This is a genomic window from Nonomuraea sp. NPDC049504 (assembly GCF_040676845.1).
GTDB lineage: Bacteria > Actinomycetota > Actinomycetes > Streptosporangiales > Streptosporangiaceae > Nonomuraea > Nonomuraea salmonea.
Genome location: NZ_JBFAPT010000002.1, coordinates 110,464 through 166,372 on the forward strand (window position 1 = coordinate 110,464; position 55,909 = coordinate 166,372).

Sequence of the window (55,909 nt, forward strand, 5' to 3'; positions counted from 1 at the left end):
GCCGGTCGATGATGTGCTGACCAGGTTCGTCCAGGCTCTGGCCGGGCGGCGGTGCGACGCGGTCATGCGGTTCACCGCCGACTGCCCGCTGCTCGACCCGGCCGTGATCAGGGAGGCGGCGCTGGTGTTCCGTGCCGTGCCGGGGCTCGACTACCTCAGCACCGGCCTGTCCCGTACGCTGCCGCGCGGGCTCGACGTCGAGATCGCCGGCCGGGCCGCGCTGGCCAGGGCCGACCAGGAGGCCACCGGCTTCCACCGCACCCACGTCACCTCCTACCTCTACGAGCATCCCGGCGACTCCCGGCTGCTCGGCCTGGCCTACCGCCCGGCGGCCGACGACCTGCGGGTGACGCTCGACACCGAGGACGACTGGCGGCTGATCGCGGCCGTCGTCGCCGCCCTGGGCGATCGGTGCCTGCCGGCCAGGACGCTCGTCTCCTGGTTGCGGGAGCATCCCGAGGTGACCGGCCTCAACGCCCACGTCCGCCAGAAGGCTTTGCAGGACGCGTGACCGCGAGGGTGGGGATCCGGTGCGACGCCGGGGCGCGGAGCGGGGTCGGGCATCTGGTGCGGTGCGTGGCGCTGGCCGAGGAGCTGGTCGCGCGCGGCGTCGAGGTGGTCTTCCTGGGGGAGGTCCGTGACTCGCCGTGGGGGCGGGCCCAGCTCGACGGGCGCGGGCTGCCGCTGGTCCCGGCGCCGCACGAGCCCGAGAAGCTGGCGGCGCTGGCGCGCGGGCTGGGCTTCGACGCCGTGGTGCTGGACTCGTACGAGCTGGCGCCGGCCACCGGGTCGGTGCTCAGGGCGGCGGGGCTGCCGGTGCTGGCCATCGTGGACGGTGACCCGCTGGGCCAGGAGGCCGACCTCTACCTCGACCAGAACCTCGGCGCCGAACACCGCCCCTTCACCCTGTCCGGCCCCCGCCTCGCCGGCTCAAGCCATGTGCTCCTCCGCGACAGCGTCCGCCGCCGCACCCGAGCACCCCGCCCGGATGGCCCGCCGCGCGTGCTGTGCTTCTTCGGCGGCACCGACAGCGCGGGGGTGGCGCGGCGCTGGGCGGACGCGCTCAACGCCACCGGGCTGCCCTTCCTCGGCACGGTCGTCAGCCCGGTGCCGTTCGACGCGGGGCCGATCGCGGTGATCCCGCCCACCGACCGGCTGCCCGAGCTGATGGCGGCGGCCGACCTGGTGGTGACGGCGGCCGGCTCGGCGGTCTGGGAGCTGCTGCACCTCGGCGCGCCGATGGCGCTGACCTGGGTGGCCGCCAACCAGCTCATCGGCTACGAGGAGCTGGTACGCCGCCGCGCCGCGGCGGGCCTCGGCCCCGCCCCCGGCCCCGAGGCGGTCGCCACGCTGGCGAAGCTGCTCGCCGACCCCGCCGCCCGCGAGGAGCACGGCAGGCGGGGCCGCGGGCTGGTGGACGGCAAGGGGCGGGAGCGGGTGGCCGATGCGCTGCTCGCTCTCGCCGTCAGATGAGGTCCCAGGTCAGGGGAGTGCCCAGCCGCGCGTCGCGGACGAAACGACGCCCCATGACCTGGGCGGCGGCGTCGGGGTGCAGGCCGCCGGCCGGGCGGATCGAGCGGACGTTGTCGGGGGTGACCGGGTCGCCGGCGCGCACGTCACGTACGACGTGAAGGGACCGGCGGAAGCGCAGGCCCTCGCGCTCCGACGGGCGCGGCCCGATCACGGTGTCGCCCAGCGACTCCCAGGCCCGCCTGCTCTCCGTCACCAGCGCCGCCAGCTCGGCGGGCTCCAGTGAGAAGGCGGCGTCCACGCCGCCGTCGGCCCGCGACAGCGTCACGTGCTTCTCGATCACGCAGGCCCCCAGCGCGACCGCCGCCAGCGCGGCCCCGATGCCGGGCGTGTGGTCGGACAGCCCCACCACCTCGCCGGTCAGCGCCGACAGCAGCGGCAGCGAGCGCAGGTTGCTCTCGCCGGGCGGCGCGGGATAGGTGGCCGTGCAGGACAGCACGACGAGCTGCGTGCACCCCGCGCCCCTGGCCGCCGTCACGGCGGCGTCGATCTCGGCGGCGGTGGCCATGCCGGTCGAGATGATCAGCGGCTTGCCGGTGCCGGCCGCGAGCCGGATGAGCGGCAGGTCCACGATCTCCGACGAGGCGATCTTGTACGCCGGCACCCCCAGCTTCTCCAGCACCTCGACCGCCGTGGGGTCGAACGGCGCCGAGAAGGCGACCAGCCCCCGCTCCCGGGCCCGCTTGAAGATCGGGTCGTGCCACTGCCACGGCGTGTGGGCGCGCTCGAAGAGCCGGTAGAGCGTCTCGCCGCCCCACAGCTCGTGCTCGTCGCCCACCCGGAACGCCGGAGCGTCGCAGTCGACGGTCAGCGTGTCGGGCGTGTACGTCTGCAGCTTCAGCGCGTGCGCCCCCGCGTCGGCGACCGCGTCCACGATGGCCAGCGCCCGCTCCAGGCTGCCGTTGTGGTTGCCGGACAGCTCGGCGACGACGAACGGCGGATGCCCTGGGCCGATCGGCCGCCCCCCGATGGAGATCATGTGTGGTCCTTCCTGAGTTCGATGGTCACGACGTCGCGCAGGACGCCGTCGACGTCCCGCCGGTAGGAGCCCGTCTCGGCGAAGCCGAAGCGCCGGTGCAGCCGCAGCACCGGCTCGTTGCCCGCGAGCACCTCGCCGCGCAGCAGGCTCAGCCCGAGCGGCCCGAAGGCGTGCTCGATGGCCGCCCGCTCCAGGCCGACCCAGGCGGGCAGCAGCTCGCCGTGCCGCTCCAGGCCGTCGAGGTCGAGGTAGTAGCCCCAGTACGCGGCGCCGCCCGCGATGCCGGTGTAGGTGACGACCCCGGCCGGGGCCCCGGCGTGCTGGTAGACCATCACCCGCCTGGTGCCGTCGACCCGGGTGGCCCGCCACCAGCGGGTGTGCTCGTCCGGCGTGATCTCGTGCGTGGTGAAGCTGGTGGCGCGGACGCGAGGGTGGTTGCGCCAGTGGCGCATGGCCGGCAGATCGTCCTCGTGTGCGTCTCTCAACACGGCGTCCCCCTACCGTAAGTGCTCGATCCTTTGCACAACGTAGCGGATTACGCGCTCGGTAAAGAGCTCATCAGGGACGGCCATCGGGCACGTAGTGAGGTCGGCCGTCACGGCATGCTGCCCTCGAACGCACACCGAGTGCAAGGAGCAATTCGGCATGATCCCCCTGCTCAGCGTGGTCGTCCCCGTTCACGACGTGGAGCCGTACCTGACCGAGTGCCTGAAGTCGCTGGCGGCGCAGACGCTGGAGGACATCGAGGTGATCGTCGTGGACGACGGGTCCACCGACGGCGGCCGGCGGGTCGCCGAGGACTTCGCCGCGCGCGACGGCCGGTTCGTGCTGGTGAGTCAGCGCAACCTGGGTCCCGGGCCGGCGCGGAACGTGGGTGTCGGCCGGGCGCGGGGCACGTACCTGGCCTTCGCCGACGGTGACGACGTCGTGCCGCCGGAAGCGTACGAGCGGCTGGTCGGCACGCTCGCCGCGACCGGCTCCGACCTCGCGACCGGCGCCGTGCGGCGGCTGGTGGACGGGGGGCTGGAGGAGTCGACGCTGCACGAGAAGGTGTTCAGGCGCCCGCACCTGTGCACCCACATCACCGACAGGCCGGTGCTGGTCAGGGACCGCACGGTGTGGAACAAGGTGTACCGGCGCGACTTCTGGGAGCGCTGCGGCCTGCGCTTCCCCGCCGGCATCTATGAGGACGTCCCGGTCGCCATGCAGGCCCACGTGCTGGCGACCAGCGTGGACATGGTCGGCGACGTGGTCTACCACTGGCGCAAGCGCGAGGAGGGCGGCACCTCGATCACGCAGCGCCGCTCGGAGCTGCCGAACCTCCAGGAGCGGCTGTCGGCCATCCGCTCGGTGCGCACGTTCTTCGACGACCGCGCGCCCGAGCTGCTCGACGGCTTCGACGCACTCGTGCTGGAGAAGGACACGATCTTCCTGTTCCAGGCGCTGGAGCGGTGCACGGAGGACCCGGGGCCGCTGCTGGACCTGGGCCGGGCCTGGCTGGCCGAGCTGGGGCCGCACGTGCTGGCCGGCGCGCCTTCGCTGCGCCGCCTGGAGCTGCACCTGCTGCGGCGCGGGCTCATCAGGGAGCTGCGCACCGTACGGGAGTTCCGCCGCGGCCGCGAGGAGGTCGCCCGCGTGGTGCCGCGCGGCTGGCGGACGACCGGCTGGTACGGCGACTACCCCTTCTTCCGCGACCGCCGCCTGCGCATCCCGGACGAGGTGTTCGACGCCCGCGACGAGCTCAAGCTGGTCGCCAGGGTCGAGGAGTGCACCTGGACGGGGACGGACTACCGGCTGCGCGCGTACGTGGGCATCCACCGGGTGGAGCGCAAAGTGCCGAAGGTGAGCCTGTGGCTCAGCGACGGCCGCCGCAGGGTGCCGCTGGAGGTGCGGCGCAAGGGCAGGTACAGCGTCCTCGCGGTCGTGGACCCGGCCCGGCTCGACGGGGATCGCCCCTGGAAACTGGGGGTGCGGGCCGAGCTGCGCGGCCTGGTGTTCAAGGGCTGGTGCCGCGACGGAGAGGCGGGCGGGACGTGGCGGTGGTCCGTGCCGGGATGGTCAAGAACCGTTATGGACATCCCCCAGTAGTTCCAGACAGTAATCGCTCCGGCGCGTCGCGTGGTCATGCTGGGATCCATGAGGACCTATTCGCTGGATGACGTCTACGAGACACGCAAGCGGAGAGACTCCTGGTGGACCGTCTATTTCGTGGATCCGGTCGCCTGCCGGGTCGCCCTTCCCGTCGCCAATCACACCCGGCTCACGCCCAATGCGCTCACCGTGCTCTCGCTGGTCCTCGGCACGGTGTCGGCCGCCTGTTTCGCGGCGAACCACCTCATAGCGGGCGCGGGCTTCTTCTATCTGAGCTTCATGATCGACTGCGTGGACGGCAAAATCGCCCGGCTGAAGGGCACGGGCACGCCGTTCGGGCTCTGGCTCGACTACGTGGGGGATCGGATCAGGGTCGTCCTGTGCGCCGGGGGGCTGGCGTACGGGCAGTACGCGCTGACGGGCGACGTGCACTACGTCGTGCTCGGCGCGGCGGTGGCGGTCCTGGACCTGTTCAGGTACGTCAACGCGCCGCAGATGAAGCGCGTACGCGAGGCCATCAGAGAGGAACGGCAGGAGGCGGAGCCGGACCCGCTGGGTCAGGACCCGATCGACGCCGACCCGCTCGGCGCCGACCCCGTGGGCCCGGAGCCGTTCTTCGCCGAGCGGCCGGAGGGCGAGCCGCGGGGGCGCGCTCAGCGGCGGATCTTCGCCCGGTTCTTCCGCAGGCTCAACAGGTTCCTGGCCCGTCATCGTGTGCGCTCGCACCTCGTGAGCGGCATCGAGTTCCATGCGGCGGTGTTCGTGGTCGCGCCCATCGCGGGGGCGTGGGCGCTGATCCCGCTCGCCGCGTCGTCTGGGGCGCTGCTGCTCGCCAACGAGGTCTTCCTTGTGTACCGGATGTGGCTCTTCACGCGCAGGCACGGCGTGGGCTCGCCTCAGGAGAGCCGAGAGCACGTTCTCGTCTAAGTTTTCGGGGGTTAGTACGACATGAACGACCGGCCAGTCTTCGTCATCGGATGCCCGCGGTCCGGCACCACGATGCTCCAGCTCATGCTCCACTCGCACCCGCGCCTCGCGGTGCCACCGGAGACGCGCTTCCTCGTTCCCGCTTATTACCGCCGCCGCAAGTGGGGCGACCTCCGGGTCGCCCAGCGCCGCCGCGCCCTGGCGCAGTGGATCGCGACCGACCGTAGCACCAAGTTCCGCGAGCTGAAGATCGACAAGGACGAGTTCGTCCGGCAGGCCGTCGAGGGCCCCGGCTCGCTGGGCTCGGTGCTCGGCATCGCCTTCAAGATGTACGCCGACCGCTTCGACAAGGCCCGCTGGGGCGACAAGCGGCCGAGCTACGTCAAGCAGGTGGACATGCTGCTGCGGCTCTTCCCCGACGCCCAGTTCATCCACCTCATCAGGGACGGCCGCGACTGCGTGGCCTCGCTGAAGGAGATGCCCTGGTACACCCTGGACTCCTTCCACGCCGTCTCCACCTGGGCGGAGGCCATCGACGCGGGCGGCAGGCTGCGTCGTACGCTGCCCGACGACACCTACTACGAGCTGCGCTACGAGGACCTCACCGACGACCCGATGACCGAGCTGAAGAAGCTCTGCCACTTCCTCGACGAGGACTTCTCGCCGGCGATGATCTCGCCGCGCGAGGCGGCCAGCGTGGCGGTGCCGCAGCACAAGGTCTGGCACAGCAACACCCACCGCGAGGTCACCCGCAGCCGGGTCGGCAGCTGGGCGAACCGGCTGGAGGACTGGGAGGTGGCGCTGTGCGAGCACATGCTCGGCGACCGCCTGGAGTCGATGGGCTACGAGCTGAGCGGGGCGCCCAAGCCGTCCAAGGAGCACATCACCACGGCCCAGAAGACGATGCAGAAGCGCAGGGCCAGCAGGATGCGCAAGCACATGCGCGACCGGTTCAACCGGCTGCGCGAGCCCAGCCCGGTCGCCGCGCTGCTCACCTCGCGCCAGCGGTCGCTGGCCGGCGTGCCGCAACAGCGTAAGGAACTGACCGAGCCGGTCTGAGCGCTCGGGTGAGTGCTCTCGGGTGAGTGCTCTCGGGTCAGCGCTCTCGGGTCAGTGCTCTCGGGTCAGCGCTCGATGTGGGCGAAGACCCGTTCCCAGCCGTCCAGCACGTGGTCGAGGCGGAACGCCTCGGCCCGTGCGCGGGCGTCGGCGCCCAACCGGCGCCGCTCCTCCTCGTCGGCCACCAGCCGCCCGAGCTGCGCCGCGAACGCCGCCACGTCCCCAGGCGGCACCAGCACAGGGCCGGCCGAGCGCACGCCGCCCGACACGTCGAACGCCACCGCGGGCACCCCGTGCGCCGCCGACTCCAGCAGGACGATCGGCAGCCCTTCATGCTCGCTGGTCAGCCCCAGGATCGAGGCGTCGAGGTACTCGGCGGGCATGCGCTCGGCCGGCACCACCCCTCGGAACACCACGCGGTCCCCGACCCCCTCGCGCTCGGCGTGCGCGCGCAGCCGTTCCAGCTCGCCGCCGTCACCGATGAGGTGCAGCTCCCACGGCGGCGGCGCCTGCGACTTCGCGAACGCGCTGATCAGCCGGTCGAACCGCTTGACCCCCTCCAGCCGGCCCACCCCCAGCACCCTGGGCGTGTCCAGCCGGGACATCTCCTCAGGCCAGCGGGCCAGCGGGTTCGGCAGCGCGCCCGCGTTGGGCAGCAGCGCGTGCTCGGAGAAGCGCCGCGCGTCGTCGTCGCTGAGGAAGAGCGCCTGGTCAAGCGGCGGGTAGTGGCGGCGGATCGAGGCCAGGTGCCAGCAGCCGCGGGCGTGGCCGTACGAGCCGTGATACTGGCCGATCGGCCGGAAACCGGGCGGCAGCAGTCCCGACACGCGGGCCACCACGGACGGCGAGGTCAGCACCGCGTACCCGGGCGGGATCTCGCGCAGCAGCCCCTTCAGCCGCCGGTCGGCCAGCCTGCGGGCGAGCGGCCCGTCGGCCGGCCGCGGGCTGATCAGGTGCCGGTGGTAGCGCGGCTCGTCCACGTAGCGGAACGGGCGTCCTGTGCGGTGCAGGCCGATCACGTGCACCTCGTGGCCGCGCTCGGCGAGACCCTGGGCCAGGGTGTGGGTGACCTGCTGGATCCCGCCGAGCGTGTCGGCGTCCAGGCAGGTGAACACGACGCTCACCGGGCCTCCTCGAAGAAGTCGGCGACGATCCTGGCCGCCGCGTCGCCCCGCTCGTCCGCGCACCACATCCGGCGGAAGGCGGCGTAGCGCTCGGCGTACGACTCGTGCACGGCGGGCAGCCTGCGCAGCACCTCGGCCAGGTCCCCGGTGGTCGTCACGCACGGCCCTGGCGCGATGGACGGCAGGTCGTGGTAGACGCCGCGCTCGGACAGGCGGTAGTCGTCCCAGTCGTCGATGTAGAACACCATCGGCTTGCCGGTCAGCGCGTAGTCGCACATGACGGAGGAGTAGTCCGTCAGCAGCGCGTCCGAGGCCAGCATGAGGTCGTTGATCTCGGGATAGGAGCTCGCGGGGCGGACGAAGTGCCGCAGGTGCTCGGGCGGCTGGTAGCGCTCGACCGGATGCGTACGCAGCAGCACCACCCATTCGTCGGCCAGCTCCTCGGCCAGCAGCTCCAGGTCCACCCGTACCGAGCGGCCGCTGCCCTTGGCCTGGTCGCGGTAGGTGGGGGCGTACAGCAGGACGCGACGGCCCGGCGGCACCTCCAGCCGGCGCAGCACCTCCAAGGCGCCGCCGTCCTGCGTGGAGCCCCTGACGAGGGCGTCGCAGCGGGGCGTGCCGCAGCGGTACACCTTGCCCGCGTAGCCGTTCGACGGCAGGAACACGCGGGAGAACTCCGCGCTCGGGGACACCAGCGCGTCCCACCGCGCCACCGCGGCCCGCCACCTGGCGCGCGGCCCGTCGAAGTCGCCGCGCAGGTCGGGCGCGTCGAAGCCGATCGACTTGATGCCCTGGCCGTGCCAGGTCTGCAGGTAGCGGGTGCCGCGCGGCTTGGGGTAGTCGAGCGGGAAGCCGTGACTGTCCACCCAGATCCCGGCCCGCGCCATCGTGTAGACGTAGCGCCAGCTGCCCCTGCGGACGAGCTTGGCGTCGGCGGGGAAGTTGCCGCGCCCCCTGGCGACCGACCAGACCGCGTCGATGGGCAGCCGCCGCCTGCGCACCTCCTCGTAGATGGCGCGCGGGCTGCCGCTGTAGCCCTTGCCGACGTCCGACTCGAACAGCGCCAGGTTCCTGCGCGGCGGCAGCACCCTGACCAGCAGCCTGTACGCCAGCAACTTGTTGCGCGGCGTGCTGATCCGCTTGAGCACCTGCCGCTTGACCCGCCGCAGCACAGCCCGGGTGACCGAGTCGGGCCGCACACACAGGTAGGCCGCGTACCCCTCGACGCCGAGCGTGCAGCCCGGCAGCTCGATCGGCTCGGTCCTGGGGTCGGCGATGAGCCGGTCGGTCGTGGTGAGCCCGTCGGACAGCCGGGTGAACCCGATGCGCGGCTCGCACCGGCCGGTGGGCGTGAACTCGACGTGCGTGACGTACGCGCCCTGCGCCGACGGCTGCGGGTCGATCGGCACGCGGACCCGGCCGAGCTGCAGGAACGCCATCCACTCGGGCGGCAGCGCGCCGAACGGGTCGTAGCTGCGCACGGTCATCCGCACCCGCCGCCCGTCGGAGGACAGATCGGTCACCTCGTGCCGCAGCCGGGAGGCGGTGAAGGGCAGCTCGGCCAGCCGCAGCCGGGTGATGTCCATGCCGGGTGACGGCGTGCTGCCCCAGTAGGTCCTGCCGCCGAGCTGCACCGCCGCCCTGGGCGCGGCGCGCGGGCCGGTGAGCGAGCCGGCCGCCACCCGCAGGTCCTCGACGCGGTCGTCCATGATGAGCTGCGCGCAGACCCGGTCCAGCGGGTCCAGCCGGTCGAACACCTCCCCGGAGATCTCCTCCAGGTACGGCCGCACCACCGAGGCGAACTCCTTGACCCACACCAGGTCCCTGGCCGGCAGCGGGTTGAGGTAGACCCGCAGGTCCTGGCGCAGGAACCGGTACTGCCGGTGCGGCACCAGGTCGGCGGCCCCGTGCTCGCGCAGGATGTCGTCGCTCAGCCGGGCCGCGATCACCCGCTGGCGCACGTTCTCCAGGTCCTCGATGCTGAGGGAGATGGAGTCGTTCGCGGTCGAGCGGTGCCAGTGGTAGACGACCCAGGGCACGACGGCGAACCTGCGGGTGACCGCGTAGAGCTCGGTGGCGAAGACGTGGTCCTCGTAGTGGATGTCCTCGGGGAAGCGCAGCATGTTCTCGCGCAGCAGCCGCACGTCGTAGAGCTTGTTGGTGCTGAAGCTGTCGAGGAACAGCTCGGGCTCCTGCCTGATGCCCTCGACCACGCGCCGCCGGGCGAACAACGACGGGTAGTAGGGGCGCAGCCGGCCGTTCGACTCGTACAGCCGGGAGATCTGGCCCGCGACGAACTCGGCCCCCGTCCGCTCGATCTCGGCGAGCAGGCTCTTGCACGCGTGCCGCGGCAGCTCGTCGTCGCTGTCGAGGAACATCACGTACGGGGAGCGCGCGGCGTCGATGCCGTCGTTGCGCGGGGCGCCGCAGCCGCCGCTGTTGGCCTGCCTGCGCAGGTAGCGGACCCGGGGGTCGCTCGCGGCCAGGCGCCTGGCGACCTCGGGGGTGCCGTCGGTGCTCGCGTCGTCGGCGATGATCACTTCGAGGTCGCGCAGCGACTGGCCGAGCACCGAACGTACGGCTTTGGGCAGGCGGGCCGCGTCGTTGTAGGTGATCACGACCACGGTGCAGTCCGGCATCGCGCATCCCCCCGTGAGACATCCCGGCGGGATTGGGCTTCCCCCGCCCAGAGGGAAGTGACCGGACTTGATGGACTATTTGCCCAAAATCAGCGCGTCAGGCGACGAATCACCCAAATGATGACAAGGAGTGCGGCGAGCCCGCCCACGATCGGCGCCACCCGCTTCAGCAGCGGCTGCCCGGCGATCTCCAGCAGGTCGAGCGCCTCCTCGTCGGGCGTCCGCGACGAGCGCAGCGAGCCCACCTGCCGCTCCTGCACGGGCTCGGGCTCCGGCACCGCGCTCAGATGCCGCTCCTCCTCCTGCTGCTCCTGCTCCTGCTCGGCGGGCGTCACCATGGGCTCCGACAGCAGCTCCGCCAGGTTGCCGGCGAACTTCTCGATGAGCTTGCCGCCGACCTCCGCCATCACGCCCCGCCCGAACTGCGCGGGCCGGCCCGTGACGTTGAACGAGGTCTCGACGGTGACCAGCGTGGAGTCGTCGCGCGGCCGCATGCGGGCCTTGACCGTGGCCGAGGCCGTGCCCGAGCCCCTGGCCTCCTTGCCCGACGCTCGGATGGTGAGCGAGTAGGAGTCTTTGTCCACGTCCTCGAACCTGGCGGAACCCCGGTAGGTGACCGTGATGGGCCCGACCTTGACCTTCATCCTGCCGGTGAACTCGTCACCCTCGAAGACGTCCAAGGTCGCCCCCGGCAGGCACGGCGCGACCCGCTCGACGTCGAGCAGCACGGCCCAGGCCTGCTCGATCGGGACGGGAACAGTGAACTCGTGCTCGAACCGCATCGCCATCGATCCGCTCCTTCCGCCGATGCCTGTGACACTACGTCGCGAAGGGGACGCCCCGGAAGAGGGACGCCCCCGTCACGTCGTCAGGGCGCTCCGGCCGCGGCACGGACCGCCCGATAGGTCAGCACCCTGGCCAGATGCCGCCGGTAGTCCGGCTGGGCGTGCAGATCCGACGGGGGTGAGGTGCCGTCCGCCGCCTCGTCGCACGCCTGGCGTACCTGGTCGCCCAGCTCCACGCCGGTCAGGGCGGCCTCCGTCGCGCCGGCCCGCAGCGGGGTCGCGCCCATGTTCGTCAGCCCGATCCTGGCCTCGGCGATCGAGCCGTTCGAGCGCTTGACCGCGGCCGCCACGCCGACGATCGCCCACGCCTGCGCGGTGCGGTGGAACTTCTCGTAGTGGAAGCCCCAGCCCTCGCCCAGCTTCGGGATCTTCACGCCGGCCAGGATCTCGCCCTGCGCCAGCGCCGGCTCCCAGTAGTCCACGAAGAACTCCGACGCCGGGATCTCCCGCTCGCCCTGCGCCGAGACCGCCACGAACACGCCGTCCAGCGCCAGCACCACGGCCGGCAGGTCACCCGCCGGGTCCGCGTGCGCCAGCGAGCCGCCGAACGTGCCCCGGTGCCTGATCGCCGGATCCGCCACGTGCGCCGTCGCCAGCGCCACCAGCGGGCAGCCCGCCGTCACCACCGGGGAGCGCATGACCTCGTCGTGCGTGGTCAGCGCGCCGATGAAGACGTGGTCGCCCCGGTCGTGCACGCCCTTGAGCTCCTCCAGCCGGCCCACGTCCACCAGCGCGGACGGGTACGCCAGCCGTAGCCGCAGCAGCGGCAGCAGCGACTGCCCGCCCGCGAGGACCTTGGCGTCCTCGTCGCCGGCCAGCACCTCGCACGCCTCGGCGACCGAGCCGGGACGCACGTACTCGAACTGCGCGGGGATCATGGCCGCTCTCCTTCCTGCGCCCGCTCCTGGAGGGCCCGCCAGACCCGCTCCGGCGTGCACGGCATGCGCACGTCGTCGATCCCGTACGGCCGCAGCGCGTCCACGACCGCGTTCACCACGGCCGGGGTCGAGGCGATCGTGCCCGCCTCGCCCACGCCCTTCGCGCCCAGCGGGTTGCTGGTCGCCGGCGACTCCGTCCTGTCGAGCGTGACATCCGGCAGGTCGGCCGCCGACGGCAGCAGGTAGTCGGCCATGGTCGTGGTCAGCAGGTTGCCCTCGGCGTCGTACACGGCCTCCTCGAACAGCGCCTGGGCGATGCCCTGCGCGATGCCGCCGTGCAGCTGGCCCTCCACGATCAGCGGGTTGATCACCTTGCCGATGTCGTCCACCGCCACGTACGAGCGGATCTTCGTCCGGCCCGTCTCGGTGTCCACCTCCACCGCGCACAGGTGGGTGCCGTGCGGGAAGGAGTAGGTCTCCGGGTCGAACGTGGCCACGGAGTCCAGCCGCGCCTCCACCCCGTCGGGCAGGTTGTGCGCGGTGAACGCGGCGAAGGCCAGCTCCTGGATCGTCCTGCCCGAGTCGGTGCCGCGCACCTTGAACGTCCCCGCCTCGAACTCCAGGTCGTCGGGCGAGCACTCCAGCAGATGCGCCGCCAGCACGCGCGCCTTGTCCTTGACCTTCTCGCACGCCTTCAGCACCGCGATCCCGCCGACGACCAGCGAGCGCGAGCCGTAGGTGTCCATGCCCTTGTGCGCGATCGCCGTGTCGCCGTGCAGCACCGTGATGTCCTCGAACGGCACGCCCAGCGCGTCGGCCACGATCTGGCTCCACGACGTCACGTGGCCCTGCCCGTGCGGCGTGCTGCCGGTGACGACCTCGACCTTGCCCGTGGGCAGCATGCGCACCTCGCCGTGCTCCCAGCCGCCCGCCCCGAAGCGGCCCTCGCCGAGCAGCCGCGACGGCGCCAGCCCGCACATCTCCGTGTACGTGCTCACCCCGATCCCGAGCTGCACCGGGTCGCCCCTGTCACGCCGGTCGGCCTGTTCGGCGCGCAGCTTGTCGTAGCCGAACAACGACAGCGCCCGCTCGGTCGCCGCCTCGTAGTTGCCCGAGTCGTACGTCAGCCCCGAGATCGTGGTGTACGGGAACTCCTCGTGCCTGATCCAGTTGCGCCTGCGCACCTCCAGCGGGTCCATGTTCAGCTCGGCGGCCAGCTCGTCCATCATCCGCTCGATGCCGAACGTGGCCTCGGGCCGGCCAGCGCCCCGGTAGGCGTCCGTGGGCATCTTCGTGGTGAACACGCCCGTGCAGCCGAACTCGTACGCGTCCATCTTGTAGATCGCGTTGAACATCGACGCGCCGAGCAGCGGGATGCCCGGCGTCAGCAGCAGCAGGTACGCGCCCATGTCGGCGATCAGCTCCACCCGCAGGCCGCGGATGCGCCCGTCGGCGTCGGCCGCGAGGCGCAGGTGCTGGATCTGGTCGCGGCCGTGATGCACGGTCAGGTTGCCCTCGGAACGCGACTCCGTCCACTTGACCGGCCGGCCGATCCGCCGCGCCAGCAGCAGGCAGAGCACCTCTTCCGCGGTGACCTGCAGCTTCGAGCCGAACCCGCCGCCCACGTCGGGCGCGACCACCCGGATCTTGTGCTCGGGGATGCCGGTCGTCACCGCGAGCATGACCCGCAGCACGTGCGGGATCTGCGAGGACGTCCACAGCGTGTAGGACTCGCCGTCGGTGTCGGCCAGCACCGCCCGCGGCTCCATCGCGCTCGGGATGAGCCGCTGCTGGGTGAACGTCCGCTCGACCACGACCGGCGCGTCCCTGAACGCCGCCTCGATGTCACCCGAGGTGATCTGCATGCTGTACGCCTTGTTGCCCGCCTCGTGCACCTTCGGGCTGTCCGGCGCCAGCGCCTCGTTCATGTCGAGCACCGCGGGCAGCGGCTCGTAGTCGACCTCGATCGCGTCCAGCGCGTCCGCCGCCCGGTACCGGTCGGTCGCGATCACGCAGGCCACGGCCTCGCCGACGTACCTGACCTCCGTCACCGCCATCGGCGGATGGTCGGGGATGACGACGTCCTCGGTCACCGGCCACGCGCACGGCAGGCTGCCCTGCTCCGCCGCCAGATCCTGGCCGCTGAAGGCCGCCACCACCCCCGGCAGGTCGCGGGCCCCTGAGACGTCGACCCGCGTGATACGCGCGTGCGCCATCGGGCTGCGCAGGAACATCACGTGCAGCATCCCGGGCCTGGAGAGGTTGTCCGTCCACTGCGTGCGCCCCGTCAGCAGCCTGGTGTCCTCCTTCCGCCTGCGCGGCCGGCCGACCTCCTGGACGGTCATGACGTGCTCACCGCCTGCCCCATCTCCTGGGCGCCCCTGCGGACGGCCCGCACGATGTTGCAGTATCCGGTGCAGCGGCAGAGGTTGCCCTCCAGCCCCTGCCTGATCGTCTCCTCCGACGGCTCAGGGTCGTCCCTGAGCAGGTCGATCGCGGCCATGACCATGCCGGGCGTGCAGTAGCCGCACTGCAGGGCGTGCTCTTCGTGGAAGGCCCGCTGCATCGGATGCATCGAGCCGTTCGCGCCGCTCGTGCCGAGACCCTCGATCGTGACGACGTCGCAGCCGTCGGCCTGCACGGCCAGCACCGAACAGCTCTTGACGCTCTTGCCGTCGAGCATGACCGTGCACGCGCCGCAGTTGCTCGTGTCGCAACCTATGGGGGTGCCGGTCTTGCCCAGCCGCTCTCGTAGCAGGTGAACGAGGAGAAGCCGCGGCTCGACGTCCTCCTCGTACTTGACCCCGTCGACAGTGACGGTGATTCGGGGCATACGTCCTCCCTCAGGAGCAGGGGGAAAAGCGGACACTCCGAACCTACGCCGGTGTTTTTCCCGGTCAAGGGTCACTTACCGCGGAACACCCTGGCGATGATCGCCACCAGCCCCGCGAAGGCCAGCCCCAGCACCAGCACGCCTATCAGGACCAGCGGATCCGTGATCGCGCGGGTCACCGTCAAGATTCCCAGAACGATGAACAGGACACCGCTCAGCAGGGCCATCCAGTCGGTCCTGTGCAGCCGGCGCGGCCGCTCCTCGAGATCACGCCGCATGACGCACCGTCATGTCGCCCAGGCCGCCCTTGAGGTTGAGCACGATCGTCGACAGCTTGCCCTCCGGCTTGACCTCGGGCTCCAGCACGCGGTTGATCCGCAGGTCCACGCCGCCGCGCAGGGACTGGCCGATCATGATGTCGCCCACCTTGTTCGTCGCGTGCACCTCGACCCTGACCGTCGGTGGCACGATCACCTCCAGCTCGCCCGCCTGCACCGCCGCGTTGAACGTCACCTTCGTCCCCGGTGGCAGCACCAGCTCCGACAGGTCCAGCCGGCCGTCGCCCAGGCCCACGTCGTACAGTCTGCCCGCCTCCGCCACGCTCGTCGGCGCCCAATCCGATGGGCCGATGCTCTTCGGCACGCCGCCCAGCATCAAACCCACCCCTATGATCAGCGCCACCGTCGTGCCCCCCGCGACCAGGCCGGCGCCCCGGCCCCACCAGGCGGCCACGAGCAGGCCCGCGCCGAGCGTGATGAGCATGGCGCCGCCGACGATGGTGGGGCTCACTCCGGCGGCCGACCTGGCTTGGACGGCCACGACGATCCCTCCAATGATGATGGCCAGCAGGACAGTGATCGCGCCGATGTACGACTTCGGCTGCGGCCGGCGCTGCGGCCGCCGCGGATGCGTCGGCATCGGGGGGCGGCCGTAGAACGCCGGGTCGTACGGGGAGTAGCCGGCCCGCCTGGCCGGATCCAGCGGCCGGTACGGGCCGTGCGGCGCGAACGGCTCCCCTTGGCTGTGGTCGATCGAGGTCGGCGGGTCAGGACGGTAGTCGCGAGGCCGCTTCGGCACGGGATGCTCGGCCGTCACCGCCTCCGGCGAGACGGGCCCTTCGAACTGCTCGCGCCACCGCAGCCGCTCCTCCCAATCCCTGGCCCCCGCCGCTCCCGCGCCGGACGTGCCTGCGCCGGCCGCTCCTGGGCCGGCCGCTCCCGCGCCGGACGTTTCCGCGTCGGGGACCCCCGCGCTCGCCCCCGGAGCGTCGGCGGTCGCGCCCGGCGCGCTCGCGTGCGAGGCCGGGTGCTGGGTGGTGGCTGGTTCGCCCGAAGGCGGAAGAGGCGCGCTCGACTGCCCCTGGCGGTGGCGCCTGGCTTGGTAGGCGGCATCGCGCACGCCTGCCGCCGCCTGACGCAACCCCTCGATGTTCCAGGCCGGCTTGTCGCCGACCCGCCGGGTCGCCTCGTCGCCGCCCTCCGCGACCGCCTCCTCGACGGGCACCCCCTCCTGCCGCAGAGCCGCCTCGCGCTCCTGCGGCGCGCCCGTCCCGCCGGGCACTTCCGCCTCATCGGGCGCTGCCTCATCGGGCGCTCCCGCACCTTGAGACGCCGTAGCCCTCTGAGCTGCTGCGGTATCCGACGTTCCCGGCCCCTGAGACGCTGCGGCCACATCGGGCGCTGCCGCCTCATGAGGCAGCTCGTCCCTGAGTGCCCCGAGCGCGCTCGTCTCGGGCGACGCGTTCTCCGGCAGGGGGCCGACGGGGGTGTCGGTGGGGGCCGAGGGCGGGGAGGGGCGGCGGACCGCGGTGGTCGGGGGTGCGGCGTCCGTGGCGGGACCGGCCGGGGCCGAGTCGAAGGCCGCCCAGTCGGGTGAGCGGCGGCGGCTCAGACGTTCGGGCATCGAGCGGGCCAGACCCACCAGATCGACCCCGTTCGTGTGGGCCGCCAGCAGGGACACCGCCAGGAACACGCCGACCACGAGCGAGCCGGTGTCCAGCCACACGGTGGCCACGTTGATCGCCAGGCCGAACGCCAGCACCGCCGTCAGCAGCGCCAGCACGGTCTCGGCGTCGAAGTCGCGCCGCGTCCACTGCTCGATGATGCCGGGCCGCCCGTTCGGCTCCTTCATCAGCAGGAACGCCGCGAGATAGAGGAAGAGCCCGATGCCGGACCCGAGCAGCAGCACCGCGAAGGCGACGCGGAACACCACCGGGTCGACGCCGGTGTGCCGCCCGAGCCCCGCGCACACTCCCATAAGGAAGCGTCCCTCGCCGCTGCGTCGCAGCTGGGAGGGGGGAGCAGCCGGTTGCCTTGGCGGTGCTTCTGTCATGCGTACCATCGTGACCCACGCGCGCTACGCCCGCATCCGGGAGACCCCTGACAGGACCCGGGGGTTGTTCCCTGATGCCCATGTGGCCCGGGACGTGTGACCATGGCCATGTTATGGCTGACCAGAAGACACTCGCCGAGCAGAGCGGCGACAAGCCCTTTCGCCGGATGCAGCGCCCCATGGAGGGACGCCTGCTCGGTGGTGTCGCCCAGGGGCTGGCGACCCAGCTGAAGCTCGACCCGGTCGTGATCAGGCTGATGTTCGTGCTGCTCACCGCCGTGGGCTGGGCGGGCGCGCCGGCGTACGCGGTGCTGTGGATGGTGACGCCGCGCGAGCCGCACGAGGGGCAGGTGCCGCCACGCGACTGGAGCCAGCTGGCCGCGTTCACCGCGATCGGGGTGGCGGTGCTGGCGTTCGGCTTGCTGACGGGGGCCTCGCAGGGCGGCATCGGCCTGCTGCCGTTCGCGGTGGGCGGGATCGGCGCGCTGATCCTGTGGCAGCAGGCCGACCCGGAGCGGCGCCGGAGCTGGATGAGCGGCGCGGCGCTGAGCATCAGGAAGAACCGCGTCCGTACGCTGCTCGGCATCGCGCTGGTGGTGACCGGCGCGGTCGGCTTCCTGTACTCGCAGGGCGAGCTGGCCCAGGCCAGGCCGGGCCTGATGTTCACCATCGTGGTCGTGGGCGGCCTGGCGGTGATCGCCGCCCCCTGGCTGGCGGGCCTGTGGAAGGAGCTCCAGCTGGAGCGCCGCGAGCGCATCAGGCAGGAGGAGCGCGCCGAGGTGGCGGCCATGGTGCACGACTCGGTGCTGCACACGCTGACGCTCATCCAGCGGGTGGCGCACGACCCGCGCGAGGTGTCGCGGCTGGCCCGCTCGCAGGAGCGCGAGCTGCGCAACTGGCTCTACCAGCCGGCGCAGGACGCCGACGCGACGGTGGCGGCGGCCGTGCGCAGGATCGCCGCCGAGGAGGAGGACGCGCACGGCGTGCCCATCGAGGTGGTCTGTGTGAGCGACATCGACCTCGACGCGGCGGGCAAGCTCGCGGCCATGCTCAAGGCGTCCCGCCAGGCGATGGTCAACGCGGCGAAATACTCTGAGAGTCCGTCCATTTCGGTGTACGCGGAGGTCGAGGGTGAAGAAGTCACGATTTTCGTGAAGGATCGGGGCAAGGGGTTCGACCTCGACGCGATCCCGCTCGACCGGATGGGCATCAGGGAGTCCATCATCGGCAGAATGGAGCGGCACGGCGGCACGGCCCGCGTACGCACCGCGCCGGGTGAGGGCACGGAAGTGATGTTGACGATGAAGGTGGAGAAGGCATGACGCGCGTACTGATCGTCGATGACCATCGGTTGTTCCGATCGGGCGTGCGCGCCGAGCTGGGCGACTCGATCGAGGTGGTCGGCGAGGCCGAGGACGTCGAGACGGCGGTCAAGGCGATCGCCGCGCATCAGCCCGACGTGGTCCTGCTCGACGTTCACATGCCGGGCGGCGGCGGCCAGGAGGTGCTGCGGCGGGTGCTGGGCTCGGGGTCGCAGGTGCGGTTCCTGGCGCTGTCGGTGTCCGACGCGGCCGAGGACGTCATCGGGGTGATCAGGGGCGGGGCTCGCGGCTACGTCACCAAGAACATCAGCGGCAAGGAGCTGACCGACGCCATCAACCGGGTGGCCGAGGGCGACGCGGTGTTCTCGCCGCGGCTCGCCGGGTTCGTGCTGGACGCGTTCGCCTCCTCCGAGGCGCCGTCCATCGACCCCGAGCTCGACTCGCTCACGCAGCGCGAGCGCGAGGTGCTGCGGCTGATCGCGCGCGGTTACGCGTACAAGGAGATCGCGAAGGAGCTGTTCATCTCGGTCAAGACCGTCGAGACGCACGTGTCGTCGGTGCTGCGCAAGCTCCAGTTGTCGAACCGGCACGAGCTGTCGCGCTGGGCGACCGCCCGCAGGCTGGTCTGAGCCCTTCCTTCTGAACGCCGCTTCTGACCAGCGGTTTGTTCAAATTTGGATCGTTACAGGATAGTAATCACCATTTCGCACACGAATCGACCGTCCCGGTTGTCTCACAAGGAGGTAGTCGAAAGCACTTAGTCCAGGAGTAACCCCTTTGATGCGCGTCACCCGGATGCTTCCGGCACTGGTCGCGCTCACCGCCGCGTCGGCCTGCGCGGCACAGAGCGCCCCCGTACCCCGAGCCCAGACCCCCGTCGTCGTCGCCCAGGCGGCCGTCACGACCGCCCCGACCCCGACACCGAGCCCCACCACCACCGGTACGGCTCGCAAGAAGGTCACGCTGGGCATCGCCGACATCACCCCGATGGGGGAGAAGACCGAGAAGGTCGGCGTCGGATTCCCGATCATCGTCACCTTCGACCGTGACGTGAAGAACAAGGCCGAGGTCGAGGCGCTGCTCGAGGTGAAGCCCGACAAGCCGGTCGACGGGGCCTGGCGCTGGGTGTCGAAGCGCAAGGTGATCTACCGGACGAAGACGTACTGGCAGCCGAACCAGAAGGTGCTCTTCACCGCGCGGCTGTCGGAGCTGCCCGGCAACACCGGCGCCAAGAACGTCTCGCGCAGGTTCGCGGTCGGCGCGAAGCACATCTCCGTCGTGAACACCCGCAAGCACGTCATGAAGGTGTACCGCAACGGCAAGCTGGCCAAGAAGATCCCGATCAGCGCGGGCAAAGGCGGCCTCGTCCGCAACGGCGTGGACGTCTACCTCACCACCAGCGGAACCCACCTCACCATGGGCAAGAAGGCCGTGGAGACCATGACGTCGTCCTGGATGGGCGTCACGGACCCCAAGGACCCGCGCTACTACAAGGAGGAGATCCCGTGGGCGGTGCGGATCTCCGACAGTGGTGAGTACGTCCACCAGAGCGCCGGCTACTACCACTTCCTCGGCCGCTCCAACCAGAGCCACGGCTGCGTGCGGGCCACCCCGGCGGGCGCCAAGTGGTTCTACACGATCGCCCAGCGCGGCGACGTCGTGAAGATCACCGGGACCAAGCGCAAACTCCAGTGGAACAACGGCTGGAGCTACTGGCAGCTCAACTGGACCCAGTGGAAGAAGGGCAGCGCCCTGAAGAGCTGACGGACTCGACCCGCTTCGACGACACCGCAGGGCCGCACCCCACGCCAGGGGGAGCGGCCCTGCGCCGTCTAGAGCTTCTCCAGCGGCGCGTACGACAGCAGCAGCGTCTTCTCCCCGCCACTGCCGAAGTCGATCTTCACCTTGGTCTTCTCCGCGACCCCGTCGACGGACACGACGGTGCCGAGCCCGAAGCTGTCGTGCGAGACCCGGTCACCGGGCGCCAGCGACGGCACCGTCCGCCCGCCACCGCCGCTCCCACCGCCGCTCCTGGCCGGGGCGGGGCGTGCGGCGGGCTCGCGCCGCGTGGCCGCGCTCCAGGCCGACTTCTCCGGGTCGGTACGCCAGTCGATGAGCTTGCCCGGCACCTCGTTCACGAACCGGGACGCGGGGTTGAACGACGGCGCGCCCCACGAGCTGCGCACGGCCGCCCTGGTGAGGTAGAGCCGCTGCTGGGCCCTGGTGATGCCGACGTAGGCCAGCCGCCGCTCCTCCTCCAGCTCCTTCGGCTCGCCCAGCGACCGCACGTGGGGGAACACGCCGTCCTCCATCGCCGTCAGGAACACAACGGGGAACTCCAGCCCCTTGGCGGTGTGCAGGGTCATCAGCGTCACCACGCCCTGCCCGCCGTCGGAGTCGGGGATCTGGTCGGCGTCGGCCACCAGCGACACCTGCTCAAGGAACTCGACCAGCGTGCCTTCCGGGTTGGCCTCCTCGAACTCCGAGGCCACCGAGATCAGCTCGTTGAGGTTCTCCAGGCGGGACTCGTCCTGCGGGTCCTCCGACGCCTCGAGCTCGGCGCGGTAGCCGGTGGCGACCAGCACCTCCTCGGCCAGCGCCGACGGCGGCACCCCCTCGGCCTTGCCGATCAGCTCCTCGATCATCGCGACGAACTCGCGTACGGCGTTGAGCGAGCGCGTCGCCATGCCGTGGGCCTCGTCGGCGCGGCGCAGCGCGTCCCAGAACGAGATGCGCTCGCGCGACGACAGCGCCTCGATCATCGCCTCGGCCCGGTCGCCGATGCCGCGCTTGGGTACGTTGAGGATGCGCCGCAGCGACACCACGTCGTTGGGGTTGGCCAGCACCCGCAGGTAGGCCAGCAGGTCCTTGACCTCCTTGCGCTCGTAGAAGCGCACGCCCCCGACCACCTTGTAGGGCAGCCCGGTGCGGATGAAGATCTCCTCGAACACCCGGGAGGCCGCGTTGGTGCGGTAGAACACCGCCACCTCACCCGGCTTGACCCCCTCCTCGTCGCTGAGCCGATCGACCTCCTGGGCCACGAACATGGCCTCGTCGTGCTCGTTGTCGGCGACGTAGCCCACGATCTTGGGGCCGTCGCCCTGGTCGGACCAGAGGTTCTTCGGCTTGCGCGACTCGTTGCGGGAGATGACCGCGTTGGCGGCGGCCAGAATGTTCTGGGTCGAGCGGTAGTTCTGCTCCAGCAGGATCGTGCGGGCGTCGGGATAGTCGCGCTCGAACTCCAGAATGTTGCGGATCGTCGCGCCGCGGAAGGCGTAGATCGACTGGTCGGCGTCGCCCACCACGCACAGCTCCGACATGTCGGACCCCGAGCGCACCAGCTCGCCGTCGTCGGTGCGCAGCTCGGGATGGCCCACCAGCTCCCTGATCAGGATGTATTGGGCGTGGTTGGTGTCCTGGTATTCGTCGACCAGCACGTGCCTGAACCGCATCCGGTAGTGCTCGGCGACGTCGGGGAAGAGCTGGAACAACGTCACCGTGTTCATGATGATGTCGTCGAAGTCCATCGCGCCGGCCTCGGTCAGCTTGAGCTGATAGGCCTTGTACGCCTGCGCGAGCGTCTTCTCCAGGTGTGAGCCCGCCCGGTCGATCGCGCTCTCGTAGTCGACCAGCTCGTTCTTGAAGTTGCTCACCTGCGCGGAGAACGAGCGCGGCGGATAGCGCTTGGGGTCGAGATCCATCTCCCTGCACACCATGGCCATCAGCCGCTGGGAGTCGGCCTGGTCGTAGATGGAGAAACTGGACGGGAACCCCAGCCGCTTGGCCTCACGCCGCAGGATCCGCATGCAGGCGCTGTGGAACGTCATCACCCACATCGCCCGCGAGCGCGGCCCGACCAGCTTGTCGATGCGCTCCTTCATCTCCTTGGCGGCCTTGTTGGTGAAGGTGATGGCGAGGATCTCGCCGGGATGCACCTCGCGCTCGGCCAGCAGGTAGGCGATGCGGTGCGTGAGCACCCGCGTCTTCCCCGAGCCCGCCCCGGCCACGATGAGCAGGGGACTGCCATGATGGATCACGGCCTCGCGCTGCTGCGGATTGAGGCCATCGAGCAAGGGGTGGTCAACAGAGACTTGGGTCGGCACCCACCCAGGGTAAGACGCTCCACCGACAAAAGGCGCCCGGAATGCCGACGAGAGGGTGCCGGTTGACCCCCACAGAAGGTCAGGAAAGAGGGATCATGCTGCCTGAGAGCGAGATCAACCGCGTGCTCGTGGTGAGCGCCCACCCCGACGACGCCGACTTCGGCTCCGCCGGGACCATCGCGCTGTTCGCCGACCGGGGGGTGGAGGTCACGTACCTGCTGGTCACCGACGGCGACGCGGGCGGCAACGAGCGCACGCTCGACAACTCCGGCATGGCCGAGCTCCGCCGCACCGAGCAGCTCGCCGCCGCCAAGGCCGTGGGCGTCAGTGACGTACGCTTCCTCGGCTACTCCGACGGCCAGGTGACCCCCACGCTTGAGCTGCGGCGCGACATCGCCCGGGTGATCCGCCAGGTCAAACCCGACCTCGTCATCACCCACCACCCCGACCGCAACTACCAGTTCGTCGCCCCCAGTCACCCCGACCACCGCGCGGTGGGCGGCGCCGCCCTCGACGCCGTCTACCCCGACGCCCGCAACCCCTACGCCTTCCCCGAACTGCTCAAGGACGAGGGCCTGGAGGCGTGGACCGTCCGCGAGGTGTGGCTCAACGGCGGCCCCACCCCCGACCACTGGGTGGACATCACCGCCTCGATGGACCGCAAGCTCGCCGCGCTGCAGTCGCACGTCAGCCAGGTCGCCCACGTGGAAGGCTTCGCCGACTTCGTCAAGAGCCGCTTCGGCGCCTGGGCCGAACAGGCCGGCTTCGGCGAGGGCCACTACGCCGAAGGCTTCCAGGTGGTCCCCACCGCCTGACCCCAGACCCTCCTACGGCCTCAGAAAACCAGGCGACACGGGCTCGCCACTCACCCCGCCGGCCCTAGGGCCGGGCACCCCCGGTGCGGGCTGAGGAGAAAGTGTGCGGGCGTGTCTCCGTGAGCTGAGACGTAGCCTGCAAGGATGCTGCTCCGCTCGATCGCCGTGCTGGCCGCCGCCAACGTGCTCAACAACAAGGTCGTCCCCCGCCTGGGACCGCTGACGTCCACCCTCGCCACCGGCGCGCTCGTCGCGATGGCCCGTAAGTCCGGGCTGACGTGGGAGGAGATCGGGTTCGAGGACGGGCGCCGGGGAGCGGTCGCGGGGGGTGTGCTGGCGGCGGCGGTGGCCGCGGTCTACAGCGTGGGGGTGGCGTCGCCGCGTACGAAGCCGCTCTTCCACGACGAGCGGGCGCTGTCGTTGTCGCGCGCCCGGGTCTTCGAGGAGGCGCTGCTTCAGGTCCCCCTGGGGACGGTGCTGCTGGAGGAGGTCGGGTTCAGGGGGGCGCTGTACGGCATGCTGCGCAAGAGCCACGGCACGGTCGCCGCCACGGCCGTCTCCTCCGGGCTGTTCGGGCTGTGGCACATCCTGCCGTCGATCGACATGGCGCGGGCCAACCCGGCGCTGGGCGCGTTGACGGCCGGAGAGCCGCCCGGGCGGCTCGACGTGGCCCGGGTGGTCGTGGGCAGCGTCGTGTCGACGGCGGCGGCCGGAGTGCTGTTCTGCGAGCTGCGCCGGCGCCGGGGCCTGCTCACCCCCGCCATGCTCCACCTCGCCACCAACTCCCTCGGCTACCTCTTCGCCCGCCTCGCCGCCCCCCGAGAGCCCGCCCCGCCCAAGCCCCTGCAACCGTCATGACCGCGAAAGCGCAGTGCGGGCAGGAGGGTGTGACTGCCCGAACTGCTCTGAGATCAGCCGGCCTCGCGCGGCGGAGGCGACAGCGCCGCGGAGGGGCTGTCTCGCGCTGTGTCGGTCACTTGTCGAGTCTTGGGGGACCGGTCGGTGGTTTCCGCGGCACCTGGCGAGGCGCCGCAGGGGGCGGTCAGGAGGCGGTCGGGCGGGTGAGGCGGGTGCGGCGGCGTTCTTCCGGGGTGAGGCCACCCCAGATGCCTTCCGACTCGCCGGCCTCTAACGCGTACGCGCGGCATTCCTCCACGACCTGGCAGCCGGCGCAGATCGCCTTCGCACGGGCCTCCTGCAGCGGGGTGGGGGCAAGGGGGAAGAAGAGGTCAGGGTCGCTGGTGCGGCATGCCCCCCTGCGCAGCCAGCCGATCTCCTCCAGTGGCATGCACCAACGGTAGGCCGAGGACAAGATCGGTGGCATCATCCTCGGGGTTGAACCCTGGCGTACGACCAGGCGACTACGTCGTCAGCAGGCGGTGACGCCGTTCTGGTAGCCGGCGGCGAAGGACCTCTGGCGTTGTTCGGCCGTTCCGTGGGCCGAGGGGTCGAGCCAGTCGTCCGTGGGGTCGCCGGCCGCCGCGAGGCTGTAGAGCAGTTCCTCCTCGTCGCCCTCCTCGGCGGCCAGGGCGCCGGACGCGACCATGCCGCTCAGGGCGGCGCCCGCGTAGCAGTCGGCCTGGAGCTCCATCTCGATGTTCAGCTGGTAGCCGGTGCGGAGCTGCGCCTGTACGGCATGCCCGAACTCATGCGGGATGATGACATAGACGGATCCGTCGCCCATCTCGCTCCACAAGGACTCCATCCAGTCCTGGTCGAACGCGATGAAATGCCCCAGCGGGCAGTAGAAGGCATTGTTCGGGACGGCGGGCTGATCGCCGCAGCTCGGCCCGAAACGTCCCGAGTAGGGGATGAAATCGTTGACAGGCCGATAAGTCCGGCCGGACTCCTGGAACTGCAGCCGCCAGAACTCCTCCGTCAGCGTCCGCGCGGTCCGTACGTCCCCCTCGAACGTGTCGTCCCCCGCCCTGTCCATCGACTCTCGCCGCACCACCCCACAGCCGGTCGAGACGACGACCAGGACCAACGTCAGGACGGCGGCCATGAACCGGGCCGAGCGGGGCGAAGTCACACCTCCAGCATGCGTCACGCGTCCCAGGTGTGCACGGGTTCGTTGGTGTGCATGCGTTCGATGTACTCCAAGGTCATGGCCCGCAGCGCCGCGTGCCGGTCGCCGCCGTGCGCGCGCACCCGGTCCACCTGCCAGCTCGCCCCCGTACGTCCCGTCAGGCACCGCCCCTCGATGACGGACAGCAGCCGATCCGCGGAAGCCCCGTCCATGCCCCACTTCGCCAGCCCTTCACGCGCCAGAGGCAGCAGCCGCCGCAGGATCAGCTCGGCGGCCGGCACCTCGCCCACTCCCGGCCAGTACAGCCGCGCGTCGAGCCCGTGCCGCGCGGCGGCCGCCAGGTTGTCCGCCGCCGCCTGGAACGACATCCGGCTCCAGATCGGACGCTCGTCGTACGGCAGCATCTGCATCAACCCGTAGTAGAACGCCGCGTTGGCCGCGATGTCGACGACGGACGGACCCGCCGGCAGCACCCGGTTCTCCACGCGGAGGTGCGGCACCCCGTCGACGACCGCGTACACGGGCCGGTTCCAGCGGTAGATGGTGCCGTTGTGCAGGGTCAGCTCGTGCAGCTCGGGGATGCGGCCCTGGTCCAGCTGGGCGCGCGGGTCCTCGTCCGCGCAGAGGGGCAGCAGGGCGGGGAAATAGCTGACGTTCTCCTCGAACAGGTCGAAGACGCTGGTGATCCACCGTTCGCCGAACCACACCCGAGGCCGTACGCCCTGCGTCTTCAGCTCCGCCGGCCGCGTGTCGGTGGCCTGCTCGAACAGCGCCATCCTGGTCTCCCTGTGCAGCTCCTTGCCGAACAGGTACGGCGAATTGGCCGCCACCGCCACCTGCGGCCCGGCGATGGCCTGGGCGGCGTTCCAGTGCGCGGCGAACATGTCGGGGCTGACCTGGAGGTGCAGCTGCACGCTGGTGCAGGCCGCCTCTGGGGCGAGGCTGTCGGCGTGCGTGTCGAGCCGTTCGACGCCCTCGATGCACAGGTGCAGGTCCTCGCCCCTGGCGGCGAAGATCTGCTCGTTGAGCAGGCGGTAGCGGGGGTTCGCCGACAGTGTGCCCTCGCCGATGTCCTGCTCGCGCAGCGTGGGCAGGATGCCGATGAGGACGAGGTGGGCGCCCTCCGACCGCGCGCGTGACTCGGCGTGGTTCAGCCTGGCGCGTACGTCGTTCTCCAGGCGCAGGGCGCCGTCACCGCTCAGCTCCTGGGGCTCGACGTTGATCTCGACGTTGAACTGGCCCAGCTCGGTCGCCCAGTCCGGCTGCGCGATGGCGGCGAGCACCTCGGCGTTGCGCATGAGGGCCTCGCCCCGCGCGTCCACGATGTTGAGCTCGATCTCCAGCCCGGCGAGCGGGTGCTCGAACGCGAAACGGGACTCGCGCAGCATCCGGGCGAACACGTCGAGGCAGCGGTGCACCTTCTCGCGGTATTGCCGGCGATCGTCCCTGCTGAACACGACGACCGGCACGTCCCTGCCCATATCTCGAAATGTCGCACGCCGAAGCCGACTAGGCCATACCGGGAAGGCAAAGGAACCCCTGTTGTCCACAGGCCGTTCGAGTTGTCCACAGGTTGGCTCAAGGCCCGCGGCGGGGCCCGCGATGCTGGCTAGGGTGCAGGCATGCGCGTACTGATCACCGGTGGAGCCGGTTACATCGGGAGCACGATCGCCTCCGCGTGCCTCGACGCGGGGATCGATCCCGTGATCCTCGACAGCCTCGTCACGGGGCGGCGGGAGTTCGCCGAGGGGCGGGTGTTCTACGAAGGCGACATCAGTGACGGGCCGCTCATCGACAAGATCTTCGCCGAATGTCCCGACATCTCGGCCGTCATCCACTGTGCCGCGCTGATCGTCGTCCCCGACTCCGTGGCCGACCCGATCGGCTACTACCGCGCCAACGTCGCCAAGAGCCTCGACTTCGTCGAGCACCTGCTCCGCAACGGGTGCACGCGCATGATCTTCAGCTCGTCGGCGTCGATCTACCAGGCGGGCGACGACCACACGGTGACCGAGGAGTCGCCGCTGGCCCCGCAGAGCCCGTACGCGCGGACGAAGGCGGTCTGCGAGGGCATGTTCGCCGACATCGCGGCCGGCCGGCCCATCAGGATCCTGTCGCTGCGCTACTTCAACCCCGTCGGGGCCGACCCTCTCATGCGGACGGGCCTGCAGCTCCGCCGCCCCAGTCACGCACTGGGCAAGATGATCGAGGCGTACGAAGAGGGCGTCCCCTTCCAGATCACCGGCACCGGCTACCCCACGGCCGACGGCACCGGCATCCGCGACTACATCCACGTCTGGGACCTGGCCGAGGCCCACGTGGCGGCCCTGCGGCGGTTCGACTCGCTGGAGGCCGACGTGATCAACCTCGGCACCGGCTCAGGCACCACCGTCCGCGAGCTGGTGGAGGCGTTCAACCGGGTGGCCGACCGGCCGATCGAGGCCGTCGAGGCCCCCGCCCGCCCAGGCGACGTGGCCGGCGCCTACACCCGCAGCGACCGCGCCCGCGAGCTGCTCGGCTGGCAGACCCGCTTCTCCTTGGAGGACGGCATCAGACACTCACTCCAATGGGCTGCCCTCCGCCCCACCCGCCTCCCCTGACCCGAAAGGGGCGGCGGGGACGCGAGGCGGGGCCGAAGCACCGGCCCGGCTCAGACCGGGCCGGTGCTTTGACGCGTGGGTCAGCCGGCGAGGCTGCCGATCGGGAGTTCGAGGCTGGAGATGTCGTCCTCGCCGTTCTCGAACGTCGTGGTCACCTGGTCGGCGGGCGGAGCCTTCACCGTGACCTTGCCGCCCCAGCCGGTGTAGCGGGTGTCCACGCTGATGCTGCCCGTCTTGCCGAGGCCGGGCACCGACAGCGGGTACGTCGTCACGAGCCGCGTCGGACGGCCCGCCTTGTCGACGGTGAGCTTCCAGCTGATCGACGCCTTCATCGCCTTGGCGGAGGGCTTGTCCATCCAGCTGGAGCGCAGCCAGGGGGAGACCTTCCACAGGTCGGCCACCCTGGTCTTGCCCGCGTAGCCGCTGCCGGTCGCCTTGGAGCGCTTGAGCAGGGCCGCGAGGGTGACGGGCTCGGCCACGTTGATGGGCTGGCCGTAGGTGCCGGTGAAGCCGCCGGTCAGGCCCTTCGGCATCTTGTACCAGGGCTTGTCCTCGGGCAGCAGCGCCGACCAGAGGTTGCCGGACAGGTAGGAGGTGGTGCCGACGCGGATCGTGCGCTCGGGCACGGTCAGCGCCTTCAGCAGCGTGCCGGTCTCGCCGTCGCCCATGCCCTCCAGGTCGCTGGCCTTGATGTTGATCTTGCCGGTGATGTCCGAGGCGGCGACGCCCGACTTGCCGAACTGCAGGGCGCCGGTACGCCGGACGAACACCTGACGGAGGCGACCATCGCTCAGCGTGGTCCGTTCGGTGAACTTCACCCCCTTGCCGGGGGCGAGCTGCTTCTTGACGGCCGCCACCGGGTTCTTGGGCGCGGCGGCCAGCGCCGGAGTGGCGCTCACGAGAGCGGCGGTCGTGGCTAACGCCACGCCGGTCAGGATTCGCTTCATGCGGATTCCTTAGGTGTTGAGGAGGAGTTGCTGATGTGCGCCGGGGCCGGAAGGGAGAGGCCCCGGCGCGGGTGTGGCGGCTACTCGACCGCGCTGAGCGAGTTCAGCGACCCGTCGGGAATGCTCTGCGGCACGTCGCTCTCAGTGCTCAGCTCGCTGACGTCGAGCACCTCGTCCGCCGGCGGGGCCTTGATCGTGACCTTGCTGCCCCAGCCGGTGTAGCGGGTGTTCACGGTGGACGTGGTCTTGCCGAGGATGCCGAAGTCCAGCCTGTACTCGCTGCGGACCCGGGTGACCAGGCCCTTGGAGTTGACGTCGAGCACGTACGAGATCGCGACCTTGCCCAGCCGCTTGTCGACCTTCTCCCCGTAGAGCCGGCCGAGCCGGCCGAAGGTGACGGTCCCCCGGTACGAGCCGCCCTTGAAGCTCTTGGCCCCCGTCACGAGCGCCTTGAGCACCTTGGGCCGGAAGATGTCCAGCGGCTGGCTGCCGGCCCGCCCACCGGTCTGGTTCGGGTAGCGCACCCACTTCTTGCCGTCGGGAAGTTCATCGCTGAACAACCCGCCCTTCGCGTACGTGTAATTGCCGACCGTGACCATCCGCGGCGGCGCGCCGAGTGGAGACCCCGCGCCTTTCACTCCTGTACGCAGGTCCATGGCCACGATTCCGGACTTGCCGAATCCGATGGTGCCGTTCGTGGTGATGCTCACGGCCCCGGTCGAACCCGCGGCCGTGCGGGCGGACTCGGAGATCCGCACGCCGTGCCCGGTGACGTACTGCTTCTTCAGCGCTTTCACCGGGTCCGCGGGCGCGGCCTGCGCGGGCGCGGCGGTCACGAATGCGGCCGACGACGCCAGCGCCAGCCCCGCGACAATTCGCTTCATAGGGTTTCCTTCGGCATTAGGCAAGAACGAGGAGCAAGCCTGACATTTGAAGATCACGAACATATATCGAGCGAAGGGTCTTATGTCGGCTAAACCGTGCAATTTGTGTGCAGGGTCCGTCCTGAAGAAGTGAGATCACCGTCACATAGCGGAAGAACCGCGACCCGATGACCTGGGCAGGTCAAGCTTCGGGCTAGGCTTCACTGGCGGAAACGCCCGGCACGACCCCTGAGCGCAGGAGCTCGCCGTGACAGAGCAGAGCGAGGAACGAAGCCCGCGCACGGCGAAGCGCACGCGACCATCAGCACAGATGCCCGGGCCGTCGAACATCAGTCGGATAAGCAAGGACGGACCCTCGTGGACCTGTTCGAACATCAGGCGAAGGAGCTCTTCGCTGACTACGGCATCCCGGTGCCACGCGGCATCGTCGCCCACAACGTGGAGGAGGTGCGGTCGGCGGCTCAGGAGCTGACCGGCCGCGTTGTCGTCAAGGCCCAGGTCAAGACCGGCGGCCGGGGCAAGGCCGGCGGTGTGAAGGTGGCCGACGACGCCGCCGACGCCGTGGCCAAGGCCGAGGCCATCCTCGGCATGGACATCAAGGGCCACACGGTCCACAAGGTGCTGGTCGAAGAGGCCAGCGCGATCGCCGAGGAATACTACTTCTCCTTCCTGCTCGACCGGGCGAACCGTACCTTCCTCGCCATCTGCTCGGCTTCGGGCGGCATGGACATCGAAGAGGTCGCCCACACCGCGCCCGAGAAGGTCGCCAAGGTTCCCGTCTCGGCCCTGACCGGCATCGACCGCGCCAAGGCCCGCGAGATCGCGGTGGCCGGCGGCCTGCCCGAGAAGGCGCTCGACGGCGCCGCCGAGCTCATCGAGAAGCTCTGGTGCTGCTTCGTCGACGAGGACGCCACGCTCGTCGAGGTCAACCCGATGATCCTGTCCGCCGACGGCCAGGTGAAGGCGCTCGACGGCAAGGTCACGCTCGACGACAACGCCGGCTTCCGCCAGGCCGACCACGAGGCGCTGGCCGACAAGGCCGCCGAGGACCCGCTCGAGGCCAAGGCCAAGGAGAAGGACCTCAACTACGTCAAGCTCGACGGCGACGTCGGCATCATCGGCAACGGCGCCGGCCTGGTCATGTCCACGCTCGACGTGGTGGCCTACGCCGGTGAGGCGTTCCCCGGCAAGCCGTCGCCCGCGAACTTCCTCGACATCGGCGGTGGCGCGTCCGCCGAGGTCATGGCGGCCGGCCTGGAGATCATCCTGTCCGACCCCAGCGTCAAGTCGATCTTCGTGAACGTCTTCGGCGGCATCACCGCCTGCGACGCCGTCGCCAACGGCATCGTCTCGGCGTTCAAGCTGCTGGAGAGCCGCGGTGAGGCCGTGACCCACCCGCTGGTGGTCCGCCTCGACGGTAACAACGCCCAGCTCGGGCGGCAGATCCTGGCCGACGCCGCGCTCCCGCGCGTCGAGCTGGTTGACACGATGGACGAGGCGGCCAAGCGCGCCGCCGAGCTCGCTGCGGTAGGTGCGTGACCCATGGCCATCTGGTTGACGGAGAACAGCAAGATCATCGTTCAGGGCATGACCGGTGGTGAGGGCACCAAGCACACCCGCCGCATGCTCGCCTCCGGTGCTCGCGTCGTGGGCGGTGTCAACGCCCGCAAGGCCGGCACCACGCACGAGGGCCTGCCCGTGTTCGGCACGGTGAAGGAGGCCATCGAGCAGACCGGCGCCGACGTGTCGGTGGTGTTCGTGCCGCCGAAGTTCACCAAGGACGCGGTCAAGGAGGCCATCGACGCCGAGATCCCGCTCTGCGTGGTGATCACCGAGGGCGTGCCGGTGCACGACTCGACCGAGTTCTGGGCGTACGCGGTGGCCAAGGGCAACAAGACCCGCATCATCGGCCCCAACTGCCCCGGCATCGCCTCGCCCGGCGCCTCCAACGCCGGCATCATCCCCGCCGACATCACCACCGCCGGCCGCATCGGCCTGGTCTCGAAATCCGGCACGCTCACCTACCAGCTCATGTACGAGCTGCGCGACTTCGGCTTCTCCACGGCCGTCGGCATCGGCGGTGACCCGGTCATCGGCACCACCCACATCGACGCGCTGCAGGCGTTCCAGGACGACCCCGGCACCGACGCGATCGTGATGATCGGCGAGATCGGCGGCGACGCGGAAGAGCGGGCCGCCGCCTACATCGAGCAGCACGTCACCAAGCCGGTCGTCGCCTACGTCGCGGGCTTCACCGCCCCCGAGGGCAAGACGATGGGCCACGCGGGCGCCATCGTGTCCGGCTCGGCCGGCACCGCCCAGGCCAAGAAGGAGGCCCTGGAGAAGGTCGGCGTCCGCGTCGGCAAGACCCCCTCCGAGACCGCCCGCCTCATGCGCGAGATCATGCAGGCGCGCTGATCGTTTCCCGAAGGGCTCCGCGTGGTATGCCGCCATGCGGAGCCCTTCGCGCGTCCGAAAGCCCCTACGCCCTCGGCGAAGAAGCGACAGAACGCGGCGATACCCGGCGCGTCAACCAAGCTTCGGTCGGGAAAGCTTGAGAAAATCGCCTACTGTGACGGCGATCCTCGACCAGTTGCGTACTGCCCCCCGGTCGGTGCTCGGCAAGCTCCCCGGAGCGCCGAGTGACGACGACGAGACGCGGCGGCCGCTGCCGGTGTCGGGAATGCTGGCCGCCGCCTGCACGCTCGGTGTCGGCCTCGCCGTGCTCACCACGCTCACCCTCGTAGGCTGGATCGCCGCGCCGCGCGGCACGCTGGGCGCCGGGCTGCCGGGTGTCTTCCGTACGGCGGCGCAGCTCTGGCTGGCCGCCCACCACGCCGGGTTCGCCATCCCCGGCGGCCGGGTCGGGCTGCTGCCGCTCGGCCTCATGATCCTGCCCGCCATGCTGCTCTACCGCGCGGGGCGCTGGATGGCCCGCGACGCCGACCTGCGGCTGCGCCTGCCCGCCCGGCTGCCCAAGAACAGCCCGAAGGAGCAGGCGGGCGCCAGGCGGCGGGCCCAGCTCGTCCTCGTGGTGCAGGCCGGGGTGTCGCTGGCGGCCCCCTACGCGCTGCTCGCCGGGCTGATCGCGCTGGTGGCCGGCAACGAGATCACCCAGCCGTTCATCGGTGAGGCGCTGCTCAGCCACTTCCTGCTGGCCTTCCTCGCCGGCTCGCTGGCCACCGCGCGCATGATCGGGCCGTGGCGGGTCATGCTGCGGCTGCTGCCCGAGCGCGTGCGCGCCCTGACCGTCGGCACGGCGGTCGCCACCGCGGTGCTGGTGGTGGCCGGGCTCGCGCTGGTGCTGCTCGCGGTCGTGCTCAACTTCGGGCAGGTCAGGCAGCTGTCGGAGGTGCTGTCGCCGGGGTTCGTGGGCGGGGTGCTGCTCATCCTGCTCCAGCTGCTCTACCTGCTCAACGCCGTCGTCTGGGCGTTCTCCTACATCGCCGGGCCCGGCTTCGCGATCGGCGCCGACACCCTGGTCGCGCCCACGGGCGTGCAGCTCGGCACGGTGCCCAGCCTGCCGATCCTGGGCGCACTGCCCGAGAGCGGGCCGGTGCCGGCGTGGATGATGGCGGTGATCGCGCTGCCGTTCGCGGCGGGCGCGGTGGCGGGCGTCATGGTGGCCCGCATCTCGCCTTCGCCGTCGTACGAGGCCGCGCCGCTGTGGGGGTTCCTGTCCGGCATCACCAGCGGGCTGGTCGCCGGGGTGCTCGCGGCGCTGTCGGGCGGGCCGATCGGCGGCGGGCGGCTGGCCACGGTGGGACCGTCGCCCTGGGAGGTGGCGCTGTCGGTGGCGCTCGAGGTCGGCGTGGCGGCCGGCATCTCCGCGGGCGTGACCAACCTGCTGCTGCTCAACAAGAAGGCCAGGGCCCCGCTCGACAAGGCCGCCGCCCCCGTACGTAAAGCCGGAGCGGCGCTGGCCAAGGCGGCGAGCAAGGTCGGGCTCGCCGAGAGCGACCCGCGCCCGCTGCCCGGCCACTGGCTCGACGCCACCGAGGCCGACACCCAGGAGATCCCCGTCATCAGGGACGACTGGCAGGACGAGCACGCGTCGGCGGAGGCCGAGACGCTGGCCCAGGCCCGGCCCCGGCTCGCCGAGCCCGAACCGGCCGCGGCCCGCCCGCCCCGCAAGGACATCGTGGACGAGTCAGACGACCGGGGCGGCCACGTGATCTACGTCGACCCTTACGCCTGGGATCGCGACTAGGTCAGGGCTGCATGGTGCCGAGCATCTGGAGGACGTCGGCGGGAAGCTTGCGCTGCGCCGCCTCCTTGAACTCGGCGAAGCACTCACCCTGCGAGGCCACCGTGCCGGCGCCCTTCATGCACTCCGTGTAGGCGGAGTATTCGTCCGCGAGATAGAGCTGCATGGCCGTGGCCCCCGCCGACAGCGCGAGCGCGAGCGAGGAGACGGTGATGCCGCCCACCGCCACGCCCGTGGGCTTGCCCTCGCTCTTGAGCAGCGGCAGCGCCCGGACCCCTGCCATCAGCGCGAACAACGCCATGACCAGGCCCGCGAGGGGCAACATGAACGTCATGGCCAGCGCTGCGATGGACAACCAGATCGCTCGGCGGCTCGCGGAATCCGCGGGCTGCTGGCCTGCCGGTGCCTTCACCGGTGTCGACACCTGACCTCCTCTGCGTCGCCGGACGATGAACAGATACCCTGTGACCCCCACCCTGTTTCCTCATTGGAGTATGCGTGTCTAAGGCTGGGCGGCTCGTCGTCCTCGTCTCCGGCTCTGGAACCAACCTACAGGCCCTGCTGGACGCTTCCGCCGATCCGTCGTACGGCGCTCGCGTGGTCGCGGTGGGCGCGGACAGGGAGGGCATAGAAGGGCTGGTCAGGGCCGAACGAGCACAGGTCCCGACATTTGTCGAAAAATTGGGCGATTACGCGACTCGGGCGGAATGGGATGCCGCGATCGCGGCCCGCATCGCCGCGTACGAACCCGACCTCGTCGTGTCCGCGGGATTCATGAAGATTCTGGGCACCCCCACCCTCGACGCCTTCCCCGTGCTCAACACCCACCCGGCGCTGCTGCCGTCGTTCCCCGGCGCCCACGGCGTACGCGACGCGCTCGCCCACGGCGTCAAGATCACCGGCTGCACGGTGATGCTCGCCGACGAGGGCGTCGACACGGGCCCCATCGTGGCGCAGGCGGCGGTGCCCCTGCTCCCCGGCGACGACGAGGAGGTCCTGCACGAGCGCATCAAGCAGGCCGAGCGGCGCCTGCTCGTCGAAACCGTCGGCCGGATGGCCCGCGAGGGCTGGACGGTCAGCGGACGTATGGTCCGCATCGGCAACCACACAGGAGGGGAAACCACGTGACTCGCATCGCCATCCGGCGCGCGTTGATCGCTGTATACGACAAGTCCGGGCTCGAAGAGCTGGCCAGAGCCCTCGACGGCGCCGGGGTGGAGATCGTCTCGACCGGTGGCACCGCCGCCGCGATCTCCTCCTTCGGGATCCCGGTGACGAAGGTGGAGCAGCTCACCGGGTTCCCCGAGTGCCTCGACGGGCGGGTCAAGACGCTGCACCCGCGCGTACACGCCGGGCTGCTTGCCGACGTCACCAAGCCGCACCACGTCGCCCAGCTCGACGAGCTCGAGATCGACCCGTTCCAGCTCGTGGTCGTCAACCTCTATCCGTTCCAGCAGACGGTGGCCTCCGGCGCGTCCGACGCCGAGTGCGTCGAGCAGATCGACATCGGCGGGCCCGCCATGATCCGCGGCGCCGCCAAGAACCACAACACCTGCGCCGTCGTCGTCGACCCCGGCTTCTACGGCGACGTGCTCAACGCCCTGTCCGAGGGCGGCTTCACCCTCACCGAGCGCCGCCGGCTCGCCGGCATCGCCTACGCCCACACCGCCTCCTACGACGTGGCCGTGGCCAACTGGTTCGGCGGCACGTACGTGGGCGAGGGCGAGTTCCCGCAGTTCACCGGCACCGCGTACGAGCGCAAGGCCACCCTCCGCTACGGCGAGAACCCGCACCAGCGCGCCGCCCTCTACACCGCGGGCGAGGGCGGGCTGGCCAACGCCGAGCAGCTGCACGGCAAGGAGATGTCCTACAACAACTACCTCGACGCCGACGCCGCCTGGCGCGCCGCGTGGGACTTCTCCGACCCCTGCGTCGCCATCATCAAGCACCAGAACCCGTGTGGCATCGCCGTCGGCGCCGACGTGGCCGAGGCCCACCGCAAGGCCCACGCGTGCGACCCGGTCTCCGCGTACGGGGGCGTCATCGCGGTCAACCGGCCCGTCACCGAAGAGCTGGCCCGGCAGATCTTCGACGTGTTCACCGAGGTCGTCATCGCGCCCGACTTCGACGCCGAGGCGCTTGATGTGCTGCGCGGCAAGAAGAGCCTGCGCCTGCTGCGCTGCCCTTCAGGGCCGGCCGACCCGACCGAGTTCCGCCGCATCGACGGCGGCCTGCTCGTCCAGACCACCGACCGCGTCGACGCGCCCGGCGACTCCGCCGCCCAGTGGGAGCTCAAGACCGGCGCCCCCGCCTCGCCCGAGGTGCTGGCCGACCTCGAGTTCGCCTGGCGGGCCTGCCGCTCGGTGAAGTCGAACGCCATCCTCCTCGCCAGCGACCGCGCCACCGTGGGCGTCGGCATGGGCCAGGTCAACCGCGTCGACTCCTGCCGCCTCGCCGTCACGCGGGCCGGCGAACGCGTCGCCGGCTCGGTCGCCGCCTCCGACGCCTTCTTCCCGTTCCCTGACGGGCTGGAGGTGCTGGCGGAGGCCGGCGTACGGGCGATCGTGGAGCCCGGCGGCTCGGTCCGCGACGCGGAGGTCGTCGAGGCGGCCGAAAAAGCCGGCATCACCCTCTACTTCACCGGCACCCGTCACTTCTTCCACTGATCAGCCACAGCAGATGGCCCGCCTCCGTCATCCGGAAGCGGGCCATCCCCGCGTTATGACCTGGCTCGCGGGGCTGGTGGGTTTTCAGGGGCTAACGGGGCTGGTTGGGCTCACGGGCCTGGTTGGGCTCACGGGCCTGGGGGCCTACGGGGCTCCGGCTCTTGGGGCTTGTGGGGTCGCGGGCGCTCGCGGGGGGCTCATGGGAGGCGGCTCACGGGGGCTCACGGGGGCTCACGGGGGCTCAGGGGGCTCATGACGGGCTCAGGCGGCTCGCGGAGGGCCGTGGGGTGCCATCGGTGCGACATCAAGACCAATCTGATGGATCTTGTCGCTTTTATCCCTTTCTGTAGCGAGCAGTCGCCAAGGAACGTTAGCCTGAAGCCCTCCTCCCCACTCCCGTCCCTCGGAGTTCTTCTATGGCGCTCGACGCATTTCTGCAGGCCTTCGTCGCCTTGAACGGCTTCTCCTCCAGCCCCATCGTCCTCGTGGTGCTCGCCCTCATCGGCGCCTACCTCGGCGGACGCATCGTGGAGGTCATCCCCTTCACCCGCCGCATTATCGAACGCCGCGAAGCCCAGCTCGCCGAACGCGAGTAACCACCTTCGACAAGATCCCAGGCACACAACAGCGCAGGCCCGCGCCACCAAACCACCCACCGCAGCCACCAGGCCGGCACACCCCCCACAGCGCCGTCTGGAGCAACAACCCGGGGCAGTTGGCGGGCAGCCCGTCAACCGCTTCCCGCGCCGACTTGGCGCGGCCCCATCCCCACGGCACGTGCCGTAACAACTGCTCGGCCAGGCCGCGCACCTCGGCCAGGGCCGTGCACCTTGCCAGGGCCGTGCACCTTGCCAGGCCGTACAACTCGGCCAGGCCGCGTACCGCTTTGCGTGCCGACGACGCACCTCGTCACCGCAGCACCGCCCGGGGCAGCGCATCCCTCTGGGCGACCCACAGCGGGGAGGGGCGGGGGCTGCTGGTCAGGTTGTTGACTTGAGGGCTTGCCAGGCCAGATTCGCGGCGCCGGCGAGGCCCGCTCGGACTCCCAGCGTGCTCTGCTTCACCTGGACTGCCCGGACGAACGCGAGCCCGGCCACGTCGTCAAGTGCTCGCTCCAGCGGTTCGAACAGTACGCTGCCCGCCGCCGACACGCCGCCGCCGATCACCACGGTCGTGACCTCGGCGGCAGCCGCTGTGGACGCGATCATGCCCGCCAGCGCCCTGGCGCCCCGCTCAAACGCCTGCACCGCGATCTCATCCCCGGCGGCGGCATCTCGTGCCAACGCCCGTGCGTCCGCCCGTTGTCCCTCGCCCTGAGCCCTGCCCTCCTCGCTGTGAGTGTGCTCCTCGTCCCCAGGAGCCCCGTTCACCCGGCCGTCCCCGAAGGGTCCTCTACCGTCCTCGAGAGGTCCGTCCCCTGCGGGCCCGTTGCCTCGGCCTCCCCCAAGAGGGCCGTTCTCCCGGCTGTTCCCGAAGGGTGCGATCCCCTGATTTCCCTCAGTACTCCCGTTCCCTTGCTTGTCCCGAGGGGTCCCTGCCCCTGGGTTCGCGTCGTGAACATGGACGAAGGGCTTTTCTGGGACGGCGGTCGTCGAGGCGCCGGGGGAGGGGGACCAGCCGCTGTCCAAGGCCCAGCGGGTCATGTTCGGACCGCTGGCGTAGCGTTCCACGCAGCCTCGTCCGCCGCATTCGCAGCGTTCGCCGTACGGGTCGATGCTCATGTGCCCGACATGTCCGGCGTTGCCTGTGGGGCCGAGGAGCGGGGCGCCCTCGATGACCAGGCCGCCGCCGATGCCGGTCGACACCACGATGCCCAGCAACGACGAGCAGCCGCGGCCGGCGCCCAGCCAGTGTTCCCCCAGCGCGAAGCACTGCGCGTCACCCGCGAGCAGCGTCGGCAGCCCGGTCAGCTTGTGCACCTCGTCCCGCAACGGGAACCCGCGCCAGCTCGGCATGTTGACGGGGCTCACGGTGCCGGTGGCCAGGTCGAGCGGGCCGGCGCAGCCGATGCCGACCGCCTGGGGCGCCGGGCCGCCTGCCGTCACCTCCGCGATGAGGGCGGCGAGGGCGGACATGACCTCCGTACGCGGGGTCGGCCGGGTCGCTGAGCGCAGGATGGAACCCTCCTCGTCCACCAGTGCGGCGGCGAGTTTGGTCCCTCCGATATCAATGGCAAGTACGCAGTTCATCAGTGTTTGTGGTGGTTGTCGGGCTGGCGGGGGTCGCCAGGATGCTCCAGGCCGGGAACGAGGGTGACCTTCCTGGCCCGCATGTCGTCCAGCCAGCGCGCGAACGCCTTACGCCGAGCGGCGGCCAGAAGGTCGTGGTCGTGGTCGTGGTCGTGGCCGGTCGGCCGGGAGGTGGGGTGAGGCAGTGTCTGCACAATTCCTTCCGGTTCGTCGGACTGCGGTTCGTCGGACTGCGGTGCGGTGGCGGCCATGGGGGACGGTGACGTGGGGACGGTCGTCCCAGGTGACGGCGTGATGGTGATCGTCTGGCCAGGTGGGGTGGTGACGGTCGTCTGGTGCGGTGACGCTGTGCTGAGTGACTCGGGTGGGGCGGTGAGGGTCGTCTGGGTGTGTGGCGTGCTTTGGGCGGCTTGATGTGGCGGGGCTGGGGCGGGCGTCTCGGGTGGGGTGGCGGTTGCCACGTGCCAGCCGAGGGCGTCCCTGATCGGGCCGACCAGGGTGTTGTACGGGTGGCTTTGGAGGGCTTGGGCGATGGCGGTGGGCAGGGAGTCGAGCGGGATGAGGCCGAGGGGTTCGAGGTCGGAGGGTGTCGCCGCCTGTGCGTCCGAGAGGGTCTCGAACAGGCGGTGGCGTACGTGGTGGCGGGGTGGTTGGTCGGGGGGCGGTGGGCGGCGCCATTCCTCCGGGACGGTCACCGTGGCCGTGACGTGCTCGAACACGGCCCGCACCCAAGGGTTGGCGTTGTAGGCGGCGGCGTTGATCGAACCGAGTTCGACCGCGGCCACCCGATCGAGCGTAAGGGCTGCGGTCGCGGCCGCTTTCGCCGGGGCGTCCGGGGCAGCGTGATCTTTGGACGACGGGGGAGTCGGGGTCGTCTGCGGTGCTACGGCCAGACTTGGGGCCGTCTGCGGTGCTACGGCCAGACTTGGGGTCGTCTGTGGTCCTACGGACAGGCCGACCTCGGTGGCGGTGGACTCGCAGAGGGCTTCGGTGAGGATGACCTGGGTGAGCCAGCGAGCGAGTTGACGGTCTTCCGAGGTGCCGGGCACGGGAAGGGCCGAGCTGAGCGGGCCGTTCCGGAGGGCGGTGAGGCGAGCGTCAAGGCGTGCACGAGGAATCGGACGTCCGTCGATCCACCCGATCACCGCCGTCTCCAGTCCGCCTCCGGCCACTCCACTGACCTCCATCGTCGAGTGGCCTCCTGTCGGGGGGTTCGCTGGTGTCATCGGGTCACCTCTAGGCGTACTGCCGGGGTGTACTGGCAGCGGCCGAACCACATGACCTTGGCCAGGGCCCACGCGTGGCCGGTCGGGTGGTCGTGGGGAACCTGCACCGGGAACGACACCTCGGCGGTCGTCCTTGCCGCCACCGTGAAGCCCTTGATGACCTCCGGGAGCAGGGACCAGGTGCCCCAAGGTGAGGCCAGCTGGGCTTCGCCGCGGATCTCGTCGGCGGTGGTGTTGGTGAGGCGCAGAGTGAGCTGGGCTCGGTCGCCGGTGGCCAGGGTGAGGGAGTCCTCGACGGTGGTGATCGACAGGCCTGTGGGGCGGGCCGTGTCGGCGGTGGTGCCGCGGGTCGCCTTGGCGAGCTCGGGTGGGGTGCCGGGGACGGGCAGCTCGGGCGCGGGGCCGATGGCGACCGTGGTGATGTCTTCGACGAGTTGCCCGCTGGTGTGGGTGCGGGCGGAGATGAAGTGCAGGCCGGGCTCGGGGGCGGCGGTCGGCGTCACCGTCACGGGGAAGCGGAGGTGTCCGCCGGGGGTGAGGCGGAACGGGCGGGCGGACGGGGTGGCCGTCCAGCCCTCGGGGACGCGGATCTCGGCGACGCCCTCGTGCGCGGTGTCGGTGAGGTGGGAGGCCAGGACGACCTCCACCTCGAACGGCCCTTCCGGCGACTCCACGAGACCCGGCGTGACCGCGATGGAGACCGGGAGGTAGCCCAGGGGTGCCGGGCCCTTGTTGTGCAGCCAGTAGCGGCTGTAGACGGGCTGGGCCTGCTCGGTCGTGCGCGCGAGCTCCGGCGCCGTGGACGGGAGCGGGGCCACGGACGGGAGCGGGGCCGAGGCGAGGTAGGTGGCGACCTCGAAGCCACCGAGGTCGATGAGCGCAGGCGCAGGCGCAGGCGAGGGCGAGGGCGAGGGGGTGGGGCTTGCGGGCTCATCGATGGCCGCAGTTGTGGTGGCTGCGGAGTCGGAGGACGCAAGGGAGCCGGGTGTTGGCCGGGTCTGCTTGCTGGGGGCAGCGGGGGTGGCGCTCTCGGTCGTGCGGGTCAGCGCGGTGGAGGTGGGGGTCGGGGGGTGTTCGAGGAGGTTGGCGGGGGTGAGGGTGTGCAGGTCGAGGACGGGGGAGGTCAGCTCGGCCCGGGTGCCCAGGCCGGTGGATTCGATCAGGCGGATCGTCACGGCGGAGGTTTCCGAGGACCCCTCTGCGCGGCCGTGGGCGTGGGGGTTGCCGGTGGATTTGAGGGTGCTCAGGAGGACGTCGCGCTCGGGGGACACCGTCAGCAGGGAGTGAACCGGTGGGAGGGGGCCCGTCTGCGGGGTGTCGAGGAGGCGGGTGTGGAGGGGGGTGATGTGTTCCTGGGCGGCCGCGGGCAGGCGCAGGGCGCGCCAGTCGCCGGGGCCCGAGACAAGGGAGTAGGAGAACTCGTGCGTCCAGTGCTGGAGCTGGAAGCCGGAGCCGTCGGGGGTGGTGCGGCGCGGCGGGTCGAGCCAGATGCCGGAGGGCCAGCCGGTGCAGGACCGCATGAGCGACAGGTGCAGGGCACCGGACGGGTCGACCGCGAACCCGGGCAGCCCGTACGCCAGCAGCGCCACCGTACGGTCCTCAAGGCGCTCGCCGCCCAGCGGGCACACGGCCTCGATGGTCGCGTCGGCCAGGTCGGCCACCAGGTCGGCGATGGAGTCGGTGACGATGAGGGCCGGGAGGGCCCGCAGGTCGCGCAGGTCGGCGCTGGGCTGCCAGGCCTCGGGCAGCGGACGCTCGGCGGGGATCCAGACGCGGGTGGCCCCCTCGCTCAGCGCCTTCGCGTAGGACTCGTCGGCCCTGGCGAGCAGGTCGGCGGCCACCGGGTTGGTGTCGGGGCCGCCCAGCACGAGGCGCACGTCGGGCAGGTTGGAGTCGACGTCGAGCCAGCCGTAGCGGGTGCCGTCGGCGGATGAGGTGGTGGCGGTGACGCCGGCCCTGGCCAGGGCCACGACCAGGTCGCGGGCCTGCGGAGCGTCGTCGAGGGCGGGCACCACGACCTCGGCCACGCCGAGCGCGCGTGCGCCCGCCGCGCCCAGATCGACCTTCGCGGTGGCCGAGAGACCGAACCAGGTGTTGGCCGGGTTGTCGAGCGTCCACGGGTGGTGGGCCGTATCGACGTCGGGCAGCGCGAAACCACGCCCCACCACGGCCCCCGAGACGTCGGACACCGGCAGCGCCCCCTCCACCCGGGCCGGGAACCGCACTCGCAGCAGCCGGTCGGCGCCGGTGTGGTCGAGGACGCGGGTGGTGAAGTCGATGCGGTCGGAGCCGGCCGGGAGGGTGACGACCTGCTCGTAGGTGATCTCGCCGACCTGCCCGGTCACGATCAGCCGCCGGCCCACCGGGCTGCTCTCGGCGCGCACACCGGTCGCGGCGGCCGACGACGAGCCCACGACGTGGCCGGTCGGGATGAGGTGCCAGGGGCCCTCGCCCATGTCGGGATGCTGCGGATATTCGTCGTAGAGACGCAGCTCGTTGCCGGGGCCGGTGAGGACCTCCTGGCCGGTGGCGCGGTCGACGATGGAGACGAGGGTGCCGCCCTTGTCAGGGTCTGCGGTGATCTGCCAGCGGTCGTTCTCGATGGTGACGCCGGACGCCGGTTGCCACGTCTCGGGGATGCCGGGCACCACGCGGTACGTGCGCCAGCCCACCGACGGCACGTCGCGGGCCAGGAACGTGAGCTTGCCGCCCTCCGCCACGGCGGGCACCGGGACCCCGGAAGGGTCGGCCAGGACGTGACCCTCGGGCAGGGCGGCCGAGGCCAGGCCGTCACGTGCGAACGGCAGCGTGTTGGCGACGAGCACCCCCGGCGCGTCGGTCGTGACCTGGGCGGACAGGGCCGACAGGGCGTTGTCGCGGGCCTCGGCGGCCAGGTCGTACGCCTCGCGCCACCCGGTCAGCAGGTCGATGTAGACCTGGTCGGACTCGGAGCCGGTGATGGCGTCGTGGTGGGCGCCGTAGGCGAGCTGCCGCCACACCTTGTCGAGCGCCGTGTGCGGGTAGCCGCCCAGCCCCAGCACACGGGCGAACGTCGCCAGCCGCTCGGCGTCGAGCGCCGCCACCTCGGCCGCGCGCTGGGCCTGCTTGGTGTCGATGTAGGAGACGTCTTTCCCGGTGTAGATCGGGTTCATGTCGCGCGTCTGGGGGCTGTAGGACGACAGCCCGGCGCGTACGGCGTCGAGGAAGTCACGCGGGACGGCGCACACGAACCTGGGCCAGACGTAGCGGGACGCCCACGTGCGGTGGATGTCGGTCACCCACTTGTTGGGCGGGGTGTAGTCGGTGCCGACCGGGAGCAGGATGTTCTTCGTCGCGGCCACCGGCTTGAGCGAGCGGTAGAGGTCGTAGACCGCCTGGCAGGCGTCCTCAAGGGACGGGGACGAGTCCATCCACCAGCCGGCGGAGTAATGAGCCGGCATGTAGTGGGTCAGCACGCCCTGCCCCGACGGCGCGATCCACTCGAACTCGCTCGGGAACTGCATCAGCGCCGCGTCGTTCTTGGCCTCTTTGAAGTTCTTACTGATGGGGCCCCACTGGTGGAACGGGCCGCGCGCCCACGCGCTGGCCGTCAGCCCGGCCGCCGCGAGGTAGCCGGGGAACTGCGGGTCGTGACCGAACACGTCGAGCTGCCACGCCGTGCGCGGGTCGCCGCCGAGGATGTCGCGCTGGTAGCCGATGCCGTAGACGAGGTTGCGGATCGTGGTCTCGGCGCCGGTGAGGTTGGTGTTGGGTTCGTTGTACGTGCCGCCGACCAGCTCCACCCGGCCCTCGGCCATGAGGGCTTTGAGATCGGCCCGGCGCTCGGGATGGGTGTCGAAGAACGGCTTGAGGTAGTCGACCTCGGCCAGCACGAACCGGTAGTCGGGGTCGCGCAGCGCCAGCTCGATGTGGGCCTCGACCAGGGCGAACGCGTTGTCCTCCCAGAGCGGCCTGGTGGTGGCGTCGGCCGACAGCAGCTCCCACGGGCTGGTGTAGGCGGCCTGCGTGTTCCACCACACGGGGTCGTAGTGGAAGTGGGACACCATGAACATCGTCCAGCCCGGCTCCTCGGCCGTGACCTCGACCTCCAGCTCCTCGCCGTCGAGGGTGAGCAGGCAGGGGACCGTCGTGCCCGGCTCGGCCGACACCTCCAGCGGGACCTCGTGCACTCCCGCTTCCGGCGGGATCATGACATGTCCGGCCAGCCGGACGCCCGCGCCGCGTAGCTCCAGCGACGACTCGCGCTCGCCTGCCGCCACGGTGACGCGCAGGACTTGGTGCGGCTCTTCCTGGGAGCCGACGAACAGGTCGGTGGACTCGGCGGACAAGAGGCGGAACGGCAAGGGGGACCTCCGGACGCGTGGTGCTGGCGCCGAAAACACTAAGCCTTCGCCGAATCGATGACAACGATGTCAGCCTTTGGCTGTGGATAACCCGCCCCGGCCGCTCGTGGCCTGTGGATAAGTCACCGGGAATGACGGCAACCGGTACACCACGAACGGACGGCGTCCCGCCGGTGCAGGCCGCTTTGGGCGGCCGTCCCTGGGAGTCGGTCGCCACCACTTCGTGGCGCGGGACGGTGGCGCGGGACGGTGGCGCGGGACGGTGGCGCGGGACGGTGGCGCGGGACGGTGGCGCGGGACGGTGGCGCGGGGGTGGTTGGCTTCGGTACCGGGGCAGGGCATTTCGGTGGTGGCGCGGGGGGTGGTCGGGCTGTGGGGTTGGCGGCCGTGGCCGGGGGTGTGGGGTGGTGCGGGGGAGGTCAGGGGGCATGACAGGATTGCGGCATGAGCGCTGTGAAACTCGATGGCAAGGCCACCGCCGCAAAGATCAAGGCAGATCTCACCAAGCGGGTGGCCGCGCTCAAAGAACGCGGGATCACGCCCGGCCTGGGCACCGTTCTGGTGGGGGACGACCCCGGCAGCCAGATCTACGTCGCGGGCAAGCACCGCGACTGCGCGGAGGTGGGCATCGCCTCCATCCGCGTCGATCTGCCGGCCACCGCGTCCCAGACCGACGTCGAGGCGGCCATCGACGAGCTCAACGCCTCACCGGCGTGCACGGGCTACATCGTGCAGCTCCCCCTGCCCAAGCACCTCGACACGATGGCGCTGCTGGAGCGCATCGACCCGGCCAAGGACGCCGACGGGCTGCACCCGGTCAACCTCGGCCGTCTCGTGCACATGGTGGACGCGCCGCTGCCCTGCACGCCGCACGGCATCGTGCTGCTGCTGCGCGAGTACGGCGTGCCGATCAAGGGGGCTGAGGTCGCCGTGGTCGGCCGCGGCATCACGGTGGGGCGCTCGCTCGGGCTGCTGCTGACCCGGCGCAGCGAGAACGCCACGGTGACCCTGTGCCACACCGGCACCCAGGACCTCGCCTCGCATGTACGGCGGGCCGACATCGTCGTGGCGGCGGCCGGCGTGCCCGAGCTGATCACGCGCGACATGGTCAAGCCGGGGGCCGCCGTTCTCGACGTCGGGGTCTCCCGGGTGGCGGGCAAGATCGCCGGGGACGTGGCTCCGGACGTCGAGGAGGTCGCCGGTTACCTCACGCCCAACCCGGGCGGCGTCGGCCCGATGACCCGCGCCCTGCTCCTCGCCAACGTCGTCGAAGCCGCCGAACGCCAGCTCGTCTAACCCCGCCGGCCGTTGGTGCGGGCCTGATGCCGGCACCTCTGGCCCGCCCTGGGCCCACTCCAGGCCCGCCCTGGGCCCGGAGTCCATGGGGGTGGAGCAGCCATTTCATGGGGCTGGTGCCGGTCGCCGCCCGCAGGTTGCGGTGGAAGCTGCGTACGCTCATCCCCGCGCGGGCGGCCAGGTCCTCGACGGTGAGCGGGGCGTCGAGGTGCTCCAGCGCCCAGTGCAGGACGGGGGCGACCCGTCGTCGGTCACATCGACGGCGCGCTCCACGAACTGGGCCTGGCCGCCCGGCCCGTGGGCGGGCACCACGAGGCGGCGGGCGAGCTGGTTGGCCACCCGCGCGCCAAGGTCGCGGCGGACGATGTGCAGGCACAGGTCGAGCCCGCCGCTGAGCCCGGCGCTGGTGAGCACGTCGCCGTCGTCGACGTATAGGACCGAGTCGTCCACCCGCACCTGCGGGTACCGCTCGGCCAGCTCGCGGGTGTGCTCCCAATGGGCGGTGGCGGGACGGCCGTCGAGGAGGCCCGCGGCGGCGAGCGCGAACACGCCGTTGCAGAGCGAGACCATCCGCGCGCCCGCGCGGCGGAGGGCGTCGAGCAGTTCCGGGGACAGGTCGCGCTCGCCCCGCAGGTACGCCTCCGGCACGACAGGGACGATCACCGTGTCCGCCCGCTCCAGCTCCTCCAGCCCGTACGGCGCGTTGCAGGGGAACCCCGGCACCGAGGAGGTCGTCCCGGGGCGCATCCCGACTGAAGGCGGGCCACCCCCCGACCATCTGGAACCGCACGTCGGGGCAGGGCGCGGGCCCTGGTCGAGGCGGGCGCGAGCGAGGCTCCGACGGTGGGTGCCGCCGCCGCCGCCCCGCTCGTCATCGTCTGCGTACGGGACTACGACGCCGTACGCGACCTGCTGGCCCCGGCGGAGACGGAGCTGTCCGGCCGCGCCCTGGTGAACCTCACCTCGGGCGCGTCCGACGAGGCCCGCACGATGGCCGGCTGGGCGGCGGAACGCGGGGCCGAGTACCTGGACGGGGCGATCATGATGACCCCGCCCGGCATCGGCGCGCCGGAGACGGTCATCCTGTACGGAGGCCCGTCCGCCGCGTACGAGGCGTACGAGCGGACCCTGCGGGTGCTGGGCGGCGGCACCACGCTGATCAGCACCGACGTCGGCCTCCCGTCGCTGTACGACGTCGCGCTGCTCGGGATCATGTGGTCGACGTTCAACGGCTTCACGCACGGCGCGGCGCTCCTGGGCACCGAGAAGATCGTGGCCACCGACTTCCTGCCGATGGCCACGGACTGGCTGAAGGGGGTGGCGTCGTTCCTGACGGCCTACGCCCACCAGATCGACGCGAGCTCCTTCGCCGCCGACGACGCCACCCTGGAGACCCAGGTCCCGCCGGTCCGGCACCTCATCCACGAGAGCCGGATGCGCGGCATCGACGCCACCATGGCGGAGTACACCGGCGAGCTGCTCGCCGAGGCGATCGACCGCGGGCACGCCCTCGGCAGCTATGCCCGCGTCATCGACCACTTCCGGAGGTGGGCGCCGTCAGGGGCTCGTGTAGTGGTGGAGGAGGGCGGGTTCGCCGGCGGCGTTGAGCCACCGGCCGCGGGTGGTGCCGGTGTGGCGCCAGCCCGTTCGTTCGTACAGGGCGATGGCGGCGGTGCCCTCTGAGGAGACCTCCAGCTTGAGCGGGCCGGGGGTGGCGGCGCGGACGGCGTCGAGGAGGTGGGCGGCCAGGCCGCGGCCGCGCGCGGCCGGGGTGACGAACAGGCGGACGATCTCCGCGTCCCGGGTGAGGCCGACGTGCCCGAGGACAGCGCCGTCCTCGACCGCGACCCAGGCCGATGTCAGGTCGGAGGGGGTGAGCCACCCACCGGGGTCGCTCGGCCAGTCGACGGGGTAGCGGTCGGCGGCCTGGACCTGGGCGAGTGCCTCCACGCAGGCGTCCAGGTCGGCGGGCAGGCGAAGACGGATGTGCATGCGGGCCAGGGTACGGCCGCGCGCCGGGCGCCCGTTCGCGGGGTCAGGGGAGGAAAGTGCCGCCGCCCTGATGCGGAGCCAGGCGCGCCGCGCGTCCAAGGCGCGGCGGGTCAGGTGGGGGTCACGGACAGCGAGGCCAGGTCGGACTCGATCTTGGTGGCAGTGGCCAGCAGGGGCGGGAGGAGGTCGCGGCGTACGGCCTGCAGGCTCGTACGGCTGGCGTGCGTCGACACGTTCACCGCCGCCACCGTCCGCCCCGACCGGTCCCTGATGGGCGCCGCGATCGACCGCAACCCCTCCTCCAGCTCCTGGTCCACCATCGCCCACCCGCGACCCCGCACCTCGTCGAGCTCGGCCCGCAAGGCGGCGGGCAGGACGATGGTGCGGGAGGTGAGCCGGCGCGGCTCGGCCCGCTCCAGGTAGGCGTCCAGCTCGGCGGCGGGCAGCCCGGCGAGCAGCACCCGCCCCATCGAGGTGCAGTACGCAGGGAAGCGAGTGCCGATGCTGATCGTGACGCGCATGATCCGGGCGGTGGCCACCCGCGCCACGTAAACGACGTCCTCTCCGTCCAGCACGGCGACGGAGGCGGACTCGCGGACCTCGGCGGCGAGCCGTTCGAGATGGGGGTCGGCGACCTCGGGCAGGGACAGGCTGGACAGGTAGGCGTAGCCGAGCTCCAGCACCCGTGGCGTGAGCGCGAACAGCCGCCCGTCGCTGCGCACGTAGCCCAGGTCGGTCAGCGTGATGAGGAACCGCCTGGCCGCCGCCCTGCTCAGCCCGGTCGCGCGGGCCACCTGGCTGAGCGTCAGCTCGGGCTGGGCGGCGCTGAACGCCCGGATCACCGCGAGCCCCCTGGCGAGCGACTGCACGTGATCGACCATGAGCTGCCCCCTTGACAGCGGCGGGCAAGAGCGTAGCTTCCGCGATACGGGGTCGTTCGGTCAGAGAATACCTGTGCGCAGAGCGAACAGAAAGAGGAGCAGTCGTGCGTCGCGCTCTTGTGATCCTCACCTGCACCGCCGCACTCGTGACAGCCTGTGGCACCTCAGAACCGGCCGGAGAATCCACCGGCACCGGCCCCGCCAAGGTCAACGCGGGCGTCATCGCCATCGTCGACACCGCGCCGATCCACCTCGGCAAGGCCAAGGGCTTCTTCACCGAGCAGGGCATAGACCTCACCATCACCCCGGTCGCGGGCGGCGCCGCCTCGGTGTCGGGGGTGGTGAGCGGGCAGTTCCAGTTCGCCTTCGGCAACACCACGTCGCTGCTGACCGCCAAGCAGCAGGGCCTGGACGTGAAGGTGGTGGCGAACGGCGTCTCCTCGACGGGCGAGCAGGGCGAGGACTTCAGCGCGGTGCTGGTCAAGCCGGACAGCCCGATCAGGACGGCCAAGGACCTGGCGGGCAAGAAGATCTCGGTCAACCAGCTCAAGAACATCGGCGACACGACCGTACGCGCGTCCGTGCGCAAGGCCGGCGGCGACCCGAGCGGCATCGAGTTCGTCGAGCTGCCCTTCCCCGACGCGCCCGCCGCGCTGCAGAGCGACCGGGTGGACGCGATCTGGGTGGTCGAGCCGTTCGTCAGCCAGGCCATCAGCCAGGGTGCCCGCCCGGTGGCGTGGAACTTCGCCGACGCCGCCCCCGACCTGACCGTGGCCATGTACTTCACCACCGGCCGCACCGACGCCGACCTGACCCGCCGCTTCACCGCCGCGATGCGCAGGTCCCTGGAGTACGCCGACGGCCACCCCGACGAGGTGCGCGAGGTGCTGAGGACGTACACGAAGATCGCGCCTGAGGTGATCGCGCAGATCAAGCTGCCGAAGTGGCCGGTCGAGGTGAACAGGGCGTCCGTGCAGACCATCGCGGACCTGGCGCTGGCCGACGGGGTGCTGCAGGACGAGGTGGACGTCTCGGAGCTGGTGCCGTGAGGGGCGCCAGGCTCGGGTACGGCGCCGCGGGTCCGACCGGCCTGCCCGCCCGGCTCGGGCACGGCGCCGCGGGTCCGACCGGCCTGCCCGCCCGGCTCGCGTACGGCGCCGCGGGCCTGACCGGGCTGCTGCTCCTGGCGGAGGCGGTGCCCAGGCTGGGCCTGGTGGACGAGCGGTTCCTGCCGCCCGCCACGGTCATCCTCGGCACGCTGGCCGGGCAGCTCGCCACCGCCGAGCTGTGGATCGCGCTGGCCGAGACCCTGCGCGGCTGGGCGATCGGGCTGGCGCTGGCGTTCTGCGCGGCGGTCGGCGCGGGCGTGCTGATCGGCGTGGTGCCGGGGCTGCGCGCGCTGACGAACTCGACGGTGGAGTTCCTGCGGCCGATCCCGTCGGTCGCGCTGGTGCCGCTGGCGACGCTGCTGTTCGGGCCCTCGCTGGGCTCGACGCTGCTGCTCGTCGTCTACGCCGCGTTCTGGCAGGTGCTCATCCAGGTCCTGTACGGCGTCGCCGCCGTGGACGCGGTCGCCTACGACACGGCCAGGTCGTACGGATTGTCGGCCTGGTCGCGCATCAGGCACCTGGTGTGGCCGACCGCGCTGCCGTACGTCATGACCGGACTCAGGCTGGCGGCGGCGGTGGCGTTCATCCTGGCGGTGACGGCGGAGCTGGTCATCGGCAGCCCTGGGCTCGGCGCGGAGATCCAGGTCGCGCAGAGCAGCGGCGCGGTGCCGGCCGTGTACGCGCTGATCGTGCTGTCCGGCCTGGTCGGCATCGCGGTCAACGCGGCCGTACGGCTGCTGGAGCGCCGGGTGCTGGCCTGGCATCCCGCCGTGCGCTCGGAGGTGGCCGCGTGAAGGTGATCAGGCTGCTGGCGCTGCCCGCGCTGCTGGTGCTGGCCTGGTGGGCGGTCGGCGGGGCGACGTTCTACCTGCCGGGGCCGGCCGCGGTGGGCCGGGCGTTCGCCGAGACGTGGTTCTCCGAGCGGCTGACCGAGGACGTGCTGCCGTCGGTCGGCCGGCTGCTCGCGGGCTACGCCGTGGCCGGGCTGCTCGGCGTCGGCCTGGGCGTGCCCATCGGGCTGTCGCGGCGGCTGCGGGCGACGCTGGAGCCGGTGCTGGAGTTCTTCCGCGCGATCCCGCCGCCGGTGCTGGTGCCGTTGATCATGCTGCTGGCGGGCATCGACACGCCGATGAAGGTGCTGGTCATCGTCTCGGGCTGCCTCTGGCCGATCCTGCTCAACACCGTGGAGGGCGTCCGCGCGCTGGACGAGGTGCTCGCCGACACCTGCCGCATGTACGGCGTGCGCGGCGCCTCCAGGATGCGGCGTTTCGTGCTGCGCGGCGCGAGCCCGCAGATCATGACCGGGCTGCGGCAGGCGCTGTCGATCGGCATCATCCTCATGGTCATCAGCGAGATGTTCGCCAGCTCCAGCGGCCTCGGGTTCACGATCGTGCTGTTCCAGCGGCAGTTCCAGATCGCCGAGATGTGGAGCGGCATCCTGCTGCTCGGGCTGCTGGGCCTCGGGCTGTCGGCGCTGTTCCGCGTGGTGGAGCGACGGGTGCTGGCCTGGTACCACGGGGGTGGAGCGGCCCGTGCTTGAGATCTCCGGCCTGCACAAGGTCTACGCGAGCCCCGGTCGCAGGGTCGAGGCGATCGGCGAGGTGACGTTCGAGGTCGGCGCGGGGGAGCTGGTCTGCGTGGTCGGCCCGTCGGGCTGCGGCAAGACGACGCTGCTGCGCTGCGTGGCCGGGCTGCTGCCGCCGACCGGCGGCGAGGTGCGGGTGGCCGGCGTGCAGGTGACGGGCCCGCCGCCGCGCATGGCCGTGGTCTTCCAGGAGTACGCCCGCAGCCTCTTCCCCTGGATGACCGTGCGCCAGAACGTCGAGCTGCCGCTGAAGGAGAAGCGGCTGCCCGCGGCCAGGCGGCGGGAGCTGGTCGCCGAGTCGCTGGCGGCGGTCGGGCTGTCCGACGCCGCTGACGCGCATCCCTGGCAGCTGTCCGGCGGCATGCAGCAGCGGGTGGCGATCGCGCGGGCGGTCGCGTACGAGCCGCAGGTGCTGCTCATGGACGAGCCGTTCGCCGCCGTGGACGCCCAGACCAGGGCGGACCTGGAGGACCTCATCCTGCGGTTGTGGCGCGACCTCGGCGTCACCACGCTCTTCGTCACCCACGACATCGACGAGGCCGTCTACCTCGGCCGGCGCGTGATCGTGCTCTCATCGTCCCCGACCACGGTCATGGAGGACCTCAAGATCGACCTGCCGCCGGAACGCGACCAGCTCACCACCCGGTCGCTGCCGCGTTTCGGCGAGCTGCGCGGGCACGTCTACCGGCAGATCCAGCGGGCGAGGGGAGAACGATGACCACCGTCAAGGACGCCGTCTTCGACGTGCTGCGCCGCCACGGGCTGACCACGCTGTTCTGCAACCCGGGCTCCACCGAGGTGGCGCTGCTCACGGGACTGCCCGACGACCTGCGCTTCGTGCTGGCCCTGCACGAGGGCTCGGTCGTCGGCATGGCCACCGGCTGGGCGATCGGGCGCGACGCGCCCGCGCTCGCCGTGCTGCACACCACCGCCGGGCTGGGCAACGCCGTCGGCGCCATCGCGACCGCGCGCGAGAACCGGGCGCCGCTCGTCGTGCTCGTCGGGCAGCAGGACCGCCGGCACCTGGCGCTTGAGCCGTTCCTGACCGGGCGGCTCGCGGGGCTGGCGGGCGACTATCCGGTACGGGTCGACCAGCCCGTACGCGCCCAGGACGTGCCAGGAGCGGTCGCCAGGGCCGTGCACGAGGCGCGCACCCACCGGGGGCCCGCGCTGGTCGTGGTGCCGTTGGACGACTGGGACGCGCCCTTCGAAGGGGAGATCATGGCCGCGCCGGCCAGGCTCGTGCGGCCCGCGTCGGTGGTGGACGCCGAGCTGGGCCCGCTGGTGGAGCTGCTGGCCGGGGCCGAGAGGCCGGCGATCGTGGCGGGCGCGGGCGTGCGCGACGGGTGGGACGCGCTCGTGGCGCTGGCCGAGCGGCTGGGGTGCCCGGTGCACCAGGAGTCGTTCGGCGGCCGGGCCGGGTTTCCCCAGGACCATCCCCAGTACGCCGGCGTGCTGCCCGCCGACCGGGCCAGGCTGCGGGAGCGGCTGGCGGCGTACGACGTGGTGCTGGCCGTGGGGGCGCCGGTGTTCCGCCAGTATCCGTACGTGCCGGGGCCGCTGGTGCCGCCCGGCACCGCCGTCGCGCTGGTCACCGACGATCCGGCCGAGGCCCACCGCAGCCCGGCCGACCTGGCCGTCCTGGCCGCGCCGCAAGCCGTCTGCGCCCGCCTGACCGCCCTGCTCCCGCAGCGGCCACGCGCCACGAGCAACCGGCCTGAAGCACAGGAGCACACCACGAACGGCCCGCTCCAGCCCGCCGACGTGCTGCGCGAGCTGGCGCTGCGGCTGCCCGCCGACGCCGCGCTCATCGAGGAGACTCCCTCGGCCCGCCCCGACCTGCACCGCCTCGTCCCCGCCAGGACCTCGCTCGGCTTCCTGTCGGCCGCGATGGGCGGGCTCGGGTTCGCGCTGCCCGCCGCCGTGGGGCTGAAGATGGCGCTGCCCGACCGGCCGGTGGTGGCCGTGGTCGGCGACGGCTCCGCGCTCTACGGCCTGCACGCCCTGTGGAGCGCCGCCCACTACCGGGTGGGCGCCCTGTTCATGGTGCTGGCCAACGGCAGGTACGCGATCATGGACCGGCTCGCCGAGCAGCACGGCGGCGGCAAGGCGCCGTGGCCGGCGTTCGACGAGATCGACATGGGCGCGCTGGCCAGGTCGCTCGGCTGCCCGGCCGTCACGATCGGCTCGCACGCCGAGCTGACCGCGGCCCTCGATGACATCATGCCCGTACTGCCCGGCCGCGACAGCCCCCTGCTGCTCGACGTCGCCGTGGCGGTCGATCCGCGGTTCCAGCCCTGAGGAGGCACACCATGACGTTCTTAGACCCGAAGACGTGGACGGGGTCGATCTTCGACGGGAGCTGGACGGCCGCGCGGGCCGGTGAGGCCCCCGTCATCGAGCCCGCGACGGGCAACGAGCTGGGCAGGGCGGGCACGGCCGGCGCCGAGGACGTGGCGGCCGCCGCCGTACGCGCCAGGCAGGAGCAGCGGGCCTGGGCGGCGACCTCGTACGAGGAGCGGGCCGCCCTGCTGCGCCGCGCGGGCAGGCTGTTCGAGGAGCACGCCCAGGAGATCCAGGACTGGATCGTCAGGGAGTCCGGCGGGGTGCCGGGCAAGGCCGGGTTCGAGACGCACGTGGCCGCCCAGGAGTGCTACGAGGCGGCGGCGCTGGCCAGCCAGCCGGTCGGCGAGATGCTGCCCACGGCGCGCAAGCGGCTCAGCTTCGCCCGCCGGGTGCCGGCCGGCGTGGTGGGCGTGATCGCGCCGTTCAACTTCCCGCTCATCCTCGGCATCAGGTCGGTCGCCCCTGCCCTGGCGCTGGGCAACGCGGTGGTGTTCAAGCCCGACCAGCGCACCGCCGTCTGCGGCGGCTACGCCATCGCCCGCGTCTTCGAGGAGGCGGGGCTGCCTCCTGGACTGCTGCACGTGCTGCCCGGCGGGCCGGAGGCCGGGCAGGCGCTGGTCGCCGACCCGAACATCCCCGTCATCTCCTTCACCGGCTCGACCGCGGCGGGGCGCAAGGTCGGCGAGGCGGCGGCCCGCTCGCTCAAGCGGGTGCACCTGGAGCTGGGCGGCAACTCGGCGCTGGTGATCTTCGACGACGCCGACCTGGACGCCGCGGCCTCGGCGGGCGCGTGGGCGTCGTTCTTCCACCAGGGCCAGATCTGCATGACCTCGGGACGCCACCTCGTGCACGAGTCGGTGGCCGCCGAGTACGTCGAGCGCCTGGCGGCCAAGGCCGACGGGCTGCCGGTCGGCGACCCGGCCACCGGTCAGGTCGCGCTCGGCCCGCTCATCGACGCCGGGCAGCGCGACCGCGTGCACCGCCTGGTCACCGAGAGCGTGACGGCCGGGGCCAGGCTGGCGGCGGGCGGCTCGTACGAGGGGCTGTTCTACCGGCCGACGGTGCTGGCCGAGGTGCCGGTGCGGGCGCCCGCGTACGCGGAGGAGGTGTTCGGCCCGGTGGCGCCTGTCGCCACGTTCGCCACCCTGGAGGAGGCGGCGGCGCTGGCGGCCGACTCCGAGTACGGCCTGTCGCTCGGCATCCTCACCAGGGATGTCATGAAGGGCCTGGCGCTGGCCGAGCAGGTGCCGACCGGCATCGTGCACATCAACGACCAGACCGTGGACGACGAGGCGGTGGCGCCGTTCGGCGGCGTGGGCGCCTCGGGCACCGGCAGCCGCTTCGGCGGCACGGGCGCCAACGTCGACGCCTTCACCGAGACGCAGTGGGTCACGGTGCAGGGCGACATCGCCGGTTACCCGTTCTAGCGGTTGCGGTAGCGGTCGGTGGCCTCTTTGGTGGCGCGGATGGCGGCTTCGGCGGTTTCGTAGCGCCGCTGCGCCAGCCCGACGAAGATGCAGTCCACGATGAGGAGCTGGCTGATCCTGCTGGCCAGCGCGCCCGGGCGGAACGCCGTCTCGCGGCCCGCGGAGACCAGCGTGTGATCGGCCAGCTCCGCCAGCGACGAGCGCGGGTTGTCGGTGATGGCCACCAGCAGGGCGCCCGCCTCTGCGGCGGTGCGGGCCGGCACCAGCACGTCGGGCGTCTCGCCGCTGCAGCTCACCGCCACCACGACGTCGCCGTCGCGGAGCAGGGCCGCGCTGGTCAGCGCGAGGTGGGCGTCGCTGAACGGGTGGCTGGACAGGCCGATGCGCAGCAGTTTCTGCGACATGTCGGTCGCGACCAGGCCCGAGGCGGCGACGCCGTACACGTCGATCCTGCGCGCCTCGGAGATGGCCTTGACGACCTCGCCGAGCCGGTCGGGGTCGAGCTGGGCGGCGGTGTCGGCGAGCGCCTCCGACTCGGCCCGCGCGACCTTGGCGATGACGTCGGTCAGCGGGTCGTCGGGCGCGAGGTCGCCGGGCACCAGCCGCTCGGGCTCCTTGGCGACGGCGGCGGCCAGCGCGAAGCGCATCTGCGAGTATCCGGCGAAGCCGAGGGCCCGCGCGGTGCGCACGATCGTCGCCTCGCTCG

49 protein-coding genes and 1 pseudogene (2 of these 50 running past the window's edge) are annotated in these 55,909 nt (G+C 71.5%); 25 read left to right on the forward strand and 25 right to left on the reverse strand.

Annotated elements, in window-relative coordinates; translation table 11 throughout:
- Both AB0K28_RS03870 and AB0K28_RS03875 read left to right on the forward strand, forming a co-directional pair.
- On the forward strand, positions 1–511 hold the 3' portion of the coding sequence (locus tag AB0K28_RS03870; RefSeq protein ID WP_364364729.1) for an NTP transferase domain-containing protein. The gene continues 209 nt to the left of window position 1, outside the view; only the last 511 of its 720 coding nucleotides appear in the window; its start codon lies beyond the left edge, outside the window; its stop codon occupies positions 509–511.
- The gene (locus AB0K28_RS03875; protein WP_364364731.1) at positions 508–1,473 is read left to right on the forward strand and encodes a hypothetical protein; all 966 of its coding nucleotides are present in this window, start codon (positions 508–510) and stop codon (positions 1,471–1,473) included. The genes AB0K28_RS03870 and AB0K28_RS03875 overlap by 4 nt, the downstream gene beginning before the upstream one ends.
- On the opposite strand, the gene pseI is transcribed toward AB0K28_RS03875, so the two are convergent.
- Positions 1,466–2,509 carry a pseudaminic acid synthase gene (gene pseI, locus AB0K28_RS03880; protein WP_364364734.1) on the reverse strand — a complete coding sequence of 348 codons (1,044 nt, stop codon included), beginning with the start codon at positions 2,507–2,509 and terminating at the stop codon, positions 1,466–1,468. The genes AB0K28_RS03875 and pseI overlap by 8 nt on opposite strands.
- Positions 2,506–2,997 carry a GNAT family N-acetyltransferase gene (locus AB0K28_RS03885; RefSeq protein WP_345395900.1) on the reverse strand — a complete coding sequence of 164 codons (492 nt, stop codon included), beginning with the start codon at positions 2,995–2,997 and terminating at the stop codon, positions 2,506–2,508. The genes pseI and AB0K28_RS03885 overlap by 4 nt, the downstream gene beginning before the upstream one ends.
- 157 nt (positions 2,998–3,154) lie before the next feature.
- Here AB0K28_RS03885 and AB0K28_RS03890 point away from each other — a divergent pair, with 157 nt between their 5' ends.
- From AB0K28_RS03890 to AB0K28_RS03900, 3 genes are read left to right on the forward strand one after another with little or no spacing between them, the layout of a single operon-like run.
- Positions 3,155–4,597, forward strand: coding sequence for a glycosyltransferase family 2 protein (locus AB0K28_RS03890; protein WP_364364739.1), 1,443 nt, complete (start codon positions 3,155–3,157; stop codon positions 4,595–4,597).
- A 48-nt stretch (positions 4,598–4,645) separates the two neighbouring features.
- Positions 4,646–5,527: a CDP-alcohol phosphatidyltransferase family protein gene (locus tag AB0K28_RS03895; protein WP_355410939.1), complete on the forward strand. Its 882-nt coding sequence runs from the start codon at positions 4,646–4,648 to the stop codon at positions 5,525–5,527.
- Positions 5,528–5,548: 21 nt separating this feature from the next.
- Positions 5,549–6,586, forward strand: a complete 1,038-nt coding sequence (locus AB0K28_RS03900; RefSeq protein ID WP_345395909.1) for a sulfotransferase — start codon at positions 5,549–5,551, stop codon at positions 6,584–6,586.
- 65 nt (positions 6,587–6,651) lie between these two features.
- Here the strand turns inward: AB0K28_RS03900 and AB0K28_RS03905 are convergent, their stop codons facing one another.
- The 8 genes from AB0K28_RS03905 to AB0K28_RS03940 form a co-directional block, all read right to left on the reverse strand.
- Positions 6,652–7,710: a glycosyltransferase gene (locus tag AB0K28_RS03905; RefSeq protein WP_364364743.1), complete on the reverse strand. Its 1,059-nt coding sequence runs from the start codon at positions 7,708–7,710 to the stop codon at positions 6,652–6,654.
- A complete protein-coding gene (locus AB0K28_RS03910) occupies positions 7,707–10,349 on the reverse strand; it encodes a CDP-glycerol glycerophosphotransferase family protein (RefSeq protein WP_364364746.1) in 2,643 nt (880 codons plus the stop codon). The genes AB0K28_RS03905 and AB0K28_RS03910 overlap by 4 nt, the downstream gene beginning before the upstream one ends.
- Positions 10,350–10,438: 89 nt before the next feature.
- Positions 10,439–11,137 (reverse strand): SRPBCC family protein, encoded by a 699-nt coding sequence (locus AB0K28_RS03915; protein WP_364364749.1) that lies wholly within the window; start codon positions 11,135–11,137, stop codon positions 10,439–10,441.
- Between the two features lie 80 nt (positions 11,138–11,217).
- A complete protein-coding gene (locus AB0K28_RS03920; RefSeq protein ID WP_345395924.1) occupies positions 11,218–12,072 on the reverse strand; it encodes a xanthine dehydrogenase family protein subunit M in 855 nt (284 codons plus the stop codon).
- Positions 12,069–14,417: a xanthine dehydrogenase family protein molybdopterin-binding subunit gene (locus AB0K28_RS03925; protein WP_364364752.1), complete on the reverse strand. Its 2,349-nt coding sequence runs from the start codon at positions 14,415–14,417 to the stop codon at positions 12,069–12,071. Before AB0K28_RS03925 ends, AB0K28_RS03920 begins: the two co-directional genes overlap by 4 nt.
- Positions 14,414–14,905: a (2Fe-2S)-binding protein gene (locus AB0K28_RS03930; RefSeq protein ID WP_364364755.1), complete on the reverse strand. Its 492-nt coding sequence runs from the start codon at positions 14,903–14,905 to the stop codon at positions 14,414–14,416. The genes AB0K28_RS03925 and AB0K28_RS03930 overlap by 4 nt, the downstream gene beginning before the upstream one ends.
- A 71-nt stretch (positions 14,906–14,976) precedes the next feature.
- Entirely contained in the window at positions 14,977–15,183 is a 207-nt protein-coding gene (locus AB0K28_RS03935; RefSeq protein WP_345395930.1) for a hypothetical protein, read from the reverse strand.
- On the reverse strand, positions 15,173–17,245 hold the full coding sequence (locus tag AB0K28_RS03940; protein WP_364364758.1) for a PspC domain-containing protein: 2,073 nt from the start codon (positions 17,243–17,245) through the stop codon (positions 15,173–15,175). Before AB0K28_RS03940 ends, AB0K28_RS03935 begins: the two co-directional genes overlap by 11 nt.
- A gap of 104 nt (positions 17,246–17,349) precedes the next feature.
- Between AB0K28_RS03940 and AB0K28_RS03945 the strand changes: the two genes are divergently transcribed.
- The 3 genes from AB0K28_RS03945 (at position 17,350) to AB0K28_RS03955 (ending at position 20,322) form a co-directional block, all read left to right on the forward strand.
- Entirely contained in the window at positions 17,350–18,558 is a 1,209-nt protein-coding gene (locus AB0K28_RS03945; protein ID WP_345395939.1) for a PspC domain-containing protein, read from the forward strand.
- Positions 18,555–19,187, forward strand: coding sequence for a response regulator transcription factor (locus tag AB0K28_RS03950; RefSeq protein ID WP_237106330.1), 633 nt, complete (start codon positions 18,555–18,557; stop codon positions 19,185–19,187). The genes AB0K28_RS03945 and AB0K28_RS03950 overlap by 4 nt, the downstream gene beginning before the upstream one ends.
- 151 nt (positions 19,188–19,338) lie before the next feature.
- The gene (locus AB0K28_RS03955; protein WP_364364763.1) at positions 19,339–20,322 is read left to right on the forward strand and encodes a L,D-transpeptidase; all 984 of its coding nucleotides are present in this window, start codon (positions 19,339–19,341) and stop codon (positions 20,320–20,322) included.
- Positions 20,323–20,390: 68 nt separating this feature from the next.
- Here AB0K28_RS03955 and pcrA read toward each other — a convergent pair whose 3' ends face one another.
- A complete protein-coding gene (pcrA, locus tag AB0K28_RS03960; protein ID WP_364365853.1) occupies positions 20,391–22,631 on the reverse strand; it encodes a DNA helicase PcrA in 2,241 nt (746 codons plus the stop codon).
- 125 nt (positions 22,632–22,756) lie between these two features.
- On the opposite strand from pcrA, the gene AB0K28_RS03965 reads away from it, so the two are divergent.
- Both AB0K28_RS03965 and AB0K28_RS03970 read left to right on the forward strand, forming a co-directional pair.
- Positions 22,757–23,476, forward strand: a complete 720-nt coding sequence (locus AB0K28_RS03965) for a PIG-L deacetylase family protein (RefSeq protein WP_364364766.1) — start codon at positions 22,757–22,759, stop codon at positions 23,474–23,476.
- A 144-nt stretch (positions 23,477–23,620) separates the two neighbouring features.
- The gene (locus AB0K28_RS03970) at positions 23,621–24,334 is read left to right on the forward strand and encodes a CPBP family intramembrane glutamic endopeptidase (protein WP_364364769.1); all 714 of its coding nucleotides are present in this window, start codon (positions 23,621–23,623) and stop codon (positions 24,332–24,334) included.
- A gap of 184 nt (positions 24,335–24,518) precedes the next feature.
- Here the strand turns inward: AB0K28_RS03970 and AB0K28_RS03975 are convergent, their stop codons facing one another.
- The 3 genes from AB0K28_RS03975 to AB0K28_RS03985 all read right to left on the reverse strand — a co-directional run bounded on the left by AB0K28_RS03975 (position 24,519) and on the right by AB0K28_RS03985 (position 26,986).
- Positions 24,519–24,764: a WhiB family transcriptional regulator gene (locus AB0K28_RS03975; protein ID WP_364364772.1), complete on the reverse strand. Its 246-nt coding sequence runs from the start codon at positions 24,762–24,764 to the stop codon at positions 24,519–24,521.
- 81 nt (positions 24,765–24,845) lie between these two features.
- Positions 24,846–25,508 carry a neutral zinc metallopeptidase gene (locus AB0K28_RS03980; RefSeq protein WP_364364775.1) on the reverse strand — a complete coding sequence of 221 codons (663 nt, stop codon included), beginning with the start codon at positions 25,506–25,508 and terminating at the stop codon, positions 24,846–24,848.
- Positions 25,509–25,522: 14 nt separating this feature from the next.
- Positions 25,523–26,986, reverse strand: a complete 1,464-nt coding sequence (locus AB0K28_RS03985) for a glutamate--cysteine ligase (RefSeq protein ID WP_364364778.1) — start codon at positions 26,984–26,986, stop codon at positions 25,523–25,525.
- Between the two features lie 141 nt (positions 26,987–27,127).
- On the opposite strand from AB0K28_RS03985, the gene galE reads away from it, so the two are divergent.
- On the forward strand, positions 27,128–28,105 hold the full coding sequence (gene galE / locus AB0K28_RS03990; RefSeq protein ID WP_364364781.1) for a UDP-glucose 4-epimerase GalE: 978 nt from the start codon (positions 27,128–27,130) through the stop codon (positions 28,103–28,105).
- Between the two features lie 80 nt (positions 28,106–28,185).
- Here galE and AB0K28_RS03995 read toward each other — a convergent pair whose 3' ends face one another.
- Together AB0K28_RS03995 and AB0K28_RS04000 are read right to left on the reverse strand one after the other, a co-directional pair.
- On the reverse strand, positions 28,186–29,052 hold the full coding sequence (locus AB0K28_RS03995) for a hypothetical protein (protein ID WP_364364784.1): 867 nt from the start codon (positions 29,050–29,052) through the stop codon (positions 28,186–28,188).
- Positions 29,053–29,132: 80 nt separating this feature from the next.
- Positions 29,133–29,936: a hypothetical protein gene (locus AB0K28_RS04000; protein WP_364364787.1), complete on the reverse strand. Its 804-nt coding sequence runs from the start codon at positions 29,934–29,936 to the stop codon at positions 29,133–29,135.
- A 357-nt stretch (positions 29,937–30,293) separates the two neighbouring features.
- Here AB0K28_RS04000 and sucC point away from each other — a divergent pair, with 357 nt between their 5' ends.
- The 3 genes from sucC (at position 30,294) to AB0K28_RS04015 (ending at position 34,146) form a co-directional block, all read left to right on the forward strand.
- The gene (sucC, locus tag AB0K28_RS04005) at positions 30,294–31,475 is read left to right on the forward strand and encodes an ADP-forming succinate--CoA ligase subunit beta (RefSeq protein WP_345395965.1); all 1,182 of its coding nucleotides are present in this window, start codon (positions 30,294–30,296) and stop codon (positions 31,473–31,475) included.
- A 3-nt stretch (positions 31,476–31,478) separates the two neighbouring features.
- Positions 31,479–32,354, forward strand: a complete 876-nt coding sequence (gene sucD, locus AB0K28_RS04010; protein ID WP_345395968.1) for a succinate--CoA ligase subunit alpha — start codon at positions 31,479–31,481, stop codon at positions 32,352–32,354.
- Positions 32,355–32,529: 175 nt separating this feature from the next.
- Complete coding sequence (locus tag AB0K28_RS04015) at positions 32,530–34,146, forward strand: DUF6350 family protein (protein ID WP_355410979.1); 1,617 nt, start codon at positions 32,530–32,532, stop codon at positions 34,144–34,146.
- A 1-nt stretch (position 34,147) separates the two neighbouring features.
- Here AB0K28_RS04015 and AB0K28_RS04020 read toward each other — a convergent pair whose 3' ends face one another.
- Positions 34,148–34,567, reverse strand: a complete 420-nt coding sequence (locus tag AB0K28_RS04020; protein ID WP_364364792.1) for a hypothetical protein — start codon at positions 34,565–34,567, stop codon at positions 34,148–34,150.
- Positions 34,568–34,641: 74 nt separating this feature from the next.
- On the opposite strand from AB0K28_RS04020, the gene purN reads away from it, so the two are divergent.
- The 3 genes from purN (at position 34,642) to AB0K28_RS04035 (ending at position 37,405) form a co-directional block, all read left to right on the forward strand.
- Complete coding sequence (purN, locus tag AB0K28_RS04025) at positions 34,642–35,271, forward strand: phosphoribosylglycinamide formyltransferase (protein ID WP_364364795.1); 630 nt, start codon at positions 34,642–34,644, stop codon at positions 35,269–35,271.
- The gene (gene purH, locus AB0K28_RS04030; RefSeq protein WP_364364798.1) at positions 35,268–36,809 is read left to right on the forward strand and encodes a bifunctional phosphoribosylaminoimidazolecarboxamide formyltransferase/IMP cyclohydrolase; all 1,542 of its coding nucleotides are present in this window, start codon (positions 35,268–35,270) and stop codon (positions 36,807–36,809) included. Before purN ends, purH begins: the two co-directional genes overlap by 4 nt.
- A gap of 416 nt (positions 36,810–37,225) precedes the next feature.
- Positions 37,226–37,405 (forward strand): hypothetical protein, encoded by a 180-nt coding sequence (locus AB0K28_RS04035; protein WP_345395977.1) that lies wholly within the window; start codon positions 37,226–37,228, stop codon positions 37,403–37,405.
- A gap of 384 nt (positions 37,406–37,789) precedes the next feature.
- On the opposite strand, the gene AB0K28_RS04040 is transcribed toward AB0K28_RS04035, so the two are convergent.
- From AB0K28_RS04040 to AB0K28_RS04050, 3 genes are all read right to left on the reverse strand, one after another.
- Entirely contained in the window at positions 37,790–38,998 is a 1,209-nt protein-coding gene (locus tag AB0K28_RS04040; protein WP_364364801.1) for an ROK family protein, read from the reverse strand.
- Positions 38,998–39,783, reverse strand: coding sequence for a hypothetical protein (locus AB0K28_RS04045; protein ID WP_364364804.1), 786 nt, complete (start codon positions 39,781–39,783; stop codon positions 38,998–39,000). Before AB0K28_RS04045 ends, AB0K28_RS04040 begins: the two co-directional genes overlap by 1 nt.
- A gap of 437 nt (positions 39,784–40,220) precedes the next feature.
- On the reverse strand, positions 40,221–44,567 hold the full coding sequence (locus tag AB0K28_RS04050) for a glycoside hydrolase family 38 C-terminal domain-containing protein (RefSeq protein WP_364364807.1): 4,347 nt from the start codon (positions 44,565–44,567) through the stop codon (positions 40,221–40,223).
- A gap of 444 nt (positions 44,568–45,011) precedes the next feature.
- Between AB0K28_RS04050 and AB0K28_RS04055 the strand changes: the two genes are divergently transcribed.
- Positions 45,012–45,863, forward strand: a complete 852-nt coding sequence (locus AB0K28_RS04055) for a bifunctional methylenetetrahydrofolate dehydrogenase/methenyltetrahydrofolate cyclohydrolase (protein ID WP_364364810.1) — start codon at positions 45,012–45,014, stop codon at positions 45,861–45,863.
- Here the strand turns inward: AB0K28_RS04055 and AB0K28_RS04060 are convergent.
- Positions 45,775–46,026, reverse strand: a complete 252-nt coding sequence (locus AB0K28_RS04060) for a hypothetical protein (protein WP_364364813.1) — start codon at positions 46,024–46,026, stop codon at positions 45,775–45,777. The genes AB0K28_RS04055 and AB0K28_RS04060 overlap by 89 nt on opposite strands.
- Positions 46,023–46,586 carry a DJ-1/PfpI family protein gene (locus AB0K28_RS04065; RefSeq protein ID WP_364364816.1) on the reverse strand — a complete coding sequence of 188 codons (564 nt, stop codon included), beginning with the start codon at positions 46,584–46,586 and terminating at the stop codon, positions 46,023–46,025. The genes AB0K28_RS04060 and AB0K28_RS04065 overlap by 4 nt, the downstream gene beginning before the upstream one ends.
- A gap of 120 nt (positions 46,587–46,706) precedes the next feature.
- On the opposite strand from AB0K28_RS04065, the pseudogene AB0K28_RS04070 reads away from it, so the two are divergent.
- Positions 46,707–47,351 (forward strand): annotated as a pseudogene (locus tag AB0K28_RS04070) (NAD(P)-binding domain-containing protein); the annotation flags it as partial.
- Positions 47,352–47,420: 69 nt separating this feature from the next.
- Here the strand turns inward: AB0K28_RS04070 and AB0K28_RS04075 are convergent.
- Both AB0K28_RS04075 and AB0K28_RS04080 read right to left on the reverse strand, forming a co-directional pair.
- Entirely contained in the window at positions 47,421–47,855 is a 435-nt protein-coding gene (locus AB0K28_RS04075; RefSeq protein ID WP_364364819.1) for a GNAT family N-acetyltransferase, read from the reverse strand.
- Positions 47,856–47,965: 110 nt separating this feature from the next.
- A complete protein-coding gene (locus AB0K28_RS04080) occupies positions 47,966–48,736 on the reverse strand; it encodes an IclR family transcriptional regulator (RefSeq protein ID WP_364364822.1) in 771 nt (256 codons plus the stop codon).
- A 104-nt stretch (positions 48,737–48,840) separates the two neighbouring features.
- Here AB0K28_RS04080 and AB0K28_RS04085 point away from each other — a divergent pair, with 104 nt between their 5' ends.
- The 6 genes from AB0K28_RS04085 to AB0K28_RS04110 are packed head-to-tail and all read left to right on the forward strand — an operon-like array spanning position 48,841 to position 55,203.
- Positions 48,841–49,785 (forward strand): ABC transporter substrate-binding protein, encoded by a 945-nt coding sequence (locus AB0K28_RS04085; RefSeq protein WP_364364825.1) that lies wholly within the window; start codon positions 48,841–48,843, stop codon positions 49,783–49,785.
- On the forward strand, positions 49,782–50,639 hold the full coding sequence (locus AB0K28_RS04090) for an ABC transporter permease (RefSeq protein WP_364364827.1): 858 nt from the start codon (positions 49,782–49,784) through the stop codon (positions 50,637–50,639). The genes AB0K28_RS04085 and AB0K28_RS04090 overlap by 4 nt, the downstream gene beginning before the upstream one ends.
- Positions 50,636–51,385, forward strand: coding sequence for an ABC transporter permease (locus AB0K28_RS04095; RefSeq protein ID WP_364364830.1), 750 nt, complete (start codon positions 50,636–50,638; stop codon positions 51,383–51,385). The genes AB0K28_RS04090 and AB0K28_RS04095 overlap by 4 nt, the downstream gene beginning before the upstream one ends.
- Positions 51,378–52,148, forward strand: coding sequence for an ABC transporter ATP-binding protein (locus AB0K28_RS04100; RefSeq protein WP_345409530.1), 771 nt, complete (start codon positions 51,378–51,380; stop codon positions 52,146–52,148). Before AB0K28_RS04095 ends, AB0K28_RS04100 begins: the two co-directional genes overlap by 8 nt.
- Positions 52,145–53,731 (forward strand): thiamine pyrophosphate-dependent enzyme, encoded by a 1,587-nt coding sequence (locus AB0K28_RS04105; protein ID WP_364364833.1) that lies wholly within the window; start codon positions 52,145–52,147, stop codon positions 53,729–53,731. Before AB0K28_RS04100 ends, AB0K28_RS04105 begins: the two co-directional genes overlap by 4 nt.
- 11 nt (positions 53,732–53,742) lie before the next feature.
- A complete protein-coding gene (locus AB0K28_RS04110) occupies positions 53,743–55,203 on the forward strand; it encodes a benzaldehyde dehydrogenase (protein WP_364364836.1) in 1,461 nt (486 codons plus the stop codon).
- On the opposite strand, the gene AB0K28_RS04115 is transcribed toward AB0K28_RS04110, so the two are convergent.
- Positions 55,200–55,909 carry the 3' portion of a MurR/RpiR family transcriptional regulator gene (locus tag AB0K28_RS04115; RefSeq protein ID WP_364364839.1) on the reverse strand. It continues 151 nt past the right edge of the window, so only the last 710 of its 861 coding nucleotides appear in the window; the start codon falls outside the window, past its right edge — the gene reads right to left on this strand; it ends in the stop codon at positions 55,200–55,202. The two genes, AB0K28_RS04110 and AB0K28_RS04115, sit on opposite strands and share 4 nt — an antisense overlap.

Excerpts from the sequence above, each read along its gene's own strand:
- pseI (WP_364364734.1), bottom strand. The coding sequence starts at position 2,509 with ATGATCTCCATCGGGGGGCGGCCGATCGGCCCAGGGCATCCGCCGTTC.
- AB0K28_RS03890 (WP_364364739.1), top strand. The coding sequence starts at position 3,155 with ATGATCCCCCTGCTCAGCGTGGTCGTCCCCGTTCACGACGTGGAGCCG.
- AB0K28_RS03895 (WP_355410939.1), top strand. The coding sequence starts at position 4,646 with ATGAGGACCTATTCGCTGGATGACGTCTACGAGACACGCAAGCGGAGA.
- AB0K28_RS03900 (WP_345395909.1), top strand. The coding sequence starts at position 5,549 with ATGAACGACCGGCCAGTCTTCGTCATCGGATGCCCGCGGTCCGGCACC.
- AB0K28_RS03910 (WP_364364746.1), bottom strand. The coding sequence starts at position 10,349 with ATGCCGGACTGCACCGTGGTCGTGATCACCTACAACGACGCGGCCCGC.
- AB0K28_RS03915 (WP_364364749.1), bottom strand. The coding sequence starts at position 11,137 with ATGGCGATGCGGTTCGAGCACGAGTTCACTGTTCCCGTCCCGATCGAG.
- AB0K28_RS03920 (WP_345395924.1), bottom strand. The coding sequence starts at position 12,072 with ATGATCCCCGCGCAGTTCGAGTACGTGCGTCCCGGCTCGGTCGCCGAG.
- AB0K28_RS03925 (WP_364364752.1), bottom strand. The coding sequence starts at position 14,417 with ATGACCGTCCAGGAGGTCGGCCGGCCGCGCAGGCGGAAGGAGGACACC.
- AB0K28_RS03930 (WP_364364755.1), bottom strand. The coding sequence starts at position 14,905 with ATGCCCCGAATCACCGTCACTGTCGACGGGGTCAAGTACGAGGAGGAC.
- AB0K28_RS03935 (WP_345395930.1), bottom strand. The coding sequence starts at position 15,183 with ATGCGGCGTGATCTCGAGGAGCGGCCGCGCCGGCTGCACAGGACCGAC.
- AB0K28_RS03940 (WP_364364758.1), bottom strand. The coding sequence starts at position 17,245 with ATGGTACGCATGACAGAAGCACCGCCAAGGCAACCGGCTGCTCCCCCC.
- AB0K28_RS03945 (WP_345395939.1), top strand. The coding sequence starts at position 17,350 with ATGGCTGACCAGAAGACACTCGCCGAGCAGAGCGGCGACAAGCCCTTT.
- AB0K28_RS03950 (WP_237106330.1), top strand. The coding sequence starts at position 18,555 with ATGACGCGCGTACTGATCGTCGATGACCATCGGTTGTTCCGATCGGGC.
- AB0K28_RS03955 (WP_364364763.1), top strand. The coding sequence starts at position 19,339 with ATGCGCGTCACCCGGATGCTTCCGGCACTGGTCGCGCTCACCGCCGCG.
- AB0K28_RS03965 (WP_364364766.1), top strand. The coding sequence starts at position 22,757 with ATGCTGCCTGAGAGCGAGATCAACCGCGTGCTCGTGGTGAGCGCCCAC.
- AB0K28_RS03970 (WP_364364769.1), top strand. The coding sequence starts at position 23,621 with ATGCTGCTCCGCTCGATCGCCGTGCTGGCCGCCGCCAACGTGCTCAAC.
- AB0K28_RS03975 (WP_364364772.1), bottom strand. The coding sequence starts at position 24,764 with ATGCCACTGGAGGAGATCGGCTGGCTGCGCAGGGGGGCATGCCGCACC.
- AB0K28_RS03985 (WP_364364778.1), bottom strand. The coding sequence starts at position 26,986 with ATGGGCAGGGACGTGCCGGTCGTCGTGTTCAGCAGGGACGATCGCCGG.
- galE (WP_364364781.1), top strand. The coding sequence starts at position 27,128 with ATGCGCGTACTGATCACCGGTGGAGCCGGTTACATCGGGAGCACGATC.
- AB0K28_RS03995 (WP_364364784.1), bottom strand. The coding sequence starts at position 29,052 with ATGAAGCGAATCCTGACCGGCGTGGCGTTAGCCACGACCGCCGCTCTC.
- AB0K28_RS04000 (WP_364364787.1), bottom strand. The coding sequence starts at position 29,936 with ATGAAGCGAATTGTCGCGGGGCTGGCGCTGGCGTCGTCGGCCGCATTC.
- sucD (WP_345395968.1), top strand. The coding sequence starts at position 31,479 with ATGGCCATCTGGTTGACGGAGAACAGCAAGATCATCGTTCAGGGCATG.
- AB0K28_RS04035 (WP_345395977.1), top strand. The coding sequence starts at position 37,226 with ATGGCGCTCGACGCATTTCTGCAGGCCTTCGTCGCCTTGAACGGCTTC.
- AB0K28_RS04040 (WP_364364801.1), bottom strand. The coding sequence starts at position 38,998 with ATGAACTGCGTACTTGCCATTGATATCGGAGGGACCAAACTCGCCGCC.
- AB0K28_RS04055 (WP_364364810.1), top strand. The coding sequence starts at position 45,012 with ATGAGCGCTGTGAAACTCGATGGCAAGGCCACCGCCGCAAAGATCAAG.
- AB0K28_RS04060 (WP_364364813.1), bottom strand. The coding sequence starts at position 46,026 with ATGAGCGTACGCAGCTTCCACCGCAACCTGCGGGCGGCGACCGGCACC.
- AB0K28_RS04075 (WP_364364819.1), bottom strand. The coding sequence starts at position 47,855 with ATGCACATCCGTCTTCGCCTGCCCGCCGACCTGGACGCCTGCGTGGAG.
- AB0K28_RS04080 (WP_364364822.1), bottom strand. The coding sequence starts at position 48,736 with ATGGTCGATCACGTGCAGTCGCTCGCCAGGGGGCTCGCGGTGATCCGG.
- AB0K28_RS04105 (WP_364364833.1), top strand. The coding sequence starts at position 52,145 with ATGACCACCGTCAAGGACGCCGTCTTCGACGTGCTGCGCCGCCACGGG.
- AB0K28_RS04110 (WP_364364836.1), top strand. The coding sequence starts at position 53,743 with ATGACGTTCTTAGACCCGAAGACGTGGACGGGGTCGATCTTCGACGGG.